At 34.4% G+C, this 42735-nt stretch carries 55 protein-coding genes; 35 read left to right on the top strand and 20 right to left on the bottom strand.

The window, feature by feature from the left end:
* Together AC3G7N_RS16220 and AC3G7N_RS16215 are read right to left on the bottom strand one after the other, a co-directional pair.
* Positions 1 to 241: ArsB/NhaD family transporter (locus AC3G7N_RS16220; protein WP_489423212.1), on the bottom strand; the 241-nt coding region annotated here is incomplete at its 3' end.
* Positions 242 to 251: 10 nt separating this feature from the next.
* On the bottom strand, positions 252 to 599 hold the full coding sequence (locus tag AC3G7N_RS16215; RefSeq protein WP_489423211.1) for an ArsR/SmtB family transcription factor: 348 nt from the start codon (positions 597 to 599) through the stop codon (positions 252 to 254).
* Between the two features lie 1160 nt (positions 600 to 1759).
* Between AC3G7N_RS16215 and AC3G7N_RS16210 the strand changes: the two genes are divergently transcribed.
* On the top strand, positions 1760 to 2005 hold the full coding sequence (locus AC3G7N_RS16210) for a hypothetical protein (protein ID WP_489423210.1): 246 nt from the start codon (positions 1760 to 1762) through the stop codon (positions 2003 to 2005).
* A gap of 129 nt (positions 2006 to 2134) precedes the next feature.
* Here the strand turns inward: AC3G7N_RS16210 and AC3G7N_RS16205 are convergent, their stop codons facing one another.
* The gene (locus AC3G7N_RS16205) at positions 2135 to 2572 is read right to left on the bottom strand and encodes a hypothetical protein (RefSeq protein WP_489423209.1); all 438 of its coding nucleotides are present in this window, start codon (positions 2570 to 2572) and stop codon (positions 2135 to 2137) included.
* Between the two features lie 1133 nt (positions 2573 to 3705).
* The gene (locus AC3G7N_RS16200; RefSeq protein WP_489423208.1) at positions 3706 to 3846 is read right to left on the bottom strand and encodes a hypothetical protein; all 141 of its coding nucleotides are present in this window, start codon (positions 3844 to 3846) and stop codon (positions 3706 to 3708) included.
* Between the two features lie 253 nt (positions 3847 to 4099).
* Here AC3G7N_RS16200 and AC3G7N_RS16195 point away from each other — a divergent pair, with 253 nt between their 5' ends.
* The 3 genes from AC3G7N_RS16195 to AC3G7N_RS16185 are packed head-to-tail and all read left to right on the top strand — an operon-like array spanning position 4100 to position 5215.
* Positions 4100 to 4681, top strand: a complete 582-nt coding sequence (locus tag AC3G7N_RS16195; protein WP_489423207.1) for a tyrosine-type recombinase/integrase — start codon at positions 4100 to 4102, stop codon at positions 4679 to 4681.
* Between the two features lie 12 nt (positions 4682 to 4693).
* A complete protein-coding gene (locus AC3G7N_RS16190) occupies positions 4694 to 4903 on the top strand; it encodes a hypothetical protein (RefSeq protein WP_489423206.1) in 210 nt (69 codons plus the stop codon).
* Between the two features lie 24 nt (positions 4904 to 4927).
* Entirely contained in the window at positions 4928 to 5215 is a 288-nt protein-coding gene (locus AC3G7N_RS16185) for a hypothetical protein (RefSeq protein WP_489423205.1), read from the top strand.
* A gap of 53 nt (positions 5216 to 5268) precedes the next feature.
* Here the strand turns inward: AC3G7N_RS16185 and AC3G7N_RS16180 are convergent, their stop codons facing one another.
* Both AC3G7N_RS16180 and AC3G7N_RS16175 read right to left on the bottom strand, forming a co-directional pair.
* Positions 5269 to 6261, bottom strand: coding sequence for a PmeII family type II restriction endonuclease (locus AC3G7N_RS16180; protein WP_489423204.1), 993 nt, complete (start codon positions 6259 to 6261; stop codon positions 5269 to 5271).
* Between the two features lie 259 nt (positions 6262 to 6520).
* A complete protein-coding gene (locus tag AC3G7N_RS16175; RefSeq protein ID WP_489423203.1) occupies positions 6521 to 7642 on the bottom strand; it encodes a DNA cytosine methyltransferase in 1122 nt (373 codons plus the stop codon).
* A gap of 1040 nt (positions 7643 to 8682) precedes the next feature.
* On the opposite strand from AC3G7N_RS16175, the gene AC3G7N_RS16170 reads away from it, so the two are divergent.
* Entirely contained in the window at positions 8683 to 8916 is a 234-nt protein-coding gene (locus tag AC3G7N_RS16170; protein ID WP_489423202.1) for a hypothetical protein, read from the top strand.
* 318 nt (positions 8917 to 9234) lie between these two features.
* On the opposite strand, the gene AC3G7N_RS16165 is transcribed toward AC3G7N_RS16170, so the two are convergent.
* Positions 9235 to 9603, bottom strand: a complete 369-nt coding sequence (locus AC3G7N_RS16165) for a YhjD family protein (protein ID WP_489423201.1) — start codon at positions 9601 to 9603, stop codon at positions 9235 to 9237.
* Positions 9603 to 9818: a WYL domain-containing protein gene (locus AC3G7N_RS16160; protein WP_489423200.1), complete on the bottom strand. Its 216-nt coding sequence runs from the start codon at positions 9816 to 9818 to the stop codon at positions 9603 to 9605. The genes AC3G7N_RS16165 and AC3G7N_RS16160 overlap by 1 nt, the downstream gene beginning before the upstream one ends.
* Positions 9819 to 10552: 734 nt before the next feature.
* Between AC3G7N_RS16160 and AC3G7N_RS16155 the strand changes: the two genes are divergently transcribed.
* The 16 genes from AC3G7N_RS16155 to AC3G7N_RS16080 all read left to right on the top strand — a co-directional run bounded on the left by AC3G7N_RS16155 (position 10553) and on the right by AC3G7N_RS16080 (position 19726).
* A complete protein-coding gene (locus AC3G7N_RS16155; protein ID WP_489423199.1) occupies positions 10553 to 10744 on the top strand; it encodes a hypothetical protein in 192 nt (63 codons plus the stop codon).
* Positions 10745 to 10814: 70 nt separating this feature from the next.
* Positions 10815 to 11204: a DUF3846 domain-containing protein gene (locus AC3G7N_RS16150; RefSeq protein ID WP_489423198.1), complete on the top strand. Its 390-nt coding sequence runs from the start codon at positions 10815 to 10817 to the stop codon at positions 11202 to 11204.
* Between the two features lie 78 nt (positions 11205 to 11282).
* Positions 11283 to 11477 (top strand): hypothetical protein, encoded by a 195-nt coding sequence (locus AC3G7N_RS16145; protein ID WP_489423197.1) that lies wholly within the window; start codon positions 11283 to 11285, stop codon positions 11475 to 11477.
* 59 nt (positions 11478 to 11536) lie between these two features.
* The gene (gene radC, locus AC3G7N_RS16140; protein ID WP_489423196.1) at positions 11537 to 11977 is read left to right on the top strand and encodes a RadC family protein; all 441 of its coding nucleotides are present in this window, start codon (positions 11537 to 11539) and stop codon (positions 11975 to 11977) included.
* A gap of 169 nt (positions 11978 to 12146) precedes the next feature.
* A complete protein-coding gene (locus AC3G7N_RS16135) occupies positions 12147 to 12629 on the top strand; it encodes a hypothetical protein (protein ID WP_489423195.1) in 483 nt (160 codons plus the stop codon).
* Positions 12630 to 12705: 76 nt separating this feature from the next.
* Positions 12706 to 12939, top strand: coding sequence for a hypothetical protein (locus AC3G7N_RS16130; protein ID WP_489423194.1), 234 nt, complete (start codon positions 12706 to 12708; stop codon positions 12937 to 12939).
* A gap of 762 nt (positions 12940 to 13701) precedes the next feature.
* Positions 13702 to 14529 (top strand): ArdC family protein, encoded by an 828-nt coding sequence (locus AC3G7N_RS16125; protein WP_489423193.1) that lies wholly within the window; start codon positions 13702 to 13704, stop codon positions 14527 to 14529.
* A 56-nt stretch (positions 14530 to 14585) separates the two neighbouring features.
* Positions 14586 to 14867 (top strand): hypothetical protein, encoded by a 282-nt coding sequence (locus AC3G7N_RS16120; protein WP_489423192.1) that lies wholly within the window; start codon positions 14586 to 14588, stop codon positions 14865 to 14867.
* A complete protein-coding gene (locus AC3G7N_RS16115) occupies positions 14858 to 15184 on the top strand; it encodes a hypothetical protein (RefSeq protein ID WP_489423191.1) in 327 nt (108 codons plus the stop codon). The genes AC3G7N_RS16120 and AC3G7N_RS16115 overlap by 10 nt, the downstream gene beginning before the upstream one ends.
* 146 nt (positions 15185 to 15330) lie before the next feature.
* Positions 15331 to 15750: a hypothetical protein gene (locus AC3G7N_RS16110; RefSeq protein WP_489423190.1), complete on the top strand. Its 420-nt coding sequence runs from the start codon at positions 15331 to 15333 to the stop codon at positions 15748 to 15750.
* Positions 15747 to 15899, top strand: a complete 153-nt coding sequence (locus tag AC3G7N_RS16105; RefSeq protein ID WP_489423189.1) for a hypothetical protein — start codon at positions 15747 to 15749, stop codon at positions 15897 to 15899. Before AC3G7N_RS16110 ends, AC3G7N_RS16105 begins: the two co-directional genes overlap by 4 nt.
* Positions 15900 to 16164: 265 nt before the next feature.
* Positions 16165 to 16932 (top strand): ParA family protein, encoded by a 768-nt coding sequence (locus AC3G7N_RS16100; RefSeq protein ID WP_489423188.1) that lies wholly within the window; start codon positions 16165 to 16167, stop codon positions 16930 to 16932.
* Positions 16916 to 17191: a hypothetical protein gene (locus AC3G7N_RS16095; RefSeq protein ID WP_489423187.1), complete on the top strand. Its 276-nt coding sequence runs from the start codon at positions 16916 to 16918 to the stop codon at positions 17189 to 17191. The genes AC3G7N_RS16100 and AC3G7N_RS16095 overlap by 17 nt, the downstream gene beginning before the upstream one ends.
* Positions 17192 to 17508: 317 nt before the next feature.
* Entirely contained in the window at positions 17509 to 18435 is a 927-nt protein-coding gene (locus AC3G7N_RS16090; protein WP_489423186.1) for a replication initiator protein A, read from the top strand.
* 182 nt (positions 18436 to 18617) lie between these two features.
* Entirely contained in the window at positions 18618 to 18887 is a 270-nt protein-coding gene (locus tag AC3G7N_RS16085; protein WP_489423185.1) for a hypothetical protein, read from the top strand.
* Positions 18888 to 19012: 125 nt separating this feature from the next.
* Entirely contained in the window at positions 19013 to 19726 is a 714-nt protein-coding gene (locus tag AC3G7N_RS16080; protein WP_489423184.1) for a hypothetical protein, read from the top strand.
* Positions 19727 to 19820: 94 nt separating this feature from the next.
* Here AC3G7N_RS16080 and AC3G7N_RS16075 read toward each other — a convergent pair whose 3' ends face one another.
* Both AC3G7N_RS16075 and AC3G7N_RS16070 read right to left on the bottom strand, forming a co-directional pair.
* Positions 19821 to 20054, bottom strand: coding sequence for a hypothetical protein (locus tag AC3G7N_RS16075; protein ID WP_489423183.1), 234 nt, complete (start codon positions 20052 to 20054; stop codon positions 19821 to 19823).
* Positions 20055 to 20063: 9 nt separating this feature from the next.
* Positions 20064 to 20309: a hypothetical protein gene (locus AC3G7N_RS16070; RefSeq protein WP_489423182.1), complete on the bottom strand. Its 246-nt coding sequence runs from the start codon at positions 20307 to 20309 to the stop codon at positions 20064 to 20066.
* A 237-nt stretch (positions 20310 to 20546) separates the two neighbouring features.
* Between AC3G7N_RS16070 and mobQ the strand changes: the two genes are divergently transcribed.
* From mobQ to AC3G7N_RS16000, 14 genes are all read left to right on the top strand, one after another.
* On the top strand, positions 20547 to 22502 hold the full coding sequence (gene mobQ / locus AC3G7N_RS16065; protein WP_489423181.1) for a MobQ family relaxase: 1956 nt from the start codon (positions 20547 to 20549) through the stop codon (positions 22500 to 22502).
* Between the two features lie 63 nt (positions 22503 to 22565).
* Complete coding sequence (locus tag AC3G7N_RS16060; protein WP_489423180.1) at positions 22566 to 23201, top strand: hypothetical protein; 636 nt, start codon at positions 22566 to 22568, stop codon at positions 23199 to 23201.
* A gap of 10 nt (positions 23202 to 23211) precedes the next feature.
* The gene (locus AC3G7N_RS16055) at positions 23212 to 23892 is read left to right on the top strand and encodes a hypothetical protein (RefSeq protein ID WP_489423179.1); all 681 of its coding nucleotides are present in this window, start codon (positions 23212 to 23214) and stop codon (positions 23890 to 23892) included.
* A gap of 3 nt (positions 23893 to 23895) precedes the next feature.
* Positions 23896 to 24156, top strand: coding sequence for a CagC family type IV secretion system protein (locus AC3G7N_RS16050; RefSeq protein WP_489423178.1), 261 nt, complete (start codon positions 23896 to 23898; stop codon positions 24154 to 24156).
* Between the two features lie 15 nt (positions 24157 to 24171).
* Complete coding sequence (locus tag AC3G7N_RS16045) at positions 24172 to 24519, top strand: hypothetical protein (RefSeq protein WP_489423177.1); 348 nt, start codon at positions 24172 to 24174, stop codon at positions 24517 to 24519.
* A gap of 9 nt (positions 24520 to 24528) precedes the next feature.
* Entirely contained in the window at positions 24529 to 25185 is a 657-nt protein-coding gene (gene trsD, locus AC3G7N_RS16040; protein ID WP_489423176.1) for a TrsD/TraD family conjugative transfer protein, read from the top strand.
* Positions 25186 to 25205: 20 nt separating this feature from the next.
* Positions 25206 to 27185: a VirB4 family type IV secretion system protein gene (locus tag AC3G7N_RS16035; RefSeq protein ID WP_489423175.1), complete on the top strand. Its 1980-nt coding sequence runs from the start codon at positions 25206 to 25208 to the stop codon at positions 27183 to 27185.
* Between the two features lie 19 nt (positions 27186 to 27204).
* Positions 27205 to 28593, top strand: coding sequence for a hypothetical protein (locus AC3G7N_RS16030; RefSeq protein ID WP_489423174.1), 1389 nt, complete (start codon positions 27205 to 27207; stop codon positions 28591 to 28593).
* Between the two features lie 25 nt (positions 28594 to 28618).
* Complete coding sequence (locus AC3G7N_RS16025) at positions 28619 to 29674, top strand: bifunctional lytic transglycosylase/C40 family peptidase (RefSeq protein ID WP_489423173.1); 1056 nt, start codon at positions 28619 to 28621, stop codon at positions 29672 to 29674.
* Between the two features lie 15 nt (positions 29675 to 29689).
* Positions 29690 to 30268, top strand: a complete 579-nt coding sequence (locus AC3G7N_RS16020; RefSeq protein WP_489423172.1) for a hypothetical protein — start codon at positions 29690 to 29692, stop codon at positions 30266 to 30268.
* 14 nt (positions 30269 to 30282) lie between these two features.
* Positions 30283 to 30744 (top strand): hypothetical protein, encoded by a 462-nt coding sequence (locus AC3G7N_RS16015; protein WP_489423171.1) that lies wholly within the window; start codon positions 30283 to 30285, stop codon positions 30742 to 30744.
* Complete coding sequence (locus AC3G7N_RS16010) at positions 30707 to 32203, top strand: VirD4-like conjugal transfer protein, CD1115 family (RefSeq protein ID WP_489423170.1); 1497 nt, start codon at positions 30707 to 30709, stop codon at positions 32201 to 32203. Before AC3G7N_RS16015 ends, AC3G7N_RS16010 begins: the two co-directional genes overlap by 38 nt.
* Before the next feature lie 19 nt (positions 32204 to 32222).
* Positions 32223 to 32705: a hypothetical protein gene (locus AC3G7N_RS16005; protein ID WP_489423169.1), complete on the top strand. Its 483-nt coding sequence runs from the start codon at positions 32223 to 32225 to the stop codon at positions 32703 to 32705.
* 18 nt (positions 32706 to 32723) lie between these two features.
* The gene (locus AC3G7N_RS16000) at positions 32724 to 33569 is read left to right on the top strand and encodes a conjugal transfer protein TrbL family protein (RefSeq protein ID WP_489423168.1); all 846 of its coding nucleotides are present in this window, start codon (positions 32724 to 32726) and stop codon (positions 33567 to 33569) included.
* A gap of 578 nt (positions 33570 to 34147) precedes the next feature.
* Here AC3G7N_RS16000 and AC3G7N_RS15995 read toward each other — a convergent pair.
* The 10 genes from AC3G7N_RS15995 to AC3G7N_RS15950 form a co-directional block, all read right to left on the bottom strand.
* Positions 34148 to 34588: a GNAT family N-acetyltransferase gene (locus AC3G7N_RS15995; RefSeq protein ID WP_489423167.1), complete on the bottom strand. Its 441-nt coding sequence runs from the start codon at positions 34586 to 34588 to the stop codon at positions 34148 to 34150.
* A gap of 150 nt (positions 34589 to 34738) precedes the next feature.
* The gene (locus AC3G7N_RS15990) at positions 34739 to 35530 is read right to left on the bottom strand and encodes an alpha/beta hydrolase (protein WP_489423166.1); all 792 of its coding nucleotides are present in this window, start codon (positions 35528 to 35530) and stop codon (positions 34739 to 34741) included.
* 53 nt (positions 35531 to 35583) lie between these two features.
* The gene (locus tag AC3G7N_RS15985) at positions 35584 to 36891 is read right to left on the bottom strand and encodes an NAD(P)-binding domain-containing protein (RefSeq protein ID WP_489423165.1); all 1308 of its coding nucleotides are present in this window, start codon (positions 36889 to 36891) and stop codon (positions 35584 to 35586) included.
* A 21-nt stretch (positions 36892 to 36912) separates the two neighbouring features.
* On the bottom strand, positions 36913 to 37266 hold the full coding sequence (locus AC3G7N_RS15980) for an ArsR/SmtB family transcription factor (protein WP_489423164.1): 354 nt from the start codon (positions 37264 to 37266) through the stop codon (positions 36913 to 36915).
* Positions 37267 to 37457: 191 nt separating this feature from the next.
* A complete protein-coding gene (locus AC3G7N_RS15975; protein ID WP_489423163.1) occupies positions 37458 to 37727 on the bottom strand; it encodes an adhesin in 270 nt (89 codons plus the stop codon).
* Between the two features lie 43 nt (positions 37728 to 37770).
* Positions 37771 to 38718 carry a thioredoxin-disulfide reductase gene (gene trxB, locus AC3G7N_RS15970; RefSeq protein WP_489423162.1) on the bottom strand — a complete coding sequence of 316 codons (948 nt, stop codon included), beginning with the start codon at positions 38716 to 38718 and terminating at the stop codon, positions 37771 to 37773.
* A 25-nt stretch (positions 38719 to 38743) separates the two neighbouring features.
* Positions 38744 to 40519: an arsenical pump-driving ATPase gene (arsA, locus tag AC3G7N_RS15965; protein WP_489423161.1), complete on the bottom strand. Its 1776-nt coding sequence runs from the start codon at positions 40517 to 40519 to the stop codon at positions 38744 to 38746.
* 20 nt (positions 40520 to 40539) lie between these two features.
* Entirely contained in the window at positions 40540 to 40902 is a 363-nt protein-coding gene (gene arsD, locus AC3G7N_RS15960) for an arsenite efflux transporter metallochaperone ArsD (protein WP_489423160.1), read from the bottom strand.
* Positions 40903 to 40988: 86 nt separating this feature from the next.
* Positions 40989 to 41408, bottom strand: a complete 420-nt coding sequence (gene arsC / locus AC3G7N_RS15955; RefSeq protein WP_489423159.1) for an arsenate reductase (thioredoxin) — start codon at positions 41406 to 41408, stop codon at positions 40989 to 40991.
* A gap of 214 nt (positions 41409 to 41622) precedes the next feature.
* Positions 41623 to 42735 (bottom strand): arsenic transporter (locus AC3G7N_RS15950; protein ID WP_489423158.1); only part of this gene is annotated, 1113 nt, incomplete at its 5' end.

The raw sequence follows: 42735 nt of genomic DNA, 5'->3' as shown, positions 1-42735 counted from the left end.
ATTCAAAAAAGCCAATCTCATCAAGAATAAGGGAAATAATAATAATCGCTACAAAAGCTAATGTGGCGTTCCAAACAATATCCGTTACGGCTAACACATCTTGGAAGTCAACAACGCCGAAAATTAACGCTAAGATTGCTCCCCCACATGCAGACCAGCCGATTCCTAAGTTTTTTGGCTGCCATATCACTAATACAAGTGTAAGTATAAAAATAATGGTTGCTATAATCGCTAAATTCAAATGAATCCTCCTACAAATCGCACTGGATACGTAATCCAGCATCCTCCAGTGCACGTAATTTATCTTTTTGATCAGGTATCTGCTCTAATACCTGTTGAATAATCGGATATGTCGCATGAGAAGTATTTAATGAGTAAAAAATCCATTGCCCTCTCCGTTGCTCCTTAACAATACCGGCATCCCGAAGTTTTCTTAAATGTTGGCTAATTGCTGGCTGACTCATTTGTAGAACCTCAACAAACTCACATACACAACATTCACCATCTTTTACTAAACCCATAATCGTTAAGCGTGTTTTATCACCAAGTAGCTTTAACGTTTGGGCAGCATTTTCTAATTCAATTATCGTTTTTTCCATGAACATCACCTCGCATAATTAGTATATTAGCATATACTTATATTTGCAATAAAAATAACTCTATTATTTTCTCCTCTACTTCCGCGACTAAGAAAACTTATTATAATGACCTACTCTCATTTTGTTTAGAGGATGTGATTTCCAATAAACTCGCCTGTTTGCGGAAGACCATATGGTAGCCTTTTTACTTAACTATCACATTTTTCACTCAAGTATTATACTAAAGCATTTAGAAATCTTAAGCTTTCATTAAATTAGGAACTAACAAATTATAAAACATAATCAATACTGTCATGGAACAATTCAGCTCTTTGTTCATTTTGGGTACACCTTAGTTAGAACTGATAGAAATATAATAAAAACATATATCCGATTTGTGCATTCAGCCTTGTTGTTTTCATAAATAAAAGAGGTGCTTCAAAAATTGAAGTACCTCTACTTATAATAGGTAAATCAAAATTATTATTAGGTTTTATACTTCACTGTAAAACCCGCGCTATTATAGGTTTCTACTGCATTTTGTAAAAAATTATTAAAATCTTTTTGTGCAGAAACTTTATATAGATGTACCTTCCTTTCTTTCCTTTTACGTAGAAAGATATATCCAGTGCATAGTTATTTTTTAATAATTTCCTCCATGCTAGACGGCTGGACGTTCAACCTGGATCGGTTAGTTATCACCTAAAAAAGGTAGGGATTAAGCAGGGACCAGGTTAATTATAGCTTGGTCCTTTTTTTAGTCCCTATTGTCCCTATTCAAGTATATGAAACTTTTCACAAAAAAATTTTATTTTTAAAACGTGTTTGCTGGAAATAAGTTTTACTTAATCAGATCACTGAAAAAAGGATACTTTTGCAAGATACTATGGAATGTTCCCAGATCCTTTATAGATAAATTGGTTTCTAAGCTATAGCACCCTTGATGTGTCACCGTGTTAAATTTATCTAGGAACACGCTATCATCATCTTTAAATGGTTGACTACATACGTTGCAGTATATTTTCTTCTCCAAATTTATCTCCCCTATGTTAAGTAGTGATTGCTTCAATCCTAATCTCTATTTTACACAAACAATAAAATTTGGCTTTTAAAATGAATCATTATTAGATAGAATTATTTAAGGTGATTGGAAAAATTCGTATTAAAAAAGGGGTAATGAAATGAAAAAATTTACAAACCTTGAAACTACTTTAATCTCTAAATGGTTCGGTAACGACATAGACATCATTTTGAATGAGGCAGGGATAAAAGATAAACTGGAACTTATATCATTAGTAAGCGAAAAAATTGAAGAAAAAATAATGAATGACCTTCAATATAATAGTGAAGGGTATGTATCGGAAATTATTCATAACAGCTTAGAAAAGGTGGAGTATAACGAACTTATTGATCATTATAAGGATTAAAACAATCTAACTGATTCCAGTTACATAAAAAATGCTACAAAAATTTTTATTTCAAAAACGGCTGCAGGAAAAAAGGTGGATTCCTGGTCCACCCCTTCCACCAAAAGGATCTATAACCTGCCAAACACATTATTTATGTTTATAATACTTAACTAATTCAACTTGAACACCCTTAATATCATCATTAACCAAGTGAGGTGCACTTCCACCTATATTTGGTGCATCTATTTTTAAAATTATGCCATCCATTTTAAAATTATCGTCTGGTTTTTGTTCACCAACCATAATAGCCATTTCTACTTGAAACCAACCTTCAATTTCTTTACCCTTCTCAGCTATACCTTTTTGTATGAGAGAAATATCATGCACTTTAACGGGATTAACAGTCATTTCTTTTCCGTACTGATCTTTTACAATCTTATTTAATTTTGGTTCAATAATAGCCAATAGAATGTCCTCTGTTGTGAAATAATTATCCAACTTAAAATCCTCTTTAGCATTAACAATTACACCACTTGAAAACATAAACATAGTTACAATAGCTATCATAAAAAACTTCTTTTTCATTAAAATCACCTCATTTAATTTGTTTGTCGGTTAGCTTTTCTTAAAAGTGAAAGTTAATACATTTTTAAAATTCATTATCCTTATATTTCCACCGGAAAAGTAGAAAAAATGGTGCAAATTTAATCCAAACGGTAGTTAGGGGTATATATAGAGGCCCTCTCCTACCCCGTACCCTTGTTCTGTCAGGTAAAAATACCTGTAACGGAAGCACTCGCTGCTGCACTCTATACGTCCATTAGGTGGTTTTGTCGTGGTGTTTATCCCTTCCTTTACTTTCCCTATTCCTTGTCTGTCCCAGTACCGTGTATCGTTCCCTATGGACGTATGGTGCTAGGTGACACGGTTGGTTGTTCGTTCCCCTTACATGGTGGATCTGTATGTATCTTATCGGTTATATGGTGGGATCTATTTTAATTGGTGTGATAGGTGGTATGTGATAGCGACTTATCCCTTGTTCGTCCGTTCTGTTTCCTTGCTATCATATCTCTTGATATGTGATAGCAGTATAGGGGTTGTTTTTTAATTGGTTTTAATAAGCTTTAATATGTCCTAGATAAACGGGACAAAATAAAGTAAATTAAAACAAATTAAAATAAAAAGGCTTGTAATGTTAACTGACATTTTGATACTATAATGGCAACCCTATCACTAAAAAATTATCGACTATAGAACTTATTTAGTTGGAGTTGATAATTACTTGATTGCGACTTGATGTTCAAAAAAAGTTGGATCTGTTTATTATTAAATTAAAAGCGGAAGCAAAACACATCTATTAGTAGCTAGATCAATTTAGTGATTTCATGGGAAAAATGAAGTGATAGGGGAACGTTTTCTAAGATTTTTAAGGGTGAGATCTTGATTTCTTAGAAACAAAAAACAGAAGCACAGAGATAAGCAAAATAAGTTTGACCACAATAAAAAAAGACTTTGGGAGTGATGACCCGAGGTCTTTTTTTGTTTATAAATAACATTTCCCGTCTAAACTCATAATAGAGATATAGAAGGTGGGTGAGATATGGTTTTGAAGGCCTGTTTAAGTGTCCGAGTATCTGATGAGGATACAACCATGGCCACCTTCTAATCACTACTTCTTACAATCCATTGGCTTTAGCAGCGTGCGACACAGAGATTGGTTACATCAATAGGTGAAACTCCAAGAAAAGGAGTATTAGTTCGGCTACTAGCACTAGCCATTCTAGTACTCCTTTTAATCCTTCCTGTCGTTCTCCTAAGTATTCCTTAACCTTTTTTGCAATTTCCATTTGACCACTCATTTCTAATTTATTTTGTGGCCAACCTTGGACTAGTTCACATTATATCAGAGTAATTATTCATTTAGGTCATAAATGTAATTTTTTTACTCTAAATTTGCTTATTTTTTCCAATGTAACAAAATGCATAAAAAGTTACATTCGTTTCGTTAAAAAGACTGGACTTATCCTAAAAACCCGTTTATTCTAATCTTAGGTTAAAAAATGTTACATTCAAAACATTGATTTTACTATGTTAGAGAAAAGAGGAAAATGAATGGCTGCACCAAAAGGGATAAGCAAAAAAGATGAAATTAAGGACGTTCAACCTATTAGGTCATTGGATAAGATTGAGGATATGAAATGGTCATTAAAAAAATGGTGTACTAATCGTGATTACATAATGTTTTTAATGGGGATCAATACGGGGTTACGTGTTACCGACTTATTGAAACTAAAAGCAAAGGATCTAAAAGGGAAAAAGATTCTAGTCATAAAAGAAGGCAAAACGAAAAAGAATCGGGAAATAAATATAAATAACATCTATGAGGATTTAAATAGTTATATAAGCACTATAGAGGGGTCTGAATGGTTATTTCCTAGCCGTAAAGGGGATAAGGCTATAAGTAGAATACAAGCCTACAGACAACTTAATAAAGCTGCTGGAATGGTGGATATAGAGGACGGTATAGGAACTCACACCATGCGGAAAACGTTCGGTTATTGGTACTATAAACAAACTAAGGACGTGGCCACATTACAAGAAATATTAAACCATTCCCATCCACAAATAACTAAGACGTATATAGGTATTACACAAGATGAAATAAACGATAGTCTAAAAGACTTCGTACTATAAGGGGTTTTTACAATGACATTAACAAAATACAACCAACGCTATGAGGATATAATCCATTCTGAGGATCTAACAAGCCATGAAAAAGGGATAAAGCTAGGTGATTTAATGACTGAGTTGGAAAAGGAATATAAGATACCTATGCTTAAAAATACGGAATGGGAAAATAAAAATAGTAAAATAATAGCTTTATATCGTAAAATAAGTAATAGTAGGGATCTCTAAGGTCTCCATAAGGGGGAAAACGGTATGGATAATATGCTAAAAACAATGGAAATGGATATTTCCGAGGCTTTACAAGACGGTTTGGTAACTATGATGTACATAACAAAAGATAGTAATACCGATACTGAAACTGATAGGTACATAGTTTCCATACCTATTATTACTTTTTCTTGCTATGTTTCAAGTGAATTAGATTACAAATACTTGCTACAAGGTAATGTTATTCCTTTAGCAGACCCAGTAAAAAAAGAACGAGTATTGAAGGCTATAAAAGAAGTCATAACAGAATTGGAATCAAGCCTAATTAAATAACAGATAAATAGAAAAGGCAGCCGTTATTCAGCTACCTTTTTTGTATTCTCAAGTCACTTTTTCCGTGATTTTTTTACTTTGATTGTTACCGTTCTGGATTTATCAAAACAAGATACAATGATCTTAGATTCACTTCCTGGATTTGCATTTTCTTTTATACTAATAATTCCGTTTTCATCAACGTCCACTACGTCTCCACCTGATTTAACTTGATATTCGACTTCTGTTGATTGTGTCATATCCATTTGTCCCCCATCTGAGAAGATAGCTAAAATATTTAATTGAAGTTCCCCGCCTATATCTAACGTTTTAGATTTAGGACTTACATCTAGCTTGTCACATGGCCTACCACTATTGAATTTAACTAACTTTTCCCAGTTTATTGTACCGTCTGAGTTACAAAAATCATTCATAAATTCCATAGCAAATCTGTTTCCGGCAGCATCATAGGCCTTATTGTACTCCACAAGATGATTTTGTGCTTTATCTTCCATTGCGTCAATAATTTTTAAATAAAAATCAGTGTCATCAGTCAGTTCTTCCCAGAACGATTGTCCAGCTAGTTCTCTAAAACCTTTTTTGTTAATTTCAGTTTGTTTCTTACCGTAACCATATCCAACAATAGCGTCAAAAAATTGTTTCCTTTTTGCTACTCTTTTTCTTAATGAATTAAAATTATCAGCCTGCTTGTTTCTGCTATCTGCATTGAACACGTTAGTTCCACTCTTAACGGCAAAGGCTTTATAAGTGTGATCATCTTCCACAACAACGTCTACACCTTCTGTATTTCCTACATAACCGTTTCCAACTTTTTCAGCTAAGGGTTCAAAAAAAGCGTCCCCAAAAATACCTTCGTCACTACTAGACATATAAGCTGCTAATATTTCATCAACTATATCGGAGGCCTTCTCCATTCCAATAGCTTTATATAAATAAGGGTTTTTCCGTTTCAAAGTATCTTTTAGTTTTAATGTACTGATTTTTTCAATCCTTCTTCTATAAAAATCGTCTAACAGGTCCCCTACAATCTTGCTTAGATCTTCCATATTATTCTCCCCTATAGATAACTTAGTTTTAAAATGATTATTCCATAGTTAGGCAAATAAAAAAAGTATAGGGTTCAACCTATACTCAGGCTGTCGAGAAAGTCTCGGCAGCCCTTATCTTTTTATTCCGATACAACATATTGTGTTTTTAAAATATTTGTTTGAATATATATGGTGATCCGAATATAGAAATCCCCTCTTTCTCGATGATGATTTTTGAAAAAGGGGGTTTCCCAACAAGCTGAGTATAGGGTTCAACCTATACTTTTACTTTTGCCTTTTCGCTTATAGTAGCAAGGATCGATTCTCCCAGCTTTTCAGCTAACCTAATTGGTACAGCATTACCTATCTGAGTATATTGCTGTGTTAACGTTCCAGCAACTTCATAGCCTTTTGGGAACTCTTGTATTGCCAAATATTCCTCTATGCTTAATGGCCGATCCTCGAAAGGGTGGCCTATATTCGTACTTTTTTGTGCTGGTGACGTTAAAAGCGTAGGTGCTGGTCGGTTAATATTGATTCGTCTATAGAATCCTACTTTTCCGCCTCCTGATTCATATGCGCCGCCCATGGCTTTTCTTACTAAATCATCACCATATGGCTTTAGGTCTCTCCAATTACCACCACCGGAAGGAATCATTTTCATATACTTTAATCGTTCCTCAGAGTAATTAGTATGATGATGTTTTTCTCCCTTTAGATCGGTAATTATCTTAGATACCGGAACCCATGGTTTTAAATTATTTTCTCCTGGATTCTTACTATGGGTAGGTTGTGGGAATACGAAATTTTTGTTTAAATCCTTCCTCACCCCCACTATAAATACACGTTCACGTTTTTGTGGAACTCCAAATTCGGCTGCATTTAACACATCACATTCCACGTTATAGTCCTTGAAATGTGATAATAAATACTTTAATGCACTTCCAGGTAATTCATCTTGTTCTAGTGGTGGGAAACCTTCTCCCCTTTGGTTTATTGGTCTATGTTTCAATGCAGCCGATAACAACCCTTTTACATTCTCCAATAAAAAAGCTTTTGGTTTAGTTTCAGCAACCAAACTAGCAAACTGAATCATAGCTTGTCCTCTTGGATCTGAAAAAGCCATGCGTTTTCCCGCTGTACTGAAGGATTGGCAGGGACTTCCTCCCACAATTAAGTCAATATCTTCATCAATATTTAAGTTAGCTTCCTCATATATCTTACTTTTATTAAATTCCATAATATCACCACGAACCACATTCCAGTCCGGATAATTAGTTTTTAATGTCTCACAATATACCTTTTCAATTTCTACAGATAACCTTATATCAAAACCAGACTTATGAAGTCCCTGGTCTAGGCCTCCCGCACCCGTAAAAAAAGATATAGCAGTTGCCATAATTACACCCCGTTAAACTATTAAGTAGGACAAGTATATCATTATCGTAAGGACAGGTCCAGTATTTAATTTTTCCAGAATCTTTTACACTTTTTGGCTATTAGATCCTATGGCTGCTAAATTGCGCATTGATCAAAAAGGTCATACTAATAAACCACGTCTGTTCCTTGTGCTAGTGTCTGTCTGGAACGCAGTCACACCAACGATTTATAAGAAAATATTCTGTAGGTGCTTGTCTTTTTGTGGTGGTGTGGCGGTTTTTCTTGCCTAAATATGCCAAATTTAATAGGATTTTTTTCCAAAAGTAAACAAGTTTATTTGTAACATTTGGAATGAATGGGTAAGTATTTTTAGTGGTGGTGGAGGTTTTCATGGTGTTGGTGGTTCTGTTTTTGGGTAACAATGGTGATCCCCCGTGTCATGCGGTTTTTTAATTTAAATCACCAATAAAACAGCTATTCTGTAGGAAAAATAATATAAAAAATGTCATTTTCAATCCAATATTTCCTGCAATAGCTTGGACCTTTTTTAATATCGGGTTTATAATTAGGAAGGAGTAAATTTTGAGGTTTTCTCTTTATTTATAATAGGGGGTGGAAATGATGAAAAATGTTCTTATGGCTTTCCCACCTTGTCAGTTTTAGATCCCTTTTATGGTTCTGGCATACCTATTCAAATGGAGATTTGGGTCATTATGGCAGAGAAATGGCAGGATTATGGCAGGATTTAAGCAGAACAACTCTTCTAAAATACATTACAATTAAATCATGAAAAAAATTAAAGGTTTTGTTATATATAAAAACCTTTAAGCATATAGTAGGTATGTTAACCCTAAATCTATTGAATTTTATGTTTATAGTGATAGATTGTTTGAATAATATATATAAGGGTTAGCGTTTAAAAAAATCCAAAACAGCATACATTATATAGTATAAGAAGTTTAATAGGTGTGCCTGTATTTTATCAATGTAATTTTGATATAAGACATATAGGGGGTGATATAAGACAACACAAGAAGGTTTTAGAGAGGAGGAACCAGGATGAAAAACAGAGAAATCCTTTTATGGACTATACCTGTATTGCTTACATTCGTTTGTACTATGTTCGCAAATCAATTAGGGTTGCTGGGAGACAAATTACTTAGCCTCAATGTAATGTGGTATGTAATTATTCTTTTAATCATTAATACGGCTATAATGATTTACCTAACCACAAAAATAAAAAAATGGATGGATAATGCCACTAACATTAGCCACCCAAACAAACCTATGTAATTATTATTATAATGCAAAATGAATTGATATGACATAAATCAATCGATAAGAGCCATTATAACCAAAAAATCTACTGAAAAAACGCCTAGAATAGATTTTCTGGGCGTTTTCTCTATTAATCAATGTATTCTATGCAAAAACATTCTTCTTCATGCCTTCACTGTAAATACGTATACCTGTATTTACATAATTACAGTTTAACTATTTTCCTTCTTTCGAATCGAATCATGCCCTTTCTATTTCCCTATTTATGCGTAGAATGACAATTTTAGAATATCTCCAATAATGACAGTAATACAAAAAAACTCAATACAGGACTCAATTCCACATTCGTTCTTTATGTTCAAAGTTACCTGCACTATTTCCATATAAATATTCCTTCATTGTTTCACCAGTCAATTCTTTCAATTCTGCAGAAGTAAATTCAACAATCCCTGGTTCATTGTTTTTCTTACAAATGTATTTGATAATACCTTTTTCTTTACCTAAATATTTCACATCAATATGATATACCGTAATTAGCTGATGTTTCACATGAATTAAATCTTGTTGCAGTTGATTAATTACAGCGTCTAGTTTATCTAAATAAACATTGCCTACCTTAAAAACCTTAAATTCTTCTTGATCTCTCCTAAAAACTTTTAAAGCTAATGGCAACACAATAAAATCTCGTATAAGTTTTTCCATCATGCACCAACCCGACCACGTAATTTACCTACTGAAAGTATATTATCCAGTTTAAATGCGCGGATAGTTCTTTTTGTATAACAATAGGCTATCACGATATCATCACTCTTTTTCATCACACGTATTACCCGTTGTGATAGTTGATTATTTTTATCTAAATAAATCATTAAGATTTTTTCTTTTCGTTCGATTGATCGTATAAGGATATTTTTCATGTAAACCACCCCTTAACAGGAACATTTGTTCTATTGTAACACGACGCATATGTAATAGACAAAACAAATAAGCCTGTATTACTGTAATTACATTTTTACAAATACCTGTATTTAAGGATAATTTCCTCCTTCCAGTCGTAAATCTTGTCGTTTACTCCGTCTCACCTCGTTCGTACCCGTCGTTTCACTCCTTGTTTTCTTAGTTTATGCGCTTTGTTTCGGGCATTGAACCCTCACAAACCGACTATTTCAGAAGATTACTAAAATAGTTCGCTTCATTTTCGTTTAGCAGCACTCAACAAAAATCGTTGAGTGTAGCAAAACTCAATATTGCTTTTCATTCTTTTTCATCGGGTATCGAACCCTCAAAAAAGAACAAGCTGTCTCTTATGCGTTTTGTAGTGGATGCATTTTGTATCTTCTTCTTTGTGTCTCTTTAGTATAATGCTTAGCTCATAACTTGCGGAAGGGCGTGCGAAAAGACAATGGAAATCGGCAAAACCAAGTAGGCTAAGCAGGACTAAGAAAGCAAAACACGCTTTCAAATCCTGCTAAGTCATTGGGTTTCACTCGTTTTCCTACGTGCCTGATTTGTGGGAAGGAAAGGCTTGATAACTGATATTCGGCACTATGTTTTTCTTGCAAGTCGGCTACTTCGCAAGCCGACCCTTCCCACTACGTTTTCGCTAACATTGTTTTGGGGACGACAAAGAAAAGAAAGTGAGGTGATCTGAATGATTTTATCTTTGTTAGTTACAGTAGTTTTAATAATCGGTGGGTGTGTGGTTCTCTTACAGTTCTATGACCTATTCGAAAATGAAACAGTCCGTACGCTATTGCTTCTAGCATACGGACTGTTCTCTGTTTTTCTCGTGTTTCGTTGGTTTGCTGAATACATCATTTATCAACTTAGCATGATGATTTAACCAACAAGGGGAAGGTGACGCTTCCCCTTTTCTATTTCTAACAATTTTATCATATTTGGAGGATTTTATCATGGAAAAAACAAAAACAATTCGAGTATTAAAAATTGGATTTAATTTAGAACTTCTGCAATTTGAAACTGACGTTATCGAGCTTGAAAATGATCTAGCGTATAACTTAGCTGATTATAGAAAAATAATTGATTGCAACACAGTTGACTTTGTCAAATTAAGTGATGATGTTTGCGTTCTTGTTGATGATGAAGGCCTGCTGAAACCTGGTAATGCAGTCCTAGATGTTCAAACAGCATACGGTCATAACCTACAGCTTGCAGGAACGCTCATTTTTGCAGGGAATCAACATACTGATGAAGGAGATGAAATAACGTCACTTGAAACAGGAAAATGCTTAAACCTCTTACAAAATTTAAAAATGAAAGTGATTGGTGTTACAGCGCACTAAATCACTTGAAGGAAGAACCACTATTAACGAGTGGTTCTTCCTTTTTATAATCAAATATTTTAAAAGGAGTGCTTTTCCATGAGAAAGAAAGTTAAATTTATGATAGATGGACTAACGATTAAATTAATTGAAGGAAAAGACGCTTTTGGATGTGAGGTCGTTAATCTTTATGTGAATGGTAAATATCAAGGATTTTATGATGTTTTCCGTATTGAAGAAGTTGAACGAGAGCTTAAATACGATTTAAATCTTTTAGACGAAGCTTATTGTTAATCAATATTGGGGAGGTTATTCCTTCCCTTTTTTACATTATAATTTAGGAGGAATTAATTATGGAAACAATATATGAAGTAGTAAAAATTAAACAGGTTATAAAAGAAACGAAAATTAATAATGTTGGTGTTATCCGTTCACCAGAGGACGGGGTAGATATAGCAAGACAATTTATCGATGATGATGATCGGGAAGTATTCCTTGTTATGTGTTTGAATACAAAAAACTATGTTATTGCTGTTCATCGAGCACATGTTGGTTCACTTAACGCAAGTATAGTCCACCCAAGAGATGTCTTTAAAAGTGCTATCCTAAATAATAGTGCTTCCATCATTGTGGCACACCAACATCCATCAGGTGATCCAGCTCCTTCGCAAGAGGATATTCACGTTACCAAACGATTACTTGAAGCTGGAAAGATGATTGGTATTGAATTATTGGATCATTTAATAGTCGGTGTCAGTAAACATGTTAGTTTGAAAGAAAAAGGGTACGTGTAAGCAATAAGGGGGTGTTCTACCCTCTTATTTATTTTTGTTTTAGATAGCTCATTTTTGCCTACTTACGTTGTCAAAAATGAGAAAAACAATAAAACACATGTGTACAATGTATACAATTACCCGAAAATATGTTAACATTGTTCACAACATAAAAAAAGGGTGATCATGCATGAAACGTGCTACAACTGAAATTTTTACTTATTTTCCAAATCTAGAGCAATATCTAACAGATAACAAAAGTGCTAATTTATCAGATGAAACATTAGCAATGTTAACGGATATGGAACAAACCTTTTTGAAATTAGCCTGGTTCTTCGAAAGTCCGGATAAGCAAAACTTTAATTTAGAATCGATCTATAAGACGTTAGAAGATGAATGGTTAGAATTTTCCTTACAAGTCATTGATTTATTCTTTAAAGAGGATACTTATTTAGTTAAAAATCCAACTACATCCTTGGTAACAGAGAAATCTTCTTATTTAAATCAAAGTCAATTTGCTGATTACTTAAAAGAGAATGGACTAACATTCACTCGTTCTAAATTAAACACGTATATGAAACGTGGCACTATACCTGACCCTACCTTAGTTATTGGTGGCGCTAAATACTGGGAGCGTTCTGTTTGTGAAGAATACTTGCAAAAATATAAGTAAGGAAGGCTTTGTATGAAATGAATTAAGGAGGAGCACCAACATTTTGATGTTACAATAAAGATAAAGGGGTTTTAACATGATTGAAATTCTTCTTGACCATTCTTATGAAGATGATTATTTTATGATTTCGGAGGTTTCCGTAAACATAAAGGACGTATCTGAAAAAGAACGTATTGAGAAATTACTCGAAAAGTCTAATATTGAAGGTGCTTTAGTAGACGTTGATAGGGATTTAAAGAAACGTATTGCTCAACGGTTGCAAGTTGATGTTAGCATGATTGATTTTGATACAAATGAAATAGACCTTTAACAAAACTGCATATTTAATAACCCCAAGTCGCCTTAAGGCGGCTTTTTTCTTAAGAAAAATATGATTCGTGTTTTCGTCATTGGCCAATTAACCAGGAACGAATAACGTTCGTCTTTTTTATAAGATTTATCCAGGATATGGGATCTGGATCCGGACTTATTTTTGAATAAAACCAAACATTTAAATACATAAAACAAACATGCTCTGGGTTACCACAAAGGTCTACTACCAGTACGTAAGATAGCAAAATACGCCATCTAACATACTGCTGTATCTCGCTGTGACCTAAAACAGCCGATAACTATAAACTGTAAATTTATGGCCAACTACAAAAATCGTGTAGTTAGCTATAAATCAACACTTTATAAGTTCCTGACTTGTTTCTTAACGCTCCCACGATAACAAAATTTAAAAGAATAAGAGATCAACTCGGAAAGAAGGCAATTTCGCCTTCTTTTTTATTTTACGGATTTTTTCTTTTTGCTTCCGAACCATACAACATCAATAACTTGTAACCTTCTAGCAGGTAGGACACCCGAACCTTTCCTGCTAGAAGCTAACAAGTTGGAAAAAAACGTCAATAAACTTTCACGACATATCCTCATAACTGCTAAAGCATTCCGGTATTTCATGACTTATTGACGATTTTTTCATTGAGTTGTGAGTTTCTCCATGCAAAAAGGAAAAAATCCTTCCCTTTTCGGGAACAGACTTCGTTTCTCCAGCAAACGAAAAAATAAAATTTAAAGGAGAGAAAAGACTATGAGTAAAAAAGTCTATGAAATGATTACAAATCAAATAATCAAAAAGCTAGAAAAAGGAACAGTACCTTGGAGACAACCATTCAAAAATGGTTTAGCGGTTAACTGGAAAACACAAAAGGCATACAGAGGGATTAATGCTTTGCTTTTAGAAAGTGGCGGTGAGTACGCAACATTCAAGCAGATAACAGAAGCAGGGGGAACGGTTAAAAAGGGTGAAAAATCACAAATCGTTGTTTTTTGGAAGATGCTTGATGTAGAAGATGAACATACAGAAAAGGAAAAGAAAATCCCATTATTACGGTATTATCGAGTGTTTGAGGTTGGTACACAAGTTGAAGGAATCTACCCAAAACGAAAGACAGAAAAATTTGACCATAACCCTATAGAAGAAGCTGAAAAAGTAAAACGTGACTATTTTAATGCTCCATCTTTCAGTTTTGAAAGTGGCGGTGCTTGGTATAGACCGTTCGAGGACATAGTAAACGTACCACCGCTTAAAGATTTTGAGGACGTAAACAAGTATTATAGTACTCTTTTTCATGAAATGGTACACAGTACAGGACACAAAAAACGATTAAACAGAAAAGGCATAACAGGAACAATAAAATTTGGTAGTGAAAATTATAGTAAGGAAGAATTAATCGCAGAGCTTGGAGCTTCCATGTTATGCGGAGTGACTGGAATAGAAAATACAACGATTGATAATTCAGCAAGCTATATTCAATCATGGCTTAGAGCTTTGAAAAATGACAAAAAATTAATTGTAAGTGCTTCACAAAAGGCACAGAAAGCAAGTGACCATATTCTAGCAATTGAATTTCAATAAAATAAATCCCCTGCATGATCCATGCAGGGGGACATAACAGAAAGGATGGATACGAAGTGAAACTAGTCAATGTTTTAATTAGCAACGGTTATTTTTCTCTTGAAGAAAACGAGGATCTTTTAATTGAAAGATTAGCACCAAGCTCAATAAAAGAAAGAAAAATCATTATAAGCGAATCAGATTATAACTTATTAGTGGAACAAAAAGTAGTAGAAATAGGTCAGTTTGAAGAACTGGAGCTTTTACCACCATTTGAAAAAAAGGAACTAGAAATCTATATTATTTTTGAATTATGCATGGACTTAAAAGAATTGAAAGGTGGAACATCATGCAATTAGATTTATTTTCTGAAACAGCGTTCATGAGTGATGAGGAAAAAACGAAACATGAATCAAAGCTATATACCGTTCAAAGTATATATCAGTCATCAGGACAACGAAAAATAATAAAGCAGTATTTGGAATCAAATGAGAAACAAAAAACCTATAATGAATTTGATAAAGCTTTCAGGACATATGGTTTTGGTCATGGAAACTATAGTTTTCATGCGATTTCAGGAAAAGGGAAAATTATAGTAGATAGAAGTTTTTCCTTTCCCCTTACCAGTAAAGAGTTATTTCAGATATTATTAAAAAGCATACAGGTTACTTGTTGACCAGTAACCTGTATGCTGATATAATTCACTTAAGAAAAAAATAAAAGAAAGCATTCCTGTAATAAATAAATTTGAGGTGAAAATTAATGAAGACATGCGCCTATTGCAGCTCGGAAGTTAATCAATCCTATTGTTCTTTTTGTAGAATGAAACTTACAGAACGCTATATATTGCATGACGGGAAACGCTTATCAAATGCAATAGCGTTTTTCCCTGAACAAAGTGGTATTTTTAAAAATACTTCTGAATTGCTTCAGCTGGAAACGATTGAATTACTTTGTTTATTACGTCACGTCAGGAACTTCCGTTCAGACATTTATAAATTACGAATCTTAGGTCATAAAGCAGAAGCCGCAGGCGGTAATGTGGAGGAAATTCAAATAAAGTCATATAGCGATTATGAGGAAGCTACTCGTAAAATGTGGGTAATCGAAAATATCATAAAAGATCGTATTGGTTATTTCCCTCATAAAGTTACCGAGAATTTTTTAGCCATGTATTTAGATCGAATTGAACAATCTCAAAAGAAGACAATGAAAATGAAAAAGGCGGTTAGATCATCATGACAGAAAAAAAAGCGCAACCAAACAAACAAATTAAAGTTGCGCCAAACGTTCATTACGATATTAAAGTGACTGCTGCAACTGAAGGCAAAGAAATGCGTGAACTTATCGAGGAAGCATGGGAATTTTATAAAGAGAATAGAAACAAGTGACTTTTTAAGGTGGACTTGCATCCACCCCTTATTCCTGTAATACCAGTAACACACTTTTACATAAACCTGTATTTGCAGTTTTATGTATTTTACTCTTGAGGGGAAGGTTTAAATGACAAGTAATAAATTTGTTAAACAGGAAGTTTCACTGATACCTAATGGAAAAGCTTAAAATTAATAATTAGTCAATTGACCTGTATTGCTGTATATTTGTATTACTGCATTTACATCTTCATGTATTTAAAATTTAAAGGGAGGTTTAAAAATGACTGCAACTATCATTACATATTCGTTACAAAAAGGCGGAGTCGGAAAAACAACCACTTGTGGACTTAGTGCGTTTCTTTTAAGTGAGATGGGATATAAAGTATTAGCAATTGATATGGATAGTCAAGGTAATTTAACACAATTAGTGAGTGGATTTGATGATCTTGAACCATTTTATCAAGATACAGTTAAGGAAGCGATGGAAGCTGGAAGTATAAATCCTTATATTAAAGTGGCTTCTGATAAGTTACATTATGTTGCTGCTGATGATTATTTAGTTTTAATTGCAGATTATAAAGGACCGATAACAAAATCTTTCTTACTTAAAAATGCTATTGAATCAGCTAAAGATGAGTATGATTTCATCTTAATTGATACACCTCCGAATTTAAGCATACAAACTGTCAACGCATTGATAGCTAGTGATTATGTAGTTATTATGTTTGAAACAGCAAAATTTAGTTTTAATGCGATCCCTCGTTTTATGGAATCCATAGAAGGTGCTAGAAAAAATGGAAATCCGCATTTAAAAATCGCTGGTATTTTAGCTACATTATCAGATGCAAGACGTACCGATAGTAAAGAATTATTAGAGCTGATTAACGAGGAATATGCTGATTTAGTATTTGAAACTGTTATTGCACGGAGAGCAGCAATTGGTAGATTATCTGTATATGGTTTTTATGATAATCCAGAGATCAAACAAGCCACTACCATTCACAACGATTTTATAGAGGAGTTGTTAAATCGTGTCATTAAAAGATAAATACTCAAGGAACCCAAATAAAGCACCTGAAAAAAAAGGCAATTCGGATGTAATAAATCAAATGATAGACCAGGAAAAACAAACTGTAAATACAGGTATACAGGATTCTGCATCTATAAGAAAAATAAAAAAAGCCACATTTGAATTAAATGCAGATCTCCATAAAAGGTTAGGTGTATTTGCGGTAATGCATGATTGTTCTATGCTAGAAGTAGTAGAAAAGGCACTCAATGAATATATGGATAAAGAAGAAAATTAAACTGTAATTATGTATAACTGTATTTACATAATTACAGTTTAACAGCAATACAGAAGCGTGAATATATTAGCAAAAGTTGTCAAATTATAAGCAAACTGATAGAATTTAAATAGTTTAAAAATAATATTTTGATAATTAAAAATAGACATGAAAAATTCCCTGCTGCCTCGACCAAAAGGAATAAACAGAGAATCTTTATTAAAGATATTACGTTGAACAAATTATATCAACTATATATATAAAAGTAAAGATACAAACCTCTGTTTTTCCTTACTAAATTTCAAGCAAGGTATGGGAAAAAACGGAGGTTTTTTATTATGGAGAGTGAAAACGTAAATAATTACTACAATATTTACGAGGAGTACAGATTAAAACACTATCAACTACCAAAGGTTTTTTTCACAAACGAAAATTACATAAAAATGAGTAATGATTCTAAAATTGCTTGGGCGATCTTACGAGATAGATTTACACTTTCTGTAAAGAATGGCTGGTATGATCAAAATGGAAATATTTATTTTATATATACTAACGAAAACTTAAAACAAATTTTAAATGTAGGAAATACAAAGCTACAAAAAATAAAACAAGAACTAATTGGAAATGAACTTTTTGAACAAACAAGGTTAGGACAAGGTAAACCAAATAAATTGTATCTTAAAAAGCCAAACGTCACAGAAAGTGATATTTATAAAATTAAAAACGAAGAAAATAATAATGAAACCCCATCTGAGAGTAGAGAAGTCCCAAAACAGGATTTCAAGAAATCTCATAATAAGACGTCTAGAAATCCTAAATACGGACAACTAGAAATCCCAAAACAAGACGGTAATGATACTGATTCTAGTGATACTGATTCTAGTGATACTGATTCTAGTGATCTAAACCTAAACCAAACAAATAAATATATTTGGGAAATGAAAATACCAATGTCGCTTAAAAAGTTCTTTTCGGATAAGGGTAAGGTTTTGGTCAATGACCATACATTTGATCTAATTGAAATTGAATACTTTTACAACACTTATACCAATTACATAAAACCAAATTGCACAAGGGAAGATATTTATTATTTAAATGATATCGAATATACCAAAACAATAAAGAAAATGTATACAGAAGTTAGTAGACCTATTGATAATATGGAAGGTCTCATCACAACCTGGGTGCAATGGACCCTACATTATAAAAGGCAGAATAATGAAGAAAATCAAGCGATGGAAGATATACAAAATGCTCATAATTAAGATGGTTTTTTAAAAATAGTCTATCAATACACCTAATTAGCAAGATAATAGGGTTTAAACAGCTATTACTATATTAATAGAGTAAATGGCTATCAAAACCAAAGATAACCATTTATACGCCCTTTAAATAACTTTCAGGCGTATAAAATAACGCAGCAGTAATGTAGAAGAAGGTTTTATTATTGATTTATGGTTTTATAGGAGTTCTTGCACTATCGATTGGATTTACAGATGTATTAGCAAAAGGACAAGTTGATGTTAGCGATGGAGATAAAACTAGAGTTGTAACAGTAGAGGAACAAGAAGTACGTGAAAATAAGGTTATTGAAGCTAAAGACTTTAAAACAGTTATAACAGCAGAAGAACAAAATAGAGTAGAGGATTCATCAGCTTTATCAGGATTTGTACCCCAAGAAAATGGACAAGGGTTTTATTTTATAAAAGAGAAATAAACTTAAATATTATTATTAAAGTAACGGGGCTATTCTTCAAGAAGGAGAATAGTTCTTTCTTATTGAAGTAAAGGAGCAGGATTGTTTAAGAACAAAAGAGAATGGAATTTTATTTGGAGGATTTTATGAAGGTTTATGTTGGGTTTATTATGGTTACAGTTTTGTTGTTAACAGGATGTGCAAACAACGAGACAGTTTCAATCGAAGGAAAAATATTTGACATTAGTAATGAGGAAAAAACATTTGTTGTTTATGTAGGTGATACATTAACGGAAAAACAAACACAAAGAATGGATTATGGTGAGGATGACAAATTCATCGAAGCATTCCTCGTTCAGATAAACAAACAAACGAACATAAAGGGTGAAGTCGACTCCTTTGAAGATTTGAAACAAGGACAAAAAGTAACCATTGAAATTCAAGGAAACTACGAAAAAGAATTAGTTACTACTGATGTTTTTTTTGAAAACCACGGAAAACTCCCCACCTATAAGACAGAGAAGGTAACAGTTGTACCTTATACAAAAAAGGAAATTGTTGCGGAAATGACAGTGGATGAAGGATACTATGGGCTTTACATTTACAATCTAACACCGAATGAAAAAGGAGTACATGAAGCCTATATGGGTTCCAATGAAAATTTCCATTTTCAAAAAGTATTAATGACGCATATTCTCGGTGGTGTTAAAAATAAGAAAGAACTGTTAGGGTTATATGAAAATGAGCCAACATATATCATTACGGATGATAAAGGAATTGTATTTAAAACAAACAATAAAAAAGAACTCGATGCGTTTGTAGAAAAATTAAAAACAAAAAAAGCAAACAAAAATAAGTGAAAGGTGAAAACACAAAAATGTTTATACAACAAACTGGTGCGTTAGTTGTATAAACATTGAAAATAAAAACTAAAAAAAGAAATCTAACAAATAATTAGAGTTCTTTTTTTAGTTTTTCAGGTTTGTTTGCATTTACATAGTTAGAAAAAATCTTTAATAGTTCCTCTGTATCTTCGACGGATAAATGATCACAATCAAAATACTTTTCCAGTAAACCGCCTTTTTGAATCAGTCTTCTTGTTCGTTGTTTTCTTTCTTTGAAATTGTCACGATTAATTTCTAATTCCAGGTTATTGATTTTTGATTGGATACGATCAATTTTACTCATCTAATCACCCTATACATTGCTAGACATAGGCTCGGCATTATATTTATCATTTTCATTCTTACTCTGCTGTTTTTCATATAATGATTTAATCAATTCCAATGCTTCTTTTTCATCTTCATAATTTAATTGAAATGTTTTTAAAAATTGTTTGCCAATTTTCGTTTCCACTTTAGTTTTTTCCTCTTTGATCTGCTTTTGAAGTTCTGCGATTTGTTCTTGCTTTGTCTTAATTTTATTTACCATCAAATCTTTCATCCCTTCTTGGTTTTTATTTCCTTTTATTATGGCATAACATTCCTACAATTGTAAAGTTTCCCAATTAATGATATAATAGTTCCCAAGTTTAAGGGAACGAAGGGCGCACTTATGCACCGTTTAGAAACGGTGCGCCATATTGCGTTGAACTTGTCGTTCAAGAAGGCTGTCGCCTTCAAATGATTTTGCGGAAAAATTCGCTTCGCTCATGTTCATCTAAAGAAAGGAGGTTCAATCATGGCAATCTATCATTTTTCAGGTCAAATGATTTCCAGAGGGAAAGGACAATCAGTAACCGCAGCAGCTGCATATAGAAGTGGAGAGAAGTTATATAGTGAACGATACAACAAAACAAATGATTACAAACGATTAGTTCAACCTGAATCATTTATTTTAACTCCTAAAAATGCGCCGGATTGGGCTAATGATCGTGAGCGATTGTGGAATGAAGTAGAAAAGATTGAGAAACAAAAAAACTCCCAATTATGCAGAGAAGTGAATATTGCATTACCTGTTGAATTATCAAACAAAGAACAAAATGAATTAACAAAACGTTTTTGCCGAGACACTTTTGTTAACGATGGGATGGTTACGGATGTATCCATTCACCGCGATGATGTAAATAACCCACATTTTCATGTGATGTTAACAACCAGGGGTTTTAAAGAAAATGGAGAATGGGATGCTAAAGCGTCAAAAGTAAAATTAGAAAATGGTAAGGAAAAACGGATTAATAAAAACAACTGGGCAGATCGAGACACATTTACGAAATGGAGAAAAGATTGGGCAGATTATGCAAACGATTCATTGGAACGAAATGGTTTTGAACAACGTATTTCCCATCTATCCCATAAAGACCTAAATAAACAAGAAGCGCCTACTATTCATGAAGGGCAGACAGCTAGAAAAATGGGAGATAGATCAGATCGTATTTCGATGAATAAGGAAATAAAAACCTACAATCAAAAGGTGAAAAGTTTAAACCAATTCAAACAAGAAAAACAGCGAATGGAAAAGACAGAATCGATTGCAAGAAGCTTTTCACCAGCTGAAAAGAAAGAGATTTCAAAAGCAGCTAAAAGCCTAAAAATGTTTGTGACATTCCGAAATATTAATGAAAAAGAAAAAATGCTTGAACGGTGGCAATATTCAACCATTACGAAAAGTGATAATCCAAAGGAAAAGGAAAAATCACTTCAAAATATCAATGGCATAAAAGAAAAATTACATACAATGGATGACATTTTAACAAAAGAAGCTAATCGCTTTATCGAAAAACATTATCCATCCATCGAAGCAGAACAATATAGTGCATTTTCTAAGAAATATATGGTGGATATAGCGGTATCAGTAAATACCATATTTGAAGTTGATCAAGCGAAGGGGATTTTACTTGAAGGGGAACAGGAAGAAGTAAATCATGAATTATCAAAGCTTATCCAGAACAGACATTATTCTTATAACAGCATTGCAGAACAGAATGATTCTCTTACCAATCATTTTGATCAACTTGTGCGAGTGCACCGAGTTGATTTTAATAAACCGGAAACATTCAATCGCTTAGAGATAGGTTTACAAAATGAAATTGAAAAGACGTTTAAAATGAAACAAGCAACAGGGCATGCTTTAACGTTCCTGGGGAAACATTATGAAGAACAACTTGAAAAGCTGTATGGAAAAGATGTTGGAAAACATATGACTATTAACGAAAAGGAACTAGCCGTTGGATTTAGTGAGTACTTTAAGAAACCTGTTTCGTTAACTGGTAATCACGATCAGGTTGATTTATTCCGGTTTACGACAGATGAAAAAGAACAAATCATTGACTTGCTGCATGATTATCAAAACGAACGTAAAACGCCTGAACTTGATACAGAAACACGGTTTGCAGATATTTTATCAGGAAGTGCATCCATCCAACATTTCTTTATTGCAGAGTGCTTAGATACCAAAGATTTAAGCACAGGAACACAAGCAAAACTAGAAGATATACTTTCTGCTTATGAAGAAGAACATGAAAACTATATTTCATTTAATAATACCCGACCAGTCAGCTCGCTTTCTAGTATGGTTCAAGCAGCTGAAAGTACCGTGCAAAAAACATTAAAACAAGCGAATTATGCGGAACGAGAAAAAGTGCAGGAAATGAGACGATTACAAAACCAACAATCACATAAAGGAATGAGTCGTTAACCCTCCTATAGTAGTAGCATGCATTTTGAAAACCATTTAAAATACTTGGAGGAGGTGCAAGAAATGAGACTAACTATACCTATAGGAGAAACGACACAAAACATACTTAAAAGGAGAGGGGATGCGTTCGGGGTATCGCAACGAACGATTGTCTTAATCCATTTATATTACATGATGAATAAACCGGTAAACGTTCCAAAACAAAGAATAGATACATTTGTATCACAAAATGTGACAACAGAAAAAGCTACAATTCCTATTTCAGATCCATTGCGAGATTATTTTTCGATGCAAGTTCGCTATGACCTATCGTTGGCATATTTCCTGGGGTATGTGTTGAAAGAATCTGTTCATGAGATGGACAAGTTGTGGGAGGGTTTTGAGAGGATAGAACGAAGTGATGTAAAGTTATCTAATTTTTATATATCTAATTCTACAAAAGAAACATTAAAAAAAGCATTTTCTCAAACAAATATAAATATAACTGGTCTTGTGAATATTGCCTTGTTAATAGAGTGGAATAGAAATGATAGTGCGTTAACGAAAAAATCACCTCTTAAGGAGGAGGGTTCGCAATTAGGTGTTCGCATTTCTCCCCCTTTGAAAAGTTATTTAAAAAAACAAGCAACTATTAATAATATAAGTATGGCTGCGTATTTAGAAAACACATTAATAAACTTTTTTAAAAACTGGATATAAAAACCAGTTTATGGTAAAATATAAATATAGATCATATTATTGTTTTATATTTATATTATTAGGGGGTGATCACATAACTATACGGACAGATGAAAAACATTCTTATGAACGATTCCTTTCTCAAAAGATTTTAACGGATAAAGTGAAGCAAAAAGCTATTTTATACGAAACGTTTCATTCTTTATCTGAAAAAGAAAAAGAACAGTGGCCAGTAACCCATGGAAGACCCATTCAAGTGTTACGTAGAGAAGTAATGGAACAAAAGGCGGAAAGTAATGTTGATATTAGCAAAGGAAAGTTAGAAAGACACCTATTAAATAAAGGTGCATCACTAAAGGAGATAAAAGAATTAGATAGTGTTTCTATGCCAGAATTAAAAGAAACTACGTTGAAAATGAAACGTGGGGTAACTGAAGTTAAATTTGCAGGTTCATCCATCCTAGAAGGAATGTTTGAGCTTTTTGGCATAACCACACATAAGGCAGTCGAAAGATATAAAAATCAAGTTCATGCTATCGAAACAGAAGAAGGAAATTACTTAGGGAAAATAAATGGCAACGGAAGCATGAATAAACTAACAAACTATTTATCTGAGAAAGAATTAAATAAGAGGTTAAAAGAATTTCATTCTCAAAAGAAAGAATATAGTCAAACCCTTTCATTAAAACGTAAAAAACAAAAGGAGGAATAAGGTATGAACTTTTTATATTCAACAGCTGGAATTGGAGCGAGGCTTGATACAGCTTTAACATCTATTCAAACAATTTTAACTGGTCTTGTGGTAACGGTAGGAATTATTGTAGCCATGTATATTATCATTTCAGGGATGCACAAATTGAAGAACCCACATGAGAAAGATGAAATATTTCGTGCAGTTGGTCGAGTAGGTGGAGCTGTAGCAATGGGAGCAGCATTAGTTTGGGTACTTCCTTGGATTTATCAACTTTTCACATAAAAAGGATTGATCAATATGGAAAATAAAAAAGGAAAACGATTTACGTTTCCAGAGGATATTCAATCGGATTATAACATTGCAAATGGTATTTCTTTAAAAAGCTTTGTGTTTATTATTCTACCATTTGTACTGATTGGAGTAGGGGTTGTTTTAATTCCCCCATATACCGTTTTATTGGTTGTAATACGTCTTATCATTGGTGTTTTAATAGCGTTCATTGGTTTAGCGATTGTTATAGCAAAACCTATAACAGAACGCCAAAACATTACCATTTTAAAGTGGTTGAAGTATCAACAAGAATATAAAAATCGCCAAAAACTGTATTACATTAAAACAAGAACAAAAAATCATTTTTTGAAATAAGGTGATGCCATGTTTAATCAAAAGACAAAAGATAAACCCTATTCGTTATCCTTACATGAACATGAGAAAAACAGGCAACAAGGGAACGTCCAATCGATACAGGATATGTCCTTACTCAAAGCACAATATTTAGAGTATGTGCTACTAGACAATAATCATTTGGTTGCTGCATTGTCGTCAACGGGTATTAACATGGAACTATTTAATGAGTATGAACAAACGAATATATTTGATGATTATGCATCGTTTTTAACCAGTCATTTTTCAGGTAACTCTACGAATACTTCTATCCAAACGTTAGATATGACGGTTCCGGTTGACTGGAAGCCATACTTAACCGCATGGAAAAGTCGCTTGTTAAAAGCGCAAGAAGAAAACGATCAAATCAAACAACATCTGATTAGTTCTTATATCGAGCATTACGAGCATTTTAGGGATAAATCAGAAATGACAACGAAAAAACATATCATCGTGATTAGTGAAAAAATAAAAGGTGAAGCGATTGAGTCCTTAGAAATGGCCGCCAAAAATTTAGATGAAAAGGTAGAGGAATTGAAACGGTCATTAGAAAGCACATTTATTGATTACGATGTAATGGTACGAAGGTTAAACGCAAGGGAGTACAAAGATATATTATATTGGTTTATGAATTTTAATCACAGATAAGACAGAAAGGAGTGAAAGATATGTCCGTTATTCGTTCATTATTACTGCCTTTTTCTAAAACACAAAACAAACCCAAAGAAATCGATATGCTTTCAACTTCTGATACTGTATCAACAGAAAAAATAAACGAAGTAATCGATACAGAGTCACTCGATGACATCTATCCCTTTTCCTGGGAAGAAAAGCCGGATCATATTGAAGCTGGAAGTAATTTTATTCGCATACTAGCCATAACAGGCTACCCCTCCGAACAGCAAGGGAACTGGTTGGAAGAATTAAAGCGAAAAAAGGGAAACATCACGATTTCACAGCATTTACAATCAGCAGACGATTCAAAAATGGTTCACCATTATAACGAACTGATTAAAAACAAGACCGTAGAAATGGAAAAAAGTGTTGATCCTTATCTTAAAAAGCAATTAAAAAAAGGAATCGATTCTGCAAACAGTGAACTAGACAAATATTTAGGCTCTCAAACAACGTACATCGAACAATTCACCTATATTTTCCTGCAAGCGAGAAGCATAGAAGAACTAGATAATTTAAATGACAACATCGAAAAAACACTTACCAAATTAGGGTTGAAACAATTAACCCCAAGTAAAGGAATGCATCAAGCGTTTTGGTCAGCATTACCGATTCATCAAAATTTATTGAAGGATTATACATCACGATTAAGTAACACCGAAGCTGCATCATCATTTATGCCTTTTGACGATGCAGAGATACTAGATTTATCTCCAACAGCCCAAATTGAAGGCGTAAATCGGGAAACAGGTTCGTTGATTGGGGTTAACTTTTTAAATGAAGAAAAGGTCCTGAATCAAAACATGGTCATCGTTGGTACATCAGGTGTTGGGAAAACAACGTACATTGTACAAAAAATTATGCGAACATTTGCAATGGGGTTTCGCTCTTTTATCATTGACCCTGAAAATGAGTATTCTTCTATTGTTGAGGCATTAGGTGGGCAAGTTATTCATTTATCATCTAATTCTACTACCAAGATCAATCCATTTGAGATTTTTAGTTCAGATACTGGAAATGAAGAAACGGATGAATCAGTGGAGTACCTGATTAAAAATAAAATCCAACGATTGAAAACTTTTTTCAATGTAATCAAGCCGGATTTAACCCAGGTTGAAAAATCTATTTTAGATAAAGTTCTTCATGATACCTATAAACAACACGGAATTTTCAACTATGAAACGATTGAAGTAATTCCGTCAAATAAATTTCCGGTTTTATCTGATTTATACAGCCAGTTAGAGCAACTAAAAGAGACTGATGAAGAACGTTTCGAAAGAGTGAAAGATTTTTATTTCATTTTAGAAAGTTACTGTACAGGTTCCAATACCATATTCAACGGACATACCAACGTCAGTCTGGATAATCAAATTGTCAGTTTTAACTTGTTTCAATTACAAAATGAAATTGATGTCCAAGCCGCAGCATATTTAAACACATTTTCATTTTTGTGGGATGAAATTACGAAAAACAAAGATGAAGTTGTTTACTGTTTTATTGATGAATTTCACTTTTTATCGAAAAACCCTGATTCTATGCGTTTCTTCTATGATGCATATAAACGATTTCGAAAATATAACGCAGGGGCAATCGCAGGAACACAGCAAATTCAAGACGTACTAGATGCAGCAGATAATTTGGGACCAGCTATTATCGGAAATAGTTTTACAAAAGTATTTTTTGGTTTAGATAATAGTGGAGTTGACGAATTGATGAAACGGTTAAAAGAAAATTTTTCGGAAGAAGAACAAAAGTTATTACGGGCAAAACGTCAAGGGGAAGCCCTCTATATTCATGGTTCCAATCGTGCTTTCATGAAAGTACAACTAACGAAAGAAGAATTGCGACTTTGGAATCAAAAGCGATATGAAAAACAATATGAGATTTCAGCAACCATTATACCTGAATATGAGAAAGAAATAATGATGACGAAAGCAGAGATCGAGGAAGCAAAAGAATATTCCATGTCGTAAATGAGAAGGAGGAAAGAAAATGAAAATACACAACCTTGGGTTTGGAAGTATTAAACATTCGAAAGAGAGTGTTCACATTCAATTAACCGAAAAAAATTCAAACACATTTGATGAAATAAAATTAAACCAATTACAGACAATTCATAATCAGGAAAAAGATGTGCTGTTCCTAAAAGAGATCCAAAAACAAAATGGAAGAATTCATTTAACTTATGAGGTTCCAGAAGATTTTATTAGTTTAGAGCAAGTGAAAAATGAAACGTTACCGGTTCGAATTGCAGCTGTAAAAAAAGTGTTGGAAATGGATCCATTATATAACGAGGATTGGGTTTCGCTTCATCCAAGTACCGTTTTCTTTCGACCAATGACAAGTGTTCGTTTCGCATATACGGATGTCTTTCATATGGCGGATAACCAGGAACAATCATTTCTAGAACAATACAAAGCTTTGGCTTATTCGCTTATTTCATGCCAGTCTTATGAAGCATTTTTACGCCATGGTGTAAAAGCATATAAACCTAAAAAAGTCTTTCATTCTAGTAGGGAACAAGGTCAAATCACAAAAATAATTAAAACCATAGAAGAAACAGAAACCCTTAAAGGGTTGCAACGAGATCTTCAAGATAGCTATGAATATACACAGTATCAATACTTTCAAGACATTGTGTCCATTGAAAGGAAGGCAAAAAATAAATTCTATGCGGTATTAGTTACTGCATTTCTAGTTTTTTGTTTAGGGGCGGTAGGTGGATACTTCATTAATCAATCCCAACAAGTAGCACTTGCAAAAGAATACAACCAGAAGCTAGAAATGAAAGAATTAAAAATCGATAAAGTTCATGCTGTAGAGGAAGGTAACTATCAAAAGGCTGTTTCTTATATGGAAGAGATGCAAAAAGGTAAAGAAGAAATTACCGATTTCCTTCTAAAACATGATCAATATCAGTGGGCACTAACCTATTCTCCGACCAACCAAGCAGTAGAAAAGGTTATTTCTCTATTATACGAAAAAGATCAAAAAGAACAAATACTAGATTTACAATTAGAAGATAATCTTCAACTAGCTGATGAAAAAGCGATTGTTTCCTATGATGAAGCAACATTAGAAGGCAGAAAAAGCTTTATTACCGATCCTGCATTAGCAAATCGAATGGGGAGAGCATTTATTCAACATGATGATTTACATGCAGCCCAATATCTAGCAAAAAAATTCGAAGATGAAGAACTTACGACCTTAATTGAGGAGAAAAAGAAAGCGAAAGCTAAACAAGAAAAAATAGGGAACCTTGAGAAGAAAATAAAGGAACTACAAAAGAGAAAAGAAGAAACAGATGATGATGAGAAAAAGAAAAAAATTGATGAAGAATTAAAGAAAGCTGAAGAACAATTAAAAAAGTTGAAAGGATAATTAAACAATAAAGAAGGTGAATATATTGTCAGCTACAGCCACGGTAGCTACCGCAAAAGGAGTCATGCTTGCAAAGAAACATTGGAAAAAAGTTATGTATGGGTTTCTTATTCTCATCCTGTTGCTCGTTTCTGCAGTATTAGGTTTACAAAGCGCAGATAGAGAAGAAATAGGTACTTTCCCTGGTTCTATGGGAACGATAGATGGGAAAGCGCAAGTACCTGATTATATTGCAAAATGGAGAGATCTTTTAGGTCATTATACCGAAAGAGAAGGTATCGAAAAATATACAGAGTTTCTTTTAGCTTTGATTTATCAGGAACTTGGCTCTTCTGATACCTTAGATGTTATGCAAGCATCGGAGTCATTGGGATTACCGCCAAATGCCATCCAAGACCCTGCCAGAAGTATTGAAGTAGGTGTTCATTATTTTAAGACTCTACTTCAAACGGGGGAAGATGCAGGGGTTGATTTCTATACGATTGTTCAAGCGTATAATTTTGGTACAGGTTATATTCATTTTGTTGCAGAGCATGGCGGAAAACATTCTGTTGGGCTTGCGGAGCAATTCGCTAATCAACAAGCAGCAAAGTTGGGATGGGATAGTTATGGTGATATTCATTATGTAGAACACGTTATGACAAAGTTAAGTGGCGGAACACAGCAAGGAAACGTAGATATCGCTTTAGCAGATAATGAAGCATTACAAGAAATACTTGATATTATGATGCAATTTGAAGGTGATCCATACGTTTGGACAGGTGATCATCCTTCGGTAGGGTTTGATTGTTCAGGACTCATGATGTGGTCGTTTAGACAGGTCGGCATCAACCTTCCACGAACCGCACAAGGGCAATTCGATGCTAGTCAAAAAATATCTATCGCAGAAGCCAAACCTGGTGATTTAGTGTTTTTTGAAGGCACGTATGATACACATAAACGAATCACACACGTTGGTATTTACGTAGGTGGAAATCGCATGTTTAATGCGAATGGTTCAGGAGTTGGTTTTACAAACATTTATAGTGATTATTGGGCGAAGCACTTTGTAGGTTTTGGACGGGTTGCAAATTTCGAATAAAAGGAAGTGAACAACATGAAAAAGTACTTCTTGATAGGAGGATTAATTCTTTCAAATATCGTTTTTATCCTTTTATATGTTGGTGCTTTAACCATGCAAAATGAACCAGAAACAACAACGGATAAGCAAAAGTCGAAACAAGTTGAAAGTGTAATGGCTATACAAGAACAAACAAAAACAAGCAATGAAAATAGTAAAGATATACAGGCGGCTCAAACTGAAATAGATTTTACCAAAGAAGTGTTTAGGATATTGTTCGATTATACAAATGAAGATTATCAATCTCGTTTTGATGTAGCAAAGGGAATGGTGAAGGAGGATATTCTACACAACATCCAGGGCATGATGGGGACAGATGTTCCGAAGATGAAATTCAAAAACAACGTAAATGGTATTAAAATGTATATCACACCATCTTCTGGAAAAGGTGTAACAGACGCATTGGTTTACATGACTAGTAGCTATAAGATTGAGGGAAGTGAACCAAGTAAACGTAATCAATTATTTAGAATCGACATAGAAGAAAAAAGGGGTGGTTATCTGATTACAAGTCTTGAATCCTATGGATTTATTAATCCATTAAGTCAGAGCTAGAAAGGAGAACAACAATGAAAATACAAAGAATCCTTATATTTATTGTCACCTTTGTTATTACGCTTCTCCTTACCTTACAAATTGCAACCCTTATTCCATTTTTAGCAGATAATATAAAATCGTTTTCTCTTGATGCAATAAAGGATGAAAGTTTAACCATTTTGCTTCACCCGTTTGACACCATTAATACATTAATAGATGCAAAGAATCCTATTTTTTATTTTTTATCAGTTGCTGCATTTTTCTATTCTATCTTTCTTGCCTATCGTTTAGGGCAAACAAAAGAAGGGTGGGAAGTAGATGAAAAAGAACAAAGCCATGGTTCAGCACGATTTGGAAAACCGAAAGAGATATTCCATAAAGGTGAGTTCATTGGATGTAAACATCAAGATGCTTTTGACGAATTGCTACAATTAATGGAGGAAGGGGAATCTCAACATGGCAGAAATGAAAACGAACGGAATTATACTAGGTGAGTTTGACAAAAAGCTTTTAATACAGCCAACGGATAGTAAAGCAGCCAATCGAAATCACTTAGTCGTTGGTGGCCCTGGATCGTATAAAACACAAAGCTATGTAATGACCAATGTATTAAATGAAAGAGAATGTTCCATTGTTGTAACCGATCCAAAAGGTGAAGTGTATGAAGAAACAGCAGAAATTAAACGAAAACAAGGTTATGAGGTACGAGTGATCAATTTTAAAAATATGGAAAATAGTGATCGTTACAATCCCTTTGACTATGTCACTAAAAACAAAGAGGCTTCAACTGTTGCGAATAGTGTTGTTGCCTCCAAAAACGATACGAACACAAAAGATATTTGGTACAATACGCAGTTAGCTTTACTCAGAGCTTTAATATTATATTCTGTACATGAAATGAAACCTGATTCACAAAACATGGCAGGCGTTTTAGACTTTCTCCAAGAGTTTGATCCTGTAAAAAACAAAGAAGGCGAAAGTGAATTAGACGATCAGTTTATGTTGCTCGATCGAGGTCACCCTGCTAGACGTGCTTATGAACTAGGATATAAAAAGTCAAAAGGGGAAATGCAAGGTTCCATCATCATGTCATTACTTACTACTATAGCGGACTTCATTGATGATGAAGTTTCGTCCTTTACTTCTTTTTCTGATTTTTTTTTAGGTGATGTTGGCCGAAAGAAAATTGTTTTATATGTTTTAATTCCAGTCATGGATGATACATGGGAAGGATTAATTAATCTCTTTTTCAAACAAATGTTTACCGAGCTATATCGAATCGGTGATCAGAATCATGCAAGACTACCTCAACCTGTTTATTTCATCTTAGACGAATTTCCAAACCTAGGTAGATTTAATAACTATGAGATCTTCCTTGCTACATGTAGGGGATATGGAATCGGAGTTGCTACAATCCTGCAAAACATTACACAAATCCAAGCGATGTATGGAAGGGAGAAAGCAGAATCGATTATGGGAAACTGCGCTGTACGTATCTGTTTAGGGAACGTAAATACAACAAGTGCTGAATATTTCATGAAGCAATTAGGAGATGCAACCGTTAAGGTTGAAACAGGATCAACATCAAAAAATAGAGGGAAAAATGAAAGCAATTCTGCATCTGAAAGCTTTTCTTATACAGGAAGGAAATTAAAAAACTTAGACGAAATACTTACGATGAACACGAATGACAGTATTGTCATTATTACGGGTAAGAATCCCATTATTGCTAAAAAGTCATATCAATTTAAATTGTTCCCAGGATTAATTCCGAAATCAAATGAAGTGGGGAAGTTTACGGTTAGCCAAATGAACTATACAAGTAATCCGGATCAAGAAGTATTAAATGCTTATCAGGATAAAATAAATAAATTTGAAGAACGACAAAAGGAAAAAAGAGAAAAAGTGCATGCTTCCCAAGATGATGCAGCAGCAGGATTCTTTAATAATTAAATAGAAGGAGTGGTTACGAATGAAAAAGTGGTTTCCAGTAGTAATGTTAAGCATTTTATTACTCACAGCATGTGGAGGTAGTGGAGGATTCACTCCTGATACTGCTGCGGAAGATAGTAAAGAAAGATTAAAAGAATTTTTTGCTCTTTATGAAAATGAAGAAGAACTTACAACATTAAAAAATGAAGATATTAAAAAGATGATAAATGAAAATATGAAAGAATTCTTCACAAAAAAATACAGTGAAAAAATAAATCAAGCTCTTAAAAATAGAGAAAACGATACAATTCGTAACAGGGTTCTGTTTTTCCTATTGGAAGATATTAAAAGCGGTAAAACTGTTTTTTACAATGATTATTCTATAAATAATCATAAAGTAAATGAAGAAAATGAAACGGTTACACTAGGTTTAAAAACAAATCAAATGTCAGCTAAAGATAGCTTGTTAAAAGTTGAAATGGTCATTAAGGACGGAGAATGGAAGATAAACAAGGTAAATTAACGAAAGGGGGCTTAATTCATGTTTGATATAACAGAGAATATCAAAGAGTTTTTTAGAAACTTAATAACAGAGTTGATGGACTTTGTATTTAATGCCTTAAGCAATCTTATATTTACCCATAAAGGTTTAACTGGATTCTTGGAAGATTTGTTCCCGATATTTATAGCATTTGGTGGTACATTGATGCTTTGTATTTGTTTATATAAAGTTATTATGCATATGATCCAAACAGCTGGAACGGGGAGAAGTGCTCAGGTAGGGTTATCAGATATTATCGTTCGTGCTATTTTAGGTTCCGCAATGGTTGCGATATTACCCGCTATACTAACGTTATTGGTTTTAGGATTTGTTTCTCCGTTAGGAACGTGGATGTTTGATAAGTTAGGTAGGTATACAACAAATGGTATTATGGATTTTCTTCACAAAGGAAGTATTGGGGACATGATTGGTGATGGATTTGTATTTCTTGTGCTACTAGGGTTTTTGTTGGTTTCGTTTATCGCTTTTGCAATTAAAATGTGCATTTATCATGCTGACCTAATTTTACTTGAGCTACTTTCTGTTTTTGCAGCAGTTTCTATTTGCGCTGATGAAAATAATTATATGTCGGTGTGGTGGCGAGAAGTTTTATCCCAGATCACAACCATCATTTTACAAATGGCATTAATGGTAGCCATGGTACAGATTATAACAATGGAATTGACTTGGTGGAACTTCATGTTGTTAATCGGTTTTGGAGTATTACTAATTCGTGGCCCAAGTGTTACCCGTCACATGTGGTATGCAACTGGTTCAAGTGGTGCAACAATTAATGGAGGAAAGTTTGTTTCACGATTAGCTATGGTTAAAGGGCGTACAAGATAATGGATGTTTTATTTGAAGAAGGAAATCTACAGCAGAATATTATAGCTGTTATATTCCTTCTTCTTCTTACTTATTTATTGGGTAAGAGAGTCAAAGTGTATATGCAAATATTCACTGATGAAGAATCTAAGGAAGTTTGGAAGAAATTTTTCGTGAAGTTAAACAAATGAAAAAAGATATACAACGTATATGTGCAGAAAAAAAGGCTAGAAAAAAAGAATATGATGAGAGAGCAAATGAAATTAATAGGTAACACCAGCATTTTGACGTTTGACTCTCACTAAGATAGTATTTAGGAACATAAAAGCCAGATTTCCTTATGCTAAGAGATATCCGGCATTGTAAAAAAAGGTAATTCAAAATCACCTTTTTTTATATCCACATTAAATTTATGTAGCCTTCATTTCTACTTATGTTGTTCCACAATAGCGCCCGTTATTGAAGAAAAGCACCTTTTAGCTGAAAAAATAATCACACAAAATATTTATATTAAAGTAATCTAACGTAAAAAACTTGATTTCTAGTAAAGATTGAAATAGGAAAAAAGGTAATTTCTAAGGTGATTTCACACTTAGTGTTTATGTTAGTTTTTTATACATCATGATATGCGGACCAATAGGTGGATAGTCAAATACTTCACCATGTTTTTTAAAACCAAGTTTATTATAATATTTTTGTACTGAAGTTCTTCCTTTGCACCATAAAAGGTCAACGCCTTGTTCTTTTATAAAATTTTCAGCGTAGTTAACCACTGCTTTTCCTGCCCCTAACTTTCGAAAATCCTCAAGTGTTGCCATTGCCCTTAAGCGATATTGTTTTTCAATAGGAAAATTAGGATTCTTTTCGACATTGAAGGATGCAACACTTATAAGACTCTCTTGATAGAATGCTCCTACATGAAATGAATACTCTTCTTGATCCGTATCATATTTGCATTCTTCAACTGTTTGGTGCGGACGTAGAACACTATGTCTAAGACCGTAAGTCATTTCTGGTTTAATATTTACAACCTCTAACATGCTTTTTCTCCTATCTTTTAATTTAATTTTGAAATAAGGATTGCAATATTCAAGATAAGCGCCCCGTTTGAGTATTACTGGTTTCAAAATTTCAGGAGGAAACATGGATCCAACAAGAATTCTGTCTTCATCCGAACAGTTTATGCTCATTTATTTATTTGGAGTATCAAAATATTCCTCAAAGGATACTAATGCATCCTCCAAATGAATTCTCCAATATCCCCAGTCGTGTCCACCCGAAAAAGCATTAAAATTAAAAGGGTAATTGATTTTTTCTAATTGCTTTTTAAACCATAAGTTACCTTCATATAAGTAATTATCCTCTTTGCCGCAGTCAAAATACAAAATCGGATAAATATTTTCGCTGATTCTTTGTTCAGCAAGCACCTGTAAATTATATTTCTTCGCATGTGAACCCTCTATTGGACCAAGGATTCGATCGTGCAAAAAAGGTCTCATTGCAGAAATACTACCTACAGCACCAGACATGCTAGCTGCTGCTCCAAATAAATTGGGATGGCGCAATGAAAGCATAAATGCTCCGTATCCCCCCATAGACAAACCAGCAATCACTCTAGATTCTCTTGTTTTTTGAGTTCGAAATGTACGATCTATCGAAGGTATTAAATCAAAAATCATATATTGTTCAAAGTTTCCGGATCCATCATACCAATCCGCATAAAAGGTACCAATATCATATCCCCCGTCACTTGGCATAACTATAATCGATTCTCTTAGTTTACATTGGCTAAAAAGAAAATCTGTTGTTTCGATTGCGTTTCCTTTAGAAATCCAATCTGTTTCCGTACCATAACCCCCATGCAGCAAATAAATAACCGGGTAATTTTCTTCAGATTGATAATACCCGTCGGGCAAGCCAACATAGCAGGTTTTGCGACTGTTTAGTTCTCTTGAATAAATGATTTCCGTTCTTAAAATCACAGACGTCACCTCTCCCAAATTTGAAAGATTCTAGATCAATTAATTGTGTCCTACTAACAACCGCAATTGCTATCTCCGCAGCTACTTTCCCCAGTATTCACTCCAATTATTTGTAATTTCTTTGGATCCGGATTAACTTGGCATACTCCTGTTTCAGGTAACCTCAACTTAACTTTTGTAGCTTCTTCAATGTCTCCAGAAAGAAAAGCAACAATAGAACGAACTTGTTCATAACCGGTTACCATTAAAAATGTTGGTGCACGACCATAACTTTTTACACCTGTCATATAGAAACCTCGTTCTGGTTGACGCAATTCTTTTTCCCCATGTGGACGAACAGTGCCACAACTATGAAGATTAGGGTCTATAAGGGGAGCGAGTTCTGTTGTGCTTTCAACTATAGGGTCTACATCCAATCTTAATTCTTTTAAGAACGAGAAATTAGGTCTAGAGCCCGTATTCACAATAATTTCGTCTACGTTACTTATAGATATCCCATCACTGCTATGAATGACAAAAGATCCAACTTGTTCTGTTATTTCTTCTACATAAAATCCTGATTGCACTTTCACAACACCATTATCAACAAGCTGATGAGTTTTTGAGCCAAGCTCTCCTCTGGCTGCTAACTCATCATTCTCTTCTCCTCCAAAAGCCTCATTTACTTGCTGTTTACGAATAATCCAGGAGATTTTTGTGTTCGGAAATTCTGCTTTTAATTCGGTCAGATCTATTAACGTATTTAATGCAGAATGTCCACTTCCAATAACAGCAACATGCTTATCTTTAAAAGTTTCTGTTTCTGTAGCAATATCTGGAATATGCGTATATAGCTTCTTCTGTAATCCTTCACTTTTCCAGATACCATCTGCAGATGGAGGATTCGGATTGTTCCAAGTACCACTGGCATCTATAACTGCTTTCGCTACTATCTTTTCAATCGATCCATTTACTTTTACATATAACACAAATGGTGTTTGATCACGTAAATTAGATTTCATTTTATCGATGTTTTTTTTCGTTATATCGATAACCTCGGCATTATAGATTATATTCTCTTTGATTTGGGGAAGGTTTGATAAAGGTTTTAAGTATTCGTTGACTAGTTCTTTACCAGTAGGTAATTTATTAGCTTCTGGTTCTTTCCATTGAGTTTGCTTTAATAATTCCTTAGCAGCCTGATCAATGTTAAATTCCCAAGGAGAAAATAATTGAACGTGCCCCCATTGAAGAATGTTACTTCCAGCTTTGGCCCCTTTCTCTAAGATAAGGAAACTTTGGTTATATCCGTGTAAATGTGCAGCTGCCGCAAGTCCTACCGGTCCTGCTCCAATAACTACAGTAGGTAAATTTGATAACATGTATATCTCTCCTCTTAAAATTTACTTGGAACAAGAACAAGCTTGTTCTATTGCATTGCCATTAGTTTTGCGAAATAAGCAACACAGTTCTTCCGAAAGAACATTATTTATTTCTTTATGATTTAGGGAGTAGTAACTCCAAGTTCCCTTCTTTTCTTTAATTATCAAATTGGCCTGTAGCAAAATCTTTATATGGTAAGAAAGTTTAGATTGAGCCAACACCATCTCATCCACTAAGTCACAAACACAAATAGAATCATTTGGAGAATTAGCTAATAGATTAAGTAGTTGCAATCTTTTTTCGTCTGCTAAAGCCTTAAATGTTTTTTCGTAGTGTTTAAAAGTACTTTGTAAATCGACTTTTACTGGAATCATGTTTATCCTTCCAATCATAAATCAAATTTTTTTGATGTATTAATCATAAATCAAATTAAATTGATTTTCAAGTATTTAATCAAATTTTTTTGATTTTTTTTTTAATAACCTGAACATGGGAGAAATTTAAGTAGTAAGCTTTGGTGAAGAATTTATTGAGACATAAAAAGGCCTCCGAAGAGACCTTTTTGTTAACAGCAATTATCTAATCCTAACAACACAAATTGCTCTCCATCTTTATCTAATGTTAATGCATCAATGGAGCTTTTCACTTGTTCATCGATAGCGACGCGAATACCGTTTATTTCCTTAATTAAATCCGTCTTCTCTGGATGGTCAAGGGATAAACCTATCTGTGGACCACAGCAACCTGCGCCTGCAGAATGTATGCGAATTCCCTCGACTCCACGTTTTCCCATAATTGTAGTTAACGTTTGTTTTGCTTCTTCGGTAATTTTCATAACTTTTTCCCCTCTCGTATGATAAAAATTATATGAAATGGACTTACAAAGATTGACTCCAATCCATAGTTGCTTCTCCTTCTATGAATCGTTCGGAGTCCATAGCTGCCATACAGCCTGTTCCGGCTGCTGTAATAGCTTGGCGGTATTTCTGATCTTGAACATCTCCACATGCAAATAAACCAGGAATTTTAGTATTCGTAGTTCCAGGTTCCACTAAGAGATAGCCATTTTCATCCATATCCAGCTTTCCTTTTAAAAATTCGGTATTTGGATTATGTCCAATAGCAACAAAAATACCGTCGGTTTCAATTAATTCTTCTTCACCTGTTTCATTATCTCTCACTGATAATCCAGAGATTTTCATGCCGTCAGAAACCATTTCAACGGGGGTTTTGTTAAGAACCCAGGTGATTTTTTCATTATTATGGGCGCGATCTTGCATAATTTTAGATGCTCTTAGTTCGTTACGACGGTGTACAATTTGTACTTCACTTGCGAATTTCGTAAGGAAATTGGCTTCCTCCATTGCAGAGTCTCCCCCACCAACGATAACAACCTTTTTCCCTCTAAAAAAGAATCCATCACATGTTGCGCAGGTGCTTACACCTTTCCCGATGTTTTCTTTCTCACCGGGTATTTGTAGCATTTTAGCTGATGCTCCTGTTGAGATAATCAAAGATTGTGTTTCAATATCTCCTAAACCATTCACAGATAGTTTGAAGGGTCGCTTTTCAACGCTAACATCTGTTACCCATCCTCTTTTGAACGTGGCTCCAAATCGCTCGGCTTGTTTTTTCATATTATCCATCAATTCAGGTCCCATAATTCCATCAGGGAACCCTGGGAAATTCTCTACTTCTGTAGTTAGGGTTAGTTGGCCACCCGGTTCGGGTCCTTCAATGATTAGTGGTTCCATATTGGCTCTTGCTAGGTAAACAGCTGCTGTCAACCCAGCAGGACCTGTTCCTAAAATAACGACTTTTTCCATCATACATCCTCCAAAATATACATAATTAGTTCCTTATATAGTCTTTTAATTTTGCATATCCTATTTTTTCTTCAGCTATCCATGGAATAATGGCAGCTTTTTCAGCCAATTCGTCCCTTACTTTTTTAATCCATCTTTTTTCAGTATTAGCTCTGCCGGCTAGTATTGGATCCTTTGTTTCTGTTGCATGTAAACTTTGATTAATAACCCACCATTTTGGAACTATTTGCGCCCGTTTAAGATCCTCTTGCAACCGTGTTGCTTCTATCACTGGTGTTGCCTCAGCAAGCGTTACAATGACAACTCCTGTTTCTTCCGGGTTTCGAAGTCGGGGTAGCAGTCTTTTTACGCTATCTGGCACATCCCCTGTTGAACGACTTATTTCCTTGTGATACGTTTCCGTTGAATCTAGTAATAACAATGTGTGTCCAGTAGGTGCCGTATCAATCACGACAATTTCGTCCTTTGATTTCTCCACCATATCCGCAAAAGCTCTGAATAGGGCAATCTCTTCTGTACAAGGTGATTCTAGGTCCTCTTTTAAATAAGCGAGTCCCTCTTCGTCCTGTTCTTTTCCAGCAACCGAAAGCACTTCCTGTTTGTATTTTTCGACCTCTGTTGCCGGATTAATACTGCTGATGGACAGATTGTCTTTCATGGCACCATCTTTAAAGGTGTACTCAAGATGGGCTGCCGGATCTGTTGTTGTCAAATGGACTTTGTGCCCTTTTTCGGAAAGCCCGACGGCAATGGCGGAAGCAATCGATGTTTTTCCAACTCCTCCTTTACCCATCGTAAAAATAACACGTGTATTTTTAGCTGAAAAATCGTCGATAACTTCATTTAATCCTGGCAATGAAATGGCTTCCGAATCACTTCTATTTTCTTCTATCTCAACAAATAGTTTATCGCTAACTAATTGACGTAGACTATCAATGCCCGTTAAGGAATAAGAAACATATGGTACAGATAATGTTTCGATCTGTTTTAATTCTTCAGGCGTTTTATTTAATGCCTTTTGCTGACGCTCGTAAAAAGCTGTTGATACTTCATCATTTGGCTGATGGGTCTGAAGAAGCCCATTGATGATAAGCAACTGATTTTGAATACCAATGTCTTTCAATTCTAAAGATGCTCGGTTTGCTTCTACTAAAGATGATACGTCTGGACGTGAAACCAGAATCAAGGTTGTCTTTTCATGATTTGACAAAGACCTGACGGCTTGCGCATACAAATCTTTTTTCTCTCCTAAACCTGACAGTGGTCCTAGACAAGAAGCGCCATGCGTGCTTTCTTCTAAAAATCCACTCCATGCGGTTGGTAGCTGCAACAAGCGAAGTGTATGTCCAGTCGGCGCCGTGTCAAATAACACATGATCGTACTGCTTTAAAATAGTATCATCAGCGAGAAGATGAGAGAATTCATCAAATGCTGCGATTTCTACCGTACAAGCACCGGAAAGCTGTTCCTCCATCTGTGAAACAACTGATTCTGGCAGCTTACCACGATACGGACCAACCGTTTTTTCACGATATGTTCTCGCAGCTTCTTCTGGATCAATATTACAAGCAAATAAATTTTGCACACTTGGAATTTGAGATGGATTGCTAGTTAATTCGATTTTGAAAACATCCTGCAAGTTGGAAGCTGGATCTGTGCTGACCAAAAGTACTTTTTTTCCTTGTTCAGCAAGAGACACGGCTGTCGCACAAGCTATAGATGTTTTACCAACGCCGCCTTTTCCAGTGAAGAATAAAAATGGTGTCTGTACCACTTGTTTGGGTTTGAAAGATTCATACATCGATGTTTCCCCCTTTCAAATTATAGTTTATCAATATCAATTGTTACTCGTGTTTGCGGTTTATCTTTTAAATCTTCCATATCAACTTGTAACCAATTGGAAAATTCCTCATTACTTGGATAGCTTGAATCTTTTACAATTTCCCCATTCAGTATGGTTACCGGTAGTACATCAGCACCTTTATCTTGTAGAATTTGATTCACTTTTTTATTTTCAACAAATTCACCAGGTTCATTTGAAAGGTTATATCTTGTAACATCAAATCCTCTTTTTTCCAAGGAATAGATCACTGATGCAACGCGTGTTAAATTTGGATCTACACTTGGTCCACAAACACCCGTAGAACAGCACATTGCTGGATCAAAAATTTCTAGTGTACCCATGTTTACCCCTCCATAACAATATAAGTATACACTTATATGTATATTCTAATGATAGCCAGGGGTTTCGAAATTCCCCTGACTATTTTTTACTTACCAGTTTCCGCAAAGTGTTTAATTCTTTCACCAATTTCATCACGTACACGTTGAAATACGTCCCATTTCTCCTCTTCTGTTCCCTCTGCTTTTGCAGGATCATCAAATCCCCAATGTTCTCTCTTCACATGAGGAGGTGTTATTGGACATTTGTCTGCTGCATCTCCACAAAGCGTAACAGCCATAGCTGCATTATTTAAAGTTTCCGGATCAATAATATCCGATTTTTGATCCGAGATGTCAATATCTACTTCATTCATAGCTTTGACTGCATTCGGGTTTAAACCATGTGCTTCAATCCCTGCACTTTTCACTTCCCATTCGTAACCTAAATATTTTTTCGCCCAGCCTTCGGCTATTTGGCTTCTGCAAGAGTTACCAGTACATAAAAAATAAATTGTTTTTTTAGACATGTGGTTTATTCTCCTTCTCGTTTCTCTATTTTTTATTTTCTTTTAATGCTTATTATAGTGTCCAGTTATTAAGAGAGAATCCTAACGATGGGGCATGGGCTGAATTTCTTTAACCTAGCCCCAAACAGCCAAAAGCCTTACACACAACAACTATAATCAAAGGTGGCAAATGCTCATAGAAAATATATCATTATCTCCTGAAGCTAAAAGTTACTTATAAAATAAGCAATAGCCAAAGATATAATCCTGTTAACGTAATGAACAGCGTTGGCACGGTAAGGATAATACCTACTTTAAAGTAATATCCCCAAGAGATTTTAAATCCTTTTGTCGAAAGAACATGAAGCCATAACAATGTCGCTAAAGAACCGATTGGCGTAATTTTCGGTCCTAAATCTGAGCCGATGATGTTCGCATAGATTAACGCTTCCCTCATAATTCCTGATGTATCTGTCTCAGCAATTGCTAACGCATCGATCATGACGGTTGGCATATTGTTCATGATCGAAGATAAAATCGCTGCAATGAATCCCATCGAAATCGTGGCAACAAACAATCCCTGTTCAGCCGTGTACTGAATAACGTTAGCTAGCACGTCGGTTAATCCGACATTGCGCAAACCATAAACGACGACATACATTCCTACAGAGAAAAAGACAATTGCCCATGGAGCTCCTTTTACAACTTTAACAGTCTCAACCGCAGAACTTCTTCTCGCCATAACAAGGAAGAAAATCGCAACAATACCCGCTATAATCGAGACCGGTATTCCTAAAGGTTGACTTGCAAAATAGCCAATCAGTAATACCGCAAGTACGCCCCAAGACAAACGGAACATTTTGTGATCTTGGATCGCTTGCTTTGGTTCTTTTAGTTGATTTACATCATAGTTTTCTGGAATGCTTTTTCTAAAGAACAGATATAGCACTAGGATACTTGCACCTATTGAAAAGAAATTTGGTACTATCATGCGTGTAGCATATTCAATAAATCCAATTCCAAAGAAGTCTGCCGAAACGATATTAACTAAGTTACTCACAACAAGTGGTAACGAGGCAGTATCTGCGATAAAACCACTTGCCATAATGAACGGCAAAATCATCTTTTCTTTAAATTTTAAATTTCTCACCATCGCAAGTACAATCGGTGTGAGAATAAGCGCAGCTCCATCATTGGCAAAAAGAGCCGCAACAACGGCGCCTAGAAGAATCACATAAATAAACATTTTCTTCCCATTACCTTTGGCTATTCTAGCCATATGAAGAGCAGCCCATTCAAAAAAGCCAATCTCATCAAGAATAAGGGAAATAATAATAATCGCTACAAA

The organism is Virgibacillus carmonensis (assembly GCF_057836705.1).
The sequence above is the reverse complement of the archived record's forward strand: the minus strand, read 5'-3'. Positions and strand labels throughout refer to the sequence as shown.

What these genes read in the sequence shown, in the direction of transcription:
- AC3G7N_RS16200 (WP_489423208.1), bottom strand. Translation starts at nt 3,846, where the DNA reads ATGAGTGGTCAAATGGAAATTGCAAAAAAGGTTAAGGAATACTTAGGA.
- AC3G7N_RS16190 (WP_489423206.1), top strand. Translation starts at nt 4,694, where the DNA reads ATGACATTAACAAAATACAACCAACGCTATGAGGATATAATCCATTCT.
- AC3G7N_RS16130 (WP_489423194.1), top strand. Translation starts at nt 12,706, where the DNA reads ATGATTGAAATTCTTCTTGACCATTCTTATGAAGATGATTATTTTATG.
- AC3G7N_RS16080 (WP_489423184.1), top strand. Translation starts at nt 19,013, where the DNA reads ATGAAGGTTTATGTTGGGTTTATTATGGTTACAGTTTTGTTGTTAACA.
- AC3G7N_RS16115 (WP_489423191.1), top strand. Translation starts at nt 14,858, where the DNA reads ATGCAATTAGATTTATTTTCTGAAACAGCGTTCATGAGTGATGAGGAA.
- arsD (WP_489423160.1), bottom strand. Translation starts at nt 40,902, where the DNA reads ATGGGTACACTAGAAATTTTTGATCCAGCAATGTGCTGTTCTACGGGT.
- AC3G7N_RS16195 (WP_489423207.1), top strand. Translation starts at nt 4,100, where the DNA reads ATGGCTGCACCAAAAGGGATAAGCAAAAAAGATGAAATTAAGGACGTT.
- AC3G7N_RS16125 (WP_489423193.1), top strand. Translation starts at nt 13,702, where the DNA reads ATGAGTAAAAAAGTCTATGAAATGATTACAAATCAAATAATCAAAAAG.
- AC3G7N_RS16010 (WP_489423170.1), top strand. Translation starts at nt 30,707, where the DNA reads ATGGCAGAAATGAAAACGAACGGAATTATACTAGGTGAGTTTGACAAA.
- AC3G7N_RS16070 (WP_489423182.1), bottom strand. Translation starts at nt 20,309, where the DNA reads ATGAAAGATTTGATGGTAAATAAAATTAAGACAAAGCAAGAACAAATC.
- AC3G7N_RS16110 (WP_489423190.1), top strand. Translation starts at nt 15,331, where the DNA reads ATGAAACTTACAGAACGCTATATATTGCATGACGGGAAACGCTTATCA.
- AC3G7N_RS16135 (WP_489423195.1), top strand. Translation starts at nt 12,147, where the DNA reads ATGAAACGTGCTACAACTGAAATTTTTACTTATTTTCCAAATCTAGAG.
- AC3G7N_RS16100 (WP_489423188.1), top strand. Translation starts at nt 16,165, where the DNA reads ATGACTGCAACTATCATTACATATTCGTTACAAAAAGGCGGAGTCGGA.
- AC3G7N_RS16215 (WP_489423211.1), bottom strand. Translation starts at nt 599, where the DNA reads ATGGAAAAAACGATAATTGAATTAGAAAATGCTGCCCAAACGTTAAAG.
- AC3G7N_RS16210 (WP_489423210.1), top strand. Translation starts at nt 1,760, where the DNA reads ATGAAAAAATTTACAAACCTTGAAACTACTTTAATCTCTAAATGGTTC.
- AC3G7N_RS16035 (WP_489423175.1), top strand. Translation starts at nt 25,206, where the DNA reads ATGTCCGTTATTCGTTCATTATTACTGCCTTTTTCTAAAACACAAAAC.
- AC3G7N_RS16145 (WP_489423197.1), top strand. Translation starts at nt 11,283, where the DNA reads ATGAGAAAGAAAGTTAAATTTATGATAGATGGACTAACGATTAAATTA.
- AC3G7N_RS16105 (WP_489423189.1), top strand. Translation starts at nt 15,747, where the DNA reads ATGACAGAAAAAAAAGCGCAACCAAACAAACAAATTAAAGTTGCGCCA.
- AC3G7N_RS16205 (WP_489423209.1), bottom strand. Translation starts at nt 2,572, where the DNA reads ATGAAAAAGAAGTTTTTTATGATAGCTATTGTAACTATGTTTATGTTT.
- AC3G7N_RS16055 (WP_489423179.1), top strand. Translation starts at nt 23,212, where the DNA reads ATGGTAAAATATAAATATAGATCATATTATTGTTTTATATTTATATTA.
- AC3G7N_RS16020 (WP_489423172.1), top strand. Translation starts at nt 29,690, where the DNA reads ATGAAAAAGTACTTCTTGATAGGAGGATTAATTCTTTCAAATATCGTT.
- AC3G7N_RS15975 (WP_489423163.1), bottom strand. Translation starts at nt 37,727, where the DNA reads ATGAAAATTACCGAAGAAGCAAAACAAACGTTAACTACAATTATGGGA.
- AC3G7N_RS15995 (WP_489423167.1), bottom strand. Translation starts at nt 34,588, where the DNA reads ATGTTAGAGGTTGTAAATATTAAACCAGAAATGACTTACGGTCTTAGA.
- AC3G7N_RS16175 (WP_489423203.1), bottom strand. Translation starts at nt 7,642, where the DNA reads ATGGCAACTGCTATATCTTTTTTTACGGGTGCGGGAGGCCTAGACCAG.
- AC3G7N_RS16160 (WP_489423200.1), bottom strand. Translation starts at nt 9,818, where the DNA reads ATGAAAAATATCCTTATACGATCAATCGAACGAAAAGAAAAAATCTTA.
- trxB (WP_489423162.1), bottom strand. Translation starts at nt 38,718, where the DNA reads ATGGAAAAAGTCGTTATTTTAGGAACAGGTCCTGCTGGGTTGACAGCA.
- AC3G7N_RS16030 (WP_489423174.1), top strand. Translation starts at nt 27,205, where the DNA reads ATGAAAATACACAACCTTGGGTTTGGAAGTATTAAACATTCGAAAGAG.
- AC3G7N_RS16015 (WP_489423171.1), top strand. Translation starts at nt 30,283, where the DNA reads ATGAAAATACAAAGAATCCTTATATTTATTGTCACCTTTGTTATTACG.
- AC3G7N_RS15980 (WP_489423164.1), bottom strand. Translation starts at nt 37,266, where the DNA reads ATGATTCCAGTAAAAGTCGATTTACAAAGTACTTTTAAACACTACGAA.
- arsA (WP_489423161.1), bottom strand. Translation starts at nt 40,519, where the DNA reads ATGTATGAATCTTTCAAACCCAAACAAGTGGTACAGACACCATTTTTA.
- AC3G7N_RS16170 (WP_489423202.1), top strand. Translation starts at nt 8,683, where the DNA reads ATGAAAAACAGAGAAATCCTTTTATGGACTATACCTGTATTGCTTACA.
- AC3G7N_RS16050 (WP_489423178.1), top strand. Translation starts at nt 23,896, where the DNA reads ATGAACTTTTTATATTCAACAGCTGGAATTGGAGCGAGGCTTGATACA.
- AC3G7N_RS15985 (WP_489423165.1), bottom strand. Translation starts at nt 36,891, where the DNA reads ATGTTATCAAATTTACCTACTGTAGTTATTGGAGCAGGACCGGTAGGA.
- AC3G7N_RS16090 (WP_489423186.1), top strand. Translation starts at nt 17,509, where the DNA reads ATGGAGAGTGAAAACGTAAATAATTACTACAATATTTACGAGGAGTAC.
- AC3G7N_RS16185 (WP_489423205.1), top strand. Translation starts at nt 4,928, where the DNA reads ATGGATAATATGCTAAAAACAATGGAAATGGATATTTCCGAGGCTTTA.
- AC3G7N_RS16005 (WP_489423169.1), top strand. Translation starts at nt 32,223, where the DNA reads ATGAAAAAGTGGTTTCCAGTAGTAATGTTAAGCATTTTATTACTCACA.
- AC3G7N_RS16000 (WP_489423168.1), top strand. Translation starts at nt 32,724, where the DNA reads ATGTTTGATATAACAGAGAATATCAAAGAGTTTTTTAGAAACTTAATA.
- AC3G7N_RS16045 (WP_489423177.1), top strand. Translation starts at nt 24,172, where the DNA reads ATGGAAAATAAAAAAGGAAAACGATTTACGTTTCCAGAGGATATTCAA.
- radC (WP_489423196.1), top strand. Translation starts at nt 11,537, where the DNA reads ATGGAAACAATATATGAAGTAGTAAAAATTAAACAGGTTATAAAAGAA.
- AC3G7N_RS16075 (WP_489423183.1), bottom strand. Translation starts at nt 20,054, where the DNA reads ATGAGTAAAATTGATCGTATCCAATCAAAAATCAATAACCTGGAATTA.
- mobQ (WP_489423181.1), top strand. Translation starts at nt 20,547, where the DNA reads ATGGCAATCTATCATTTTTCAGGTCAAATGATTTCCAGAGGGAAAGGA.
- trsD (WP_489423176.1), top strand. Translation starts at nt 24,529, where the DNA reads ATGTTTAATCAAAAGACAAAAGATAAACCCTATTCGTTATCCTTACAT.
- arsC (WP_489423159.1), bottom strand. Translation starts at nt 41,408, where the DNA reads ATGTCTAAAAAAACAATTTATTTTTTATGTACTGGTAACTCTTGCAGA.
- AC3G7N_RS16150 (WP_489423198.1), top strand. Translation starts at nt 10,815, where the DNA reads ATGGAAAAAACAAAAACAATTCGAGTATTAAAAATTGGATTTAATTTA.
- AC3G7N_RS16180 (WP_489423204.1), bottom strand. Translation starts at nt 6,261, where the DNA reads ATGGAAGATCTAAGCAAGATTGTAGGGGACCTGTTAGACGATTTTTAT.
- AC3G7N_RS16155 (WP_489423199.1), top strand. Translation starts at nt 10,553, where the DNA reads ATGATTTTATCTTTGTTAGTTACAGTAGTTTTAATAATCGGTGGGTGT.
- AC3G7N_RS16060 (WP_489423180.1), top strand. Translation starts at nt 22,566, where the DNA reads ATGAGACTAACTATACCTATAGGAGAAACGACACAAAACATACTTAAA.
- AC3G7N_RS16165 (WP_489423201.1), bottom strand. Translation starts at nt 9,603, where the DNA reads ATGGAAAAACTTATACGAGATTTTATTGTGTTGCCATTAGCTTTAAAA.